Annotated in this window: 53 protein-coding genes (1 of these 53 running past the window's edge); 36 read left to right on the top strand and 17 right to left on the bottom strand. The window is 52.3% G+C overall.

All coding sequences use genetic code 11. From position 1 onward, the window contains the following. The 6 genes from hrpB to fhuB all read left to right on the top strand — a co-directional run. Positions 1 to 1,314, top strand: partial view of an ATP-dependent helicase HrpB gene (gene hrpB, locus AACS80_RS02775; protein WP_135409482.1) — the 3' portion only. Its footprint begins 1,116 nt before the window's first position; 1,314 of the gene's 2,430 nt are visible here — the last part of the coding sequence; the start codon falls outside the window, past its left edge; the stop codon is at positions 1,312 to 1,314. A gap of 162 nt (positions 1,315 to 1,476) precedes the next feature. Then, a complete protein-coding gene (mrcB, locus tag AACS80_RS02770; protein WP_130257830.1) occupies positions 1,477 to 3,999 on the top strand; it encodes a bifunctional glycosyl transferase/transpeptidase in 2,523 nt (840 codons plus the stop codon). Between the two features lie 218 nt (positions 4,000 to 4,217). Continuing rightward, complete coding sequence (gene fhuA / locus AACS80_RS02765; protein ID WP_130260750.1) at positions 4,218 to 6,461, top strand: ferrichrome porin FhuA; 2,244 nt, start codon at positions 4,218 to 4,220, stop codon at positions 6,459 to 6,461. A gap of 50 nt (positions 6,462 to 6,511) precedes the next feature. Continuing rightward, a complete protein-coding gene (gene fhuC, locus AACS80_RS02760; RefSeq protein WP_135409483.1) occupies positions 6,512 to 7,309 on the top strand; it encodes a Fe3+-hydroxamate ABC transporter ATP-binding protein FhuC in 798 nt (265 codons plus the stop codon). Further along, the gene (gene fhuD, locus AACS80_RS02755; protein ID WP_130204999.1) at positions 7,309 to 8,199 is read left to right on the top strand and encodes a Fe(3+)-hydroxamate ABC transporter substrate-binding protein FhuD; all 891 of its coding nucleotides are present in this window, start codon (positions 7,309 to 7,311) and stop codon (positions 8,197 to 8,199) included. The genes fhuC and fhuD overlap by 1 nt, the downstream gene beginning before the upstream one ends. After that, the gene (gene fhuB, locus AACS80_RS02750) at positions 8,196 to 10,178 is read left to right on the top strand and encodes a Fe(3+)-hydroxamate ABC transporter permease FhuB (protein WP_135409484.1); all 1,983 of its coding nucleotides are present in this window, start codon (positions 8,196 to 8,198) and stop codon (positions 10,176 to 10,178) included. Before fhuD ends, fhuB begins: the two co-directional genes overlap by 4 nt. A gap of 34 nt (positions 10,179 to 10,212) precedes the next feature. Here the strand turns inward: fhuB and hemL are convergent, their stop codons facing one another. Continuing rightward, positions 10,213 to 11,493: a glutamate-1-semialdehyde 2,1-aminomutase gene (gene hemL, locus AACS80_RS02745; RefSeq protein ID WP_135409485.1), complete on the bottom strand. Its 1,281-nt coding sequence runs from the start codon at positions 11,491 to 11,493 to the stop codon at positions 10,213 to 10,215. 224 nt (positions 11,494 to 11,717) lie between these two features. On the opposite strand from hemL, the gene clcA reads away from it, so the two are divergent. The 3 genes from clcA to erpA are packed head-to-tail and all read left to right on the top strand — an operon-like array spanning position 11,718 to position 13,565. Then, a complete protein-coding gene (gene clcA / locus AACS80_RS02740) occupies positions 11,718 to 13,139 on the top strand; it encodes a H(+)/Cl(-) exchange transporter ClcA (RefSeq protein ID WP_063610350.1) in 1,422 nt (473 codons plus the stop codon). Positions 13,140 to 13,162: 23 nt separating this feature from the next. Then, the gene (gene yadW / locus AACS80_RS02735) at positions 13,163 to 13,228 is read left to right on the top strand and encodes a small protein YadW (RefSeq protein WP_120795373.1); all 66 of its coding nucleotides are present in this window, start codon (positions 13,163 to 13,165) and stop codon (positions 13,226 to 13,228) included. After that, positions 13,221 to 13,565, top strand: a complete 345-nt coding sequence (gene erpA / locus AACS80_RS02730) for an iron-sulfur cluster insertion protein ErpA (protein WP_001295564.1) — start codon at positions 13,221 to 13,223, stop codon at positions 13,563 to 13,565. Before yadW ends, erpA begins: the two co-directional genes overlap by 8 nt. A 46-nt stretch (positions 13,566 to 13,611) precedes the next feature. Here the strand turns inward: erpA and AACS80_RS02725 are convergent, their stop codons facing one another. From AACS80_RS02725 to mtnN, 3 genes are read right to left on the bottom strand one after another with little or no spacing between them, the layout of a single operon-like run. Next, a complete protein-coding gene (locus tag AACS80_RS02725) occupies positions 13,612 to 14,235 on the bottom strand; it encodes a TRIC cation channel family protein (RefSeq protein ID WP_064525034.1) in 624 nt (207 codons plus the stop codon). 37 nt (positions 14,236 to 14,272) lie between these two features. Continuing rightward, positions 14,273 to 15,073 carry a vitamin B12 ABC transporter substrate-binding protein BtuF gene (gene btuF / locus AACS80_RS02720; RefSeq protein WP_130205008.1) on the bottom strand — a complete coding sequence of 267 codons (801 nt, stop codon included), beginning with the start codon at positions 15,071 to 15,073 and terminating at the stop codon, positions 14,273 to 14,275. Continuing rightward, a complete protein-coding gene (gene mtnN, locus AACS80_RS02715) occupies positions 15,066 to 15,764 on the bottom strand; it encodes a 5'-methylthioadenosine/S-adenosylhomocysteine nucleosidase (protein WP_064525028.1) in 699 nt (232 codons plus the stop codon). The genes btuF and mtnN overlap by 8 nt, the downstream gene beginning before the upstream one ends. Before the next feature lie 83 nt (positions 15,765 to 15,847). On the opposite strand from mtnN, the gene dgt reads away from it, so the two are divergent. From dgt to cdaR, 3 genes are all read left to right on the top strand, one after another. Then, positions 15,848 to 17,365 carry a dGTPase gene (gene dgt / locus AACS80_RS02710; RefSeq protein ID WP_130205010.1) on the top strand — a complete coding sequence of 506 codons (1,518 nt, stop codon included), beginning with the start codon at positions 15,848 to 15,850 and terminating at the stop codon, positions 17,363 to 17,365. A gap of 129 nt (positions 17,366 to 17,494) precedes the next feature. Beyond that, entirely contained in the window at positions 17,495 to 18,922 is a 1,428-nt protein-coding gene (gene degP, locus AACS80_RS02705) for a serine endoprotease DegP (protein WP_135409486.1), read from the top strand. Between the two features lie 154 nt (positions 18,923 to 19,076). Then, the gene (gene cdaR / locus AACS80_RS02700) at positions 19,077 to 20,234 is read left to right on the top strand and encodes a DNA-binding transcriptional regulator CdaR (RefSeq protein WP_130235962.1); all 1,158 of its coding nucleotides are present in this window, start codon (positions 19,077 to 19,079) and stop codon (positions 20,232 to 20,234) included. Between the two features lie 88 nt (positions 20,235 to 20,322). Here the strand turns inward: cdaR and AACS80_RS02695 are convergent, their stop codons facing one another. From AACS80_RS02695 to map, 4 genes are all read right to left on the bottom strand, one after another. Continuing rightward, a complete protein-coding gene (locus AACS80_RS02695) occupies positions 20,323 to 20,709 on the bottom strand; it encodes a DUF3461 family protein (protein WP_000272188.1) in 387 nt (128 codons plus the stop codon). A 307-nt stretch (positions 20,710 to 21,016) separates the two neighbouring features. After that, positions 21,017 to 21,841, bottom strand: a complete 825-nt coding sequence (dapD, locus tag AACS80_RS02690; protein WP_001186656.1) for a 2,3,4,5-tetrahydropyridine-2,6-dicarboxylate N-succinyltransferase — start codon at positions 21,839 to 21,841, stop codon at positions 21,017 to 21,019. A gap of 30 nt (positions 21,842 to 21,871) precedes the next feature. Further along, positions 21,872 to 24,544: a bifunctional uridylyltransferase/uridylyl-removing protein GlnD gene (gene glnD, locus AACS80_RS02685; protein ID WP_130260759.1), complete on the bottom strand. Its 2,673-nt coding sequence runs from the start codon at positions 24,542 to 24,544 to the stop codon at positions 21,872 to 21,874. A 179-nt stretch (positions 24,545 to 24,723) separates the two neighbouring features. Beyond that, a complete protein-coding gene (gene map / locus AACS80_RS02680; protein WP_001018190.1) occupies positions 24,724 to 25,518 on the bottom strand; it encodes a type I methionyl aminopeptidase in 795 nt (264 codons plus the stop codon). A 367-nt stretch (positions 25,519 to 25,885) separates the two neighbouring features. Here map and rpsB point away from each other — a divergent pair, with 367 nt between their 5' ends. The 20 genes from rpsB to tilS all read left to right on the top strand — a co-directional run bounded on the left by rpsB (position 25,886) and on the right by tilS (position 47,988). Then, on the top strand, positions 25,886 to 26,611 hold the full coding sequence (gene rpsB, locus AACS80_RS02675) for a 30S ribosomal protein S2 (protein ID WP_000246884.1): 726 nt from the start codon (positions 25,886 to 25,888) through the stop codon (positions 26,609 to 26,611). 258 nt (positions 26,612 to 26,869) lie between these two features. Next, positions 26,870 to 27,721, top strand: a complete 852-nt coding sequence (gene tsf, locus AACS80_RS02670) for a translation elongation factor Ts (RefSeq protein WP_000818112.1) — start codon at positions 26,870 to 26,872, stop codon at positions 27,719 to 27,721. Positions 27,722 to 27,867: 146 nt separating this feature from the next. Further along, positions 27,868 to 28,593 (top strand): UMP kinase, encoded by a 726-nt coding sequence (pyrH, locus tag AACS80_RS02665; RefSeq protein WP_000224573.1) that lies wholly within the window; start codon positions 27,868 to 27,870, stop codon positions 28,591 to 28,593. Between the two features lie 291 nt (positions 28,594 to 28,884). Then, positions 28,885 to 29,442 (top strand): ribosome recycling factor, encoded by a 558-nt coding sequence (gene frr / locus AACS80_RS02660; protein ID WP_000622419.1) that lies wholly within the window; start codon positions 28,885 to 28,887, stop codon positions 29,440 to 29,442. Positions 29,443 to 29,534: 92 nt separating this feature from the next. Continuing rightward, positions 29,535 to 30,731, top strand: coding sequence for a 1-deoxy-D-xylulose-5-phosphate reductoisomerase (ispC, locus tag AACS80_RS02655; RefSeq protein WP_130205022.1), 1,197 nt, complete (start codon positions 29,535 to 29,537; stop codon positions 30,729 to 30,731). Between the two features lie 188 nt (positions 30,732 to 30,919). Beyond that, on the top strand, positions 30,920 to 31,678 hold the full coding sequence (gene ispU, locus AACS80_RS02650) for a (2E,6E)-farnesyl-diphosphate-specific ditrans,polycis-undecaprenyl-diphosphate synthase (protein WP_112014149.1): 759 nt from the start codon (positions 30,920 to 30,922) through the stop codon (positions 31,676 to 31,678). Between the two features lie 12 nt (positions 31,679 to 31,690). After that, complete coding sequence (gene cdsA, locus AACS80_RS02645; RefSeq protein WP_130205024.1) at positions 31,691 to 32,548, top strand: phosphatidate cytidylyltransferase; 858 nt, start codon at positions 31,691 to 31,693, stop codon at positions 32,546 to 32,548. 11 nt (positions 32,549 to 32,559) lie between these two features. Then, positions 32,560 to 33,912: a sigma E protease regulator RseP gene (gene rseP, locus AACS80_RS02640; protein WP_130217326.1), complete on the top strand. Its 1,353-nt coding sequence runs from the start codon at positions 32,560 to 32,562 to the stop codon at positions 33,910 to 33,912. A 29-nt stretch (positions 33,913 to 33,941) separates the two neighbouring features. After that, positions 33,942 to 36,374: an outer membrane protein assembly factor BamA gene (gene bamA, locus AACS80_RS02635; protein ID WP_130205028.1), complete on the top strand. Its 2,433-nt coding sequence runs from the start codon at positions 33,942 to 33,944 to the stop codon at positions 36,372 to 36,374. A gap of 121 nt (positions 36,375 to 36,495) precedes the next feature. Beyond that, positions 36,496 to 36,981 carry a molecular chaperone Skp gene (skp, locus tag AACS80_RS02630; protein ID WP_000758958.1) on the top strand — a complete coding sequence of 162 codons (486 nt, stop codon included), beginning with the start codon at positions 36,496 to 36,498 and terminating at the stop codon, positions 36,979 to 36,981. 3 nt (positions 36,982 to 36,984) lie between these two features. Beyond that, entirely contained in the window at positions 36,985 to 38,010 is a 1,026-nt protein-coding gene (gene lpxD / locus AACS80_RS02625) for a UDP-3-O-(3-hydroxymyristoyl)glucosamine N-acyltransferase (RefSeq protein ID WP_064524990.1), read from the top strand. A gap of 104 nt (positions 38,011 to 38,114) precedes the next feature. Then, positions 38,115 to 38,570, top strand: coding sequence for a 3-hydroxyacyl-ACP dehydratase FabZ (fabZ, locus tag AACS80_RS02620; protein WP_000210739.1), 456 nt, complete (start codon positions 38,115 to 38,117; stop codon positions 38,568 to 38,570). 3 nt (positions 38,571 to 38,573) lie between these two features. Then, positions 38,574 to 39,362 carry an acyl-ACP--UDP-N-acetylglucosamine O-acyltransferase gene (gene lpxA / locus AACS80_RS02615; protein WP_000565966.1) on the top strand — a complete coding sequence of 263 codons (789 nt, stop codon included), beginning with the start codon at positions 38,574 to 38,576 and terminating at the stop codon, positions 39,360 to 39,362. Beyond that, the gene (lpxB, locus tag AACS80_RS02610; RefSeq protein ID WP_130221597.1) at positions 39,362 to 40,510 is read left to right on the top strand and encodes a lipid-A-disaccharide synthase; all 1,149 of its coding nucleotides are present in this window, start codon (positions 39,362 to 39,364) and stop codon (positions 40,508 to 40,510) included. Before lpxA ends, lpxB begins: the two co-directional genes overlap by 1 nt. Beyond that, on the top strand, positions 40,507 to 41,103 hold the full coding sequence (rnhB, locus tag AACS80_RS02605; RefSeq protein WP_130221596.1) for a ribonuclease HII: 597 nt from the start codon (positions 40,507 to 40,509) through the stop codon (positions 41,101 to 41,103). Before lpxB ends, rnhB begins: the two co-directional genes overlap by 4 nt. 36 nt (positions 41,104 to 41,139) lie before the next feature. Then, complete coding sequence (dnaE, locus tag AACS80_RS02600) at positions 41,140 to 44,622, top strand: DNA polymerase III subunit alpha (protein WP_135409487.1); 3,483 nt, start codon at positions 41,140 to 41,142, stop codon at positions 44,620 to 44,622. 12 nt (positions 44,623 to 44,634) lie between these two features. Further along, positions 44,635 to 45,594 (top strand): acetyl-CoA carboxylase carboxyl transferase subunit alpha, encoded by a 960-nt coding sequence (accA, locus tag AACS80_RS02595; RefSeq protein WP_000055746.1) that lies wholly within the window; start codon positions 44,635 to 44,637, stop codon positions 45,592 to 45,594. Positions 45,595 to 45,816: 222 nt separating this feature from the next. Continuing rightward, the gene (locus AACS80_RS02590; RefSeq protein WP_130205036.1) at positions 45,817 to 46,071 is read left to right on the top strand and encodes a DUF4282 domain-containing protein; all 255 of its coding nucleotides are present in this window, start codon (positions 45,817 to 45,819) and stop codon (positions 46,069 to 46,071) included. A gap of 164 nt (positions 46,072 to 46,235) precedes the next feature. Continuing rightward, complete coding sequence (locus AACS80_RS02585) at positions 46,236 to 46,625, top strand: VOC family protein (protein ID WP_130205038.1); 390 nt, start codon at positions 46,236 to 46,238, stop codon at positions 46,623 to 46,625. Between the two features lie 64 nt (positions 46,626 to 46,689). Next, a complete protein-coding gene (gene tilS / locus AACS80_RS02580) occupies positions 46,690 to 47,988 on the top strand; it encodes a tRNA lysidine(34) synthetase TilS (protein ID WP_135409488.1) in 1,299 nt (432 codons plus the stop codon). Between the two features lie 48 nt (positions 47,989 to 48,036). Here tilS and rof read toward each other — a convergent pair whose 3' ends face one another. Then, entirely contained in the window at positions 48,037 to 48,297 is a 261-nt protein-coding gene (gene rof / locus AACS80_RS02575; protein WP_000062312.1) for a Rho-binding antiterminator, read from the bottom strand. After that, complete coding sequence (locus AACS80_RS02570; RefSeq protein WP_000417058.1) at positions 48,284 to 48,484, bottom strand: YaeP family protein; 201 nt, start codon at positions 48,482 to 48,484, stop codon at positions 48,284 to 48,286. Before AACS80_RS02570 ends, rof begins: the two co-directional genes overlap by 14 nt. 165 nt (positions 48,485 to 48,649) lie before the next feature. Between AACS80_RS02570 and AACS80_RS02565 the strand changes: the two genes are divergently transcribed. Genes AACS80_RS02565 through nlpE form a run of 3 tightly spaced genes read left to right on the top strand, consistent with a single transcriptional unit; the run spans position 48,650 to position 50,338 of the window. Continuing rightward, on the top strand, positions 48,650 to 49,195 hold the full coding sequence (locus AACS80_RS02565; protein ID WP_001185282.1) for a YaeQ family protein: 546 nt from the start codon (positions 48,650 to 48,652) through the stop codon (positions 49,193 to 49,195). Beyond that, complete coding sequence (gene arfB / locus AACS80_RS02560; RefSeq protein ID WP_130205042.1) at positions 49,192 to 49,614, top strand: alternative ribosome rescue aminoacyl-tRNA hydrolase ArfB; 423 nt, start codon at positions 49,192 to 49,194, stop codon at positions 49,612 to 49,614. The genes AACS80_RS02565 and arfB overlap by 4 nt, the downstream gene beginning before the upstream one ends. A gap of 13 nt (positions 49,615 to 49,627) precedes the next feature. After that, positions 49,628 to 50,338: an envelope stress response activation lipoprotein NlpE gene (gene nlpE, locus AACS80_RS02555; RefSeq protein ID WP_135409489.1), complete on the top strand. Its 711-nt coding sequence runs from the start codon at positions 49,628 to 49,630 to the stop codon at positions 50,336 to 50,338. 29 nt (positions 50,339 to 50,367) lie between these two features. Here the strand turns inward: nlpE and AACS80_RS02550 are convergent, their stop codons facing one another. The 7 genes from AACS80_RS02550 to metN form a co-directional block, all read right to left on the bottom strand. Next, positions 50,368 to 51,192 (bottom strand): YaeF family permuted papain-like enzyme, encoded by an 825-nt coding sequence (locus AACS80_RS02550; RefSeq protein ID WP_135409490.1) that lies wholly within the window; start codon positions 51,190 to 51,192, stop codon positions 50,368 to 50,370. 52 nt (positions 51,193 to 51,244) lie between these two features. Continuing rightward, positions 51,245 to 52,963, bottom strand: coding sequence for a proline--tRNA ligase (gene proS / locus AACS80_RS02545; protein ID WP_001260707.1), 1,719 nt, complete (start codon positions 52,961 to 52,963; stop codon positions 51,245 to 51,247). Between the two features lie 110 nt (positions 52,964 to 53,073). After that, complete coding sequence (gene tsaA, locus AACS80_RS02540) at positions 53,074 to 53,781, bottom strand: tRNA (N6-threonylcarbamoyladenosine(37)-N6)-methyltransferase TrmO (protein WP_135409491.1); 708 nt, start codon at positions 53,779 to 53,781, stop codon at positions 53,074 to 53,076. Beyond that, the gene (gene rcsF, locus AACS80_RS02535; protein WP_001202329.1) at positions 53,778 to 54,182 is read right to left on the bottom strand and encodes an Rcs stress response system protein RcsF; all 405 of its coding nucleotides are present in this window, start codon (positions 54,180 to 54,182) and stop codon (positions 53,778 to 53,780) included. Before rcsF ends, tsaA begins: the two co-directional genes overlap by 4 nt. 117 nt (positions 54,183 to 54,299) lie before the next feature. Then, positions 54,300 to 55,115: a methionine ABC transporter substrate-binding lipoprotein MetQ gene (gene metQ, locus AACS80_RS02530; protein ID WP_000874224.1), complete on the bottom strand. Its 816-nt coding sequence runs from the start codon at positions 55,113 to 55,115 to the stop codon at positions 54,300 to 54,302. A gap of 39 nt (positions 55,116 to 55,154) precedes the next feature. Then, positions 55,155 to 55,808: a methionine ABC transporter permease MetI gene (locus tag AACS80_RS02525; RefSeq protein ID WP_001294600.1), complete on the bottom strand. Its 654-nt coding sequence runs from the start codon at positions 55,806 to 55,808 to the stop codon at positions 55,155 to 55,157. Beyond that, complete coding sequence (gene metN, locus AACS80_RS02520; protein WP_000593990.1) at positions 55,801 to 56,832, bottom strand: methionine ABC transporter ATP-binding protein MetN; 1,032 nt, start codon at positions 56,830 to 56,832, stop codon at positions 55,801 to 55,803. The genes AACS80_RS02525 and metN overlap by 8 nt, the downstream gene beginning before the upstream one ends. Positions 56,833 to 57,019: 187 nt before the next feature. Here metN and gmhB point away from each other — a divergent pair, with 187 nt between their 5' ends. Further along, entirely contained in the window at positions 57,020 to 57,592 is a 573-nt protein-coding gene (gmhB, locus tag AACS80_RS02515; protein ID WP_097751265.1) for a D-glycero-beta-D-manno-heptose 1,7-bisphosphate 7-phosphatase, read from the top strand. Positions 57,593 to 57,671: the final 79 nt, after the last annotated feature.

Raw genomic sequence — 57,671 nt, 5'->3', positions numbered from 1 at the left:
GCACAGATGAACTGGCTGGATCACCCGCCAGCGGTGAATCTACAGGCGGCGAAACGTCTGTTACACATGCTGGGGGCGCTGGACGGTGAACGGCTTAGTGCGCAAGGGCAAAAAATGGCGGCGCTGGGTAACGATCCGCGTTTAGCGGCAATGCTGGTGAGCGCGAAGAATGACGATGAAGCGGCTACCGCCGCAAAAATTGCCGCCATTCTCGAAGAACCGCCACGGATGGGTAATGGCGATCTTGGCGTGGCGTTCTCGCGCAATCAACCTGCCTGGCAGCAACGTAGTCAGCAACTGTTGAAACGCTTAAACGTACGCGGCGGTGAGGAGGACAGTTCGCTTATTGCGCCGCTACTTGCCGGGGCGTTTGCCGATCGTATTGCTCGTCGGCGTGGGCAAGATGGTCGCTATCAACTGGCGAACGGTATGGGGGCGATGCTGGATGCCGACGACGCGTTAAACCGCCACGAATGGCTGATCGCACCGTTATTATTGCAGGGCAGCGCCTCGCCGGATGCGCGGATTTTGCTGGCGCTGCCGGTCGATATTGATACGTTAGTAGAACGTTGCCCGCAACTGGTGCAGCAGTCTGACACTGTGGAGTGGGACGATGCTCAAGGCACGCTGAAAGCCTGGCGTCGGCTGCAAATTGGCCAGCTCACGGTAAAAGTGCAGCCACTAGCGAAACCTTCGGAAGAAGAATTACATCAGGCGATGCTTAACGGTATACGCGATAAAGGATTAAACGTCCTCAACTGGACGCCAGAAGCGGAACAGCTACGCCTGCGTTTACTGTGCGCTGCGAAGTGGTTACCAGAGTATGACTGGCCAGCGGTCGATGACGCGAGTTTATTGGCGACGCTGGAAACGTGGTTGTTGCCGCATATGAGCGGTGTACATTCGCTGCGTGGCCTGAAATCAGTCGATATTTACCAGGCGCTGCATGGATTACTCGATTGGGGAATGCAGCAACGTCTGGTGAGTTCCCTGCCTGCGCATTACACTGTGCCGACGGGAAGTCGGATCGCCATTCGTTATCATGAAGATAACCCGCCTGCGCTGGCAGTAAGAATGCAGGAGATGTTTGGCGAAGCCACCAATCCGACAATCGCCCAGGGGCGTGTGCCACTGGTGCTGGAGTTGCTTTCACCCGCCCAAAGGCCGCTGCAAATCACGCGTGATTTGGGGGCCTTCTGGAAAGGGGCGTATCGTGAGGTGCAAAAGGAGATGAAAGGGCGTTATCCCAAACACGTCTGGCCGGACGACCCGGCGAATACCGCACCAACGCGGCGGACGAAAAAGTATTCGTAAGGTTGGTAAACGGGCATAGGGGCAATGTGCGCGCTGATGCCCTCACCCCGGCCCTCTCCCACAGGGAGAGGGAGAAAAGCATTTTGAGAGATATCTTCTTCTGTATTGCAACAGAAGAACAGAAAATCGGGCTTTTGCGCCTGAATATTGCGGAGAAAAAGCATGGCCGGGAATGACCGCGAGCCAATTGGACGCAAAGGGAAACCGACGCGTCCAGTCAAACAAAAGGTAAGCCGTCGTCGTTACGAAGACGACGATGATTACGACGATTATGATGACTATGAGGACGAAGAACCGATGCCGCGCAAAGGAAAGGGCAAAGGAAAAGGGCGTAAGCCTCGTGGCAAACGCGGCTGGTTATGGCTGCTGCTAAAACTGGCTATCGTTTTTGCCGTGCTGATCGCCATTTACGGCGTTTATCTCGATCAAAAAATTCGTAGCCGTATTGATGGCAAGGTCTGGCAGTTGCCAGCGGCGGTCTATGGCCGAATGGTTAACCTTGAACCAGATATGACCATCAGCAAGAACGAGATGGTGAAACTGCTGGAGGCGACCCAGTATCGTCAGGTGTCGAAGATGACCCGTCCTGGCGAATTTACCGTGCAGGCCAACAGCATTGAAATGATCCGCCGTCCGTTTGATTTCCCGGACAGTAAAGAAGGGCAGGTGCGTGCGCGTCTGACTTTTGATGGTGATCATCTGGCGACCATCGTCAATATGGAGAACAACCGTCAGTTCGGTTTCTTCCGTCTTGATCCGCGCCTGATCACCATGATCTCCTCACCAAACGGTGAGCAGCGTCTGTTTGTGCCGCGCAGTGGTTTCCCGGACTTGCTGGTAGATACCTTGCTGGCGACAGAAGACCGTCATTTCTACGAGCATGATGGCATCAGCCTCTACTCCATTGGACGTGCAGTATTGGCAAACCTGACAGCCGGACGCACGGTGCAGGGGGCGAGTACACTGACGCAACAGTTAGTGAAAAACCTGTTCCTCTCCAGCGAACGTTCTTACTGGCGTAAAGCGAACGAAGCCTATATGGCGTTGATCATGGATGCACGTTACAGCAAAGATCGCATTCTTGAGCTGTATATGAACGAGGTGTATCTCGGTCAGAGCGGCGACAACGAAATTCGTGGCTTCCCGCTGGCGAGCCTGTATTACTTTGGTCGCCCGGTAGAAGAGTTGAGCCTTGACCAGCAGGCGCTGTTAGTTGGCATGGTGAAAGGCGCGTCGATCTACAACCCGTGGCGTAATCCGAAACTGGCGCTGGAGCGACGTAACCTGGTGCTGCGTTTGCTGCAACAACAGCAGATTATTGACGGCGAACTGTATGAAATGCTGAGTGCGCGACCGCTGGGCGTACAGCCACGCGGCGGAGTAATCTCTCCTCAGCCAGCCTTTATGCAGCTGGTGCGTCAGGAGTTGCAGGCGAAACTGGGCGATAAGGTGAAAGATCTCTCTGGTGTGAAGATCTTCACTACTTTTGACTCAGTGGCCCAGGATGCGGCAGAAAAAGCTGCCGTAGAAGGCATTCCTGCACTGAAGAAACAGCGTAAGTTGAGCGATCTGGAAACGGCGATTGTCGTCGTTGACCGCTTTAGTGGCGAAGTCCGTGCGATGGTCGGGGGGGCTGAACCGCAGTTCGCGGGCTACAACCGTGCGATGCAGGCGCGTCGTTCGATTGGTTCACTGGCAAAACCAGCGACTTACCTTACGGCGTTAAGTCAGCCGAAAATCTATCGCTTGAACACGTGGATTGCTGATGCGCCAATCGCGCTGCGTCAGCCGAACGGTCAGGTCTGGTCACCGCAGAACGATGATCGTCGCTATAGCGAAAGCGGCAGAGTGATGCTGGTGGATGCGTTGACCCGTTCGATGAACGTGCCGACGGTGAATCTGGGGATGGCGCTGGGGCTGCCTGCGGTTACGGATACCTGGATCAAACTGGGCGTGCCGAAAGACCAGTTGAATCCAGTTCCGGCAATGTTGCTGGGAGCGCTGAACTTAACGCCAATCGAAGTGGCGCAGGCGTTCCAGACTATCGCCAGCGGCGGTAACCGCGCGCCGCTTTCTGCGCTGCGTTCGGTAATCGCGGAAGATGGTAAGGTGCTGTATCAGAGCTTCCCGCAGGCGGAACGCGCAGTTCCGGCGCAGGCGGCGTATCTGACGCTGTGGACCATGCAGCAAGTGGTGCAACGTGGTACAGGGCGTCAGCTTGGGGCGAAATATCCAAACCTGCATCTGGCAGGGAAAACGGGGACTACCAACAACAACGTTGATACCTGGTTTGCGGGCATTGACGGCAGCACGGTGACCATCACCTGGGTCGGCCGCGATAACAACCAGCCGACTAAGCTGTACGGTGCCAGCGGGGCGATGTCGATTTACCAGCGTTATCTGGCTAATCAGACACCAACACCGCTGAATCTTGTACCGCCGGAAGATATCGTGGATATGGGCGTGGATTACGATGGTAACTTTGTTTGCAGCGGTGGTATGCGTACTTTGCCGGTCTGGACCAGCGATCCGCAATCGCTGTGCCAGCAGAGTGAGGTACAGCAGCAGCCGTCAGGCAATCCATTTGATCAGTCTTCACAGCCGCAACAGCAACCTGCTCAACAGCAGCAGAAAGACAGCGACGGCGTGGCAGGCTGGATCAAGGATATGTTTGGTAGTAATTAACGTCTAAGCGTGACATACCGGATGGCGAGTAGCCATCCGGTAAAATAACATCCCTCCAAAAGCATTAACCCTTTCTTTTCATCTGGTTATTTATTGACCCTTTGGTTGGATCTCTGATGGGTACTGCTTGCTATCGTCTCGCCGTTTCGAATATTATTTTATCTTTATAATAATCATTCTCGTTTACGTTATCATTCACTTTCATCAGAGATATACCAATGGCGCGTTCCAAAACTGCTCAGCCAAAACACTCGCTGCGTAAAATCGCAGTTGTAGTAGCCACAGCGGTTAGCGGCATGTCTGTTTATGCACAGGCAGCGGTTGAACCGAAAGAAGACACTATCACCGTTACCGCTGCACCTGCGCCGCAAGAAAGCGCATGGGGGCCGGCTGCAACTATTGCGGCGCGACAGTCCGCCACCGGCACCAAAACAGATACGCCGATTCAAAAAGTGCCACAGTCTATTTCTGTTGTGACCGCCGAAGAGATGGCGCTGCATCAGCCGAAGTCAGTTAAAGAGGCGCTTAGCTACACCCCTGGCGTTGCCGTGGGAACCCGTGGCGCATCCAACACTTACGATTACCTGATCATCCGTGGTTTCGCAGCTGACGGTCAAAGCCAGAACAACTATCTGAATGGCCTGAAGATGCAGGGCAACTTCTATAACGATGCGGTCATCGACCCGTATATGCTGGAGCGCGCTGAAATCATGCGTGGTCCGGTATCTGTGCTGTACGGAAAAAGCAGCCCTGGCGGCTTGCTGAATATGGTCAGCAAGCGCCCGACCACCGAACCGCTGAAAGAAATTCAGTTTAAAGCAGGGACTGATAGCCTGTTCCAGACCGGTTTTGATTTCAGCGATGCGCTGGATGATGATGGCGTTTACTCTTATCGTCTGACCGGACTTGCGCGCTCTGCCAATGCCCAGCAAAAGGGCGCGGAAGAGCAGCGTTATGCTATTGCTCCAGCGTTCACCTGGCGTCCGGACGATAAAACCAATTTCACCTTCCTTTCTTACTTCCAGAATGAACCGGAAACCGGTTATTACGGCTGGTTGCCGAAAGAAGGGACCGTCGATACGCTGCCAAACGGTAAGCGTCTGCCGACTGACTTTAACGAAGGGGCGAAGAACAACACCTATTCTCGTAATGAGAAGATGATTGGCTACAGCTTCGACCACGAATTTAACGACACCTTTACTGTGCGTCAGAACCTGCGCTTTGCTGAAAACAAAACCTCGCAAAACAGCGTTTATGGTTACGGCGTCTGCTCCGATCCGGCGAATGCTTACAGCCAGCAGTGTGCAGCTTTAGCGCCAGCGGATAAAGGCCATTATCTGGCGCGTAAATACGTCGTTGATGATGAGAAGCTGCAAAACTTCTCTGTTGATACCCAGTTGCAAAGCAAATTCGCCACTGGCGATATCGACCACACCCTGCTGACCGGTGTCGACTTTATGCGTATGCGTAATGACATCAATGCCTGGTTTGGTTACGACGACTCCGTGCCACTTCTCGATCTGTACAATCCGGTGAATACAGATTTCGATTTCAATGCCAAAGATCCGGCAAACTCCGGCCCGTACCGCATTCTGAATAAGCAGAAGCAAACGGGTATTTACGTTCAGGATCAGGCGCAGTGGGATAAAGTGCTGGTCACTCTGGGCGGTCGTTACGACTGGGCGGATCAAGAATCTCTTAACCGCGTAGCGGGAACGACAGACAAGCGTGATGACAAACAGTTCACCTGGCGTGGTGGCGTTAACTACCTGTTTGATAACGGCGTAACACCGTACTTCAGCTATAGCGAATCGTTTGAACCTTCTTCACAGGTCGGGAAGGATGGTAATATTTTCGCACCGTCTAAAGGTAAGCAGTACGAAGTCGGCGTGAAATACGTACCGGAAGATCGCCCAATTGTGGTGACTGGCGCGCTGTATAATCTCACCAAAACCAACAACCTGATGGCGGATCCTGAGGGTTCCTTCTTCTCGGTTGAAGGTGGCGAGATCCGTGCGCGTGGCGTAGAGATCGAAGCAAAAGCGGCGCTGTCGGCGAGTGTTAACGTGGTCGGTTCTTATACCTATACCGACGCGGAATACACCACCGATACCACCTACAAAGGCAATACGCCTGCGCAGGTGCCAAAACACATGGCTTCTCTGTGGGCTGATTACACCTTCTTTGACGGTCCACTTTCAGGTCTGACGCTGGGTACTGGCGGTCGTTATACTGGCTCCAGCTACGGCGATCCGGCGAACTCCTTTAAAGTGGGAAGTTATACGGTCGTGGATGCGTTAGTGCGTTATGATCTGGCGCGAGTCGGTATGGCTGGCTCCAACGTAGCGCTGCATGTTAACAACCTGTTCGATCGTGAATACGTCGCCAGCTGCTTTAACACCTATGGCTGCTTCTGGGGCGCAGAACGTCAGGTCGTTGCAACCGCAACCTTCCGTTTCTAATTTTCTCTTTGGGGCACGGATTTCCGTGCCCGCTTCACAAGTTGGCTGTTATGCAGGAATACACGAATCATTCCGATACCACTTTTGCACTGCGTAATATCTCCTTTCGTGTGCCAGGGCGCACGCTTTTGCATCCGCTGTCGTTAACCTTTCCTGCCGGGAAAGTGACCGGTCTGATTGGTCACAACGGTTCTGGTAAATCCACTCTGCTCAAAATGCTTGGCCGTCATCAGCCACCGTCGGAAGGCGAAATCCTTCTTGATACCCAGCCGCTGGAAAGCTGGAGCAGCAAAGCATTCGCCCGCAAAGTGGCTTATTTGCCGCAGCAGCTTCCTCCGGCAGAAGGGATGACCGTGCGTGAACTGGTGGCGATTGGCCGTTACCCGTGGCATGGCGCGCTGGGGCGCTTTGGCGCGGCAGATCGCGAAAAGGTCGAAGAGGCGATTTCGCTGGTTGGCTTAAAACCGCTGGCGCATCGGCTGGTCGATAGTCTCTCCGGCGGCGAGTGTCAGCGAGCGTGGATCGCCATGCTGGTGGCGCAGGACAGCCGTTGCCTGCTGCTGGATGAACCGACCTCGGCGCTGGATATCGCCCACCAGGTTGACGTGCTGGCGCTGGTGCATCGTTTAAGTCAGGAACGTGGTCTGACGGTCATTGCTGTGCTGCACGATATCAATATGGCGGCGCGCTATTGTGATTATCTGGTCGCCCTGCGCGGTGGTGAAATGATTGCTCAGGGAACGCCTGCGGAAATTATGCGCGGCGAAACCCTCGAAATGATTTATGGCATCCCGATGGGGATTTTGCCGCATCCGGCGGGTGCTGCACCTGTGAGTTTTGTTTATTGATGAGCGGTTTACCTCTTATTTCGCGCCGCCGACTGTTAACGGCGATGGCGCTTTCTCCGTTGCTATGGCAGATGAATACCGCCCGTGCGGCGGCTATTGATCCACATCGCGTTGTGGCGCTGGAGTGGTTGCCGGTGGAATTACTGCTGGCGCTCGGCATCGTACCTTACGGCGTGGCGGATACCATTAACTATCGCCTGTGGGTCAGCGAACCGCCATTGCCAGATTCGGTGATTGACGTTGGTTTGCGTACAGAACCTAACCTTGAACTGCTGACCGAAATGAAACCGTCGTTTATGGTCTGGTCGGCGGGATATGGCCCTTCGCCAGAAATGCTGGCACGCATTGCGCCGGGACGCGGATTTAACTTCAGCGACGGCAAACAGCCGCTGGCGATGGCGCGTAAATCGCTGACGGAAATGGCGGATTTACTTAATCTACAAAGCGCAGCAGAAACGCATTTAGCGCAATATGAAGACTTTATCCGCAGCATGAAACCCCGCTTTGTGAAGCGTGGAGCGCGCCCGTTATTGCTGACGTCGCTTCTCGATCCGCGCCATATGCTGGTCTTCGGTCCAAACAGCCTGTTCCAGGAAATTCTCGATGAATACGGCATTGTGAATGCCTGGCAGGGAGAAACCAACTTCTGGGGCAGTACTACCGTCAGTATCGATCGTCTGGCGGCGTATAAAGATGTTGATGTGCTCTGTTTTGATCACGACAACAGCAAAGACATGGACGCGCTAATGGCAACCCCGCTGTGGCAGGCCATGCCGTTTGTCCGCGCCGGACGCTTTCAGCGCGTACCCGCAGTCTGGTTTTATGGTGCGACGCTTTCGGCAATGCACTTTGTACGTATTCTGGATAACGCCATCGGAGGTAAAGCGTGAGTAAACGAATTGCGCTTTTCCCTGCGTTATTGCTGGCGCTGTTGGTGATTGTCGCTACGGCGCTGACCTGGATGAACTTTTCGCAGGCGCTGCCGCGTAGCCAATGGGCGCAGGCTGCCTGGTCGCCGGATATCGATGTCATCGAGCAGATGATTTTTCACTACAGCTTGCTGCCGCGTCTGGCGATTTCGCTACTGGTGGGCGCGGGCCTGGGGCTGGTGGGCGTGCTGTTTCAGCAAGTGCTGCGTAACCCGCTGGCGGAACCGACGACGTTGGGCGTTGCTACAGGCGCGCAACTGGGGATTACCGTCACGACGCTTTGGGCGATCCCTGGGGCGATGGCGAGCCAATTTGCCGCGCTGGCAGGGGCTTGTGTTGTTGGCTTAATTGTCTTTGGCGTCGCGTGGGGGAAACGGCTTTCGCCGGTAACGCTGATCCTCGCGGGGCTGGTAGTGAGCCTTTATTGTGGGGCAATCAATCAGTTACTGGTTATCTTCCATCATGACCAACTGCAAAGCATGTTCCTGTGGAGCACCGGAACGTTGACGCAAACCGACTGGGGCGGCGTTGAGCGTTTATGGCCGCAGCTGCTGGGCGGCGTGATACTGACGTTACTGCTACTTCGCCCGTTAACCCTGATGGGGCTTGATGATGGCGTGGCGCGCAATCTCGGTCTGGCCTTGTCGCTGGCGCGTCTGGCGGCGCTGTCGCTGGCGATTATCATCAGTGCGTTGCTGGTGAACGCGGTGGGGATTATCGGCTTTATCGGCTTGTTCGCGCCGCTGCTGGCAAAAATGCTGGGCGCGCGGCGTCTGCTGCCGCGACTGATGCTGGCGTCGCTGATTGGGGCGCTGATCCTCTGGCTTTCCGATCAAATCATCCTCTGGCTGACTCGCGTGTGGATGGAAGTTTCTACCGGTTCGGTCACTGCGTTGATCGGTGCGCCGCTGCTGCTGTGGCTGCTGCCGCGTTTACGCAGCATTAGTGCGCCAGATATGAAAGTGAACGATTGGGTGGCGACTGAACGCCAACACGTGCTGGCGTTTGCCCTCGCGGGCGGCGTGCTGCTGTTGATGGCTGTGGCGGTGGCGTTGTCGTTTGGTCGTGATGCGCATGGCTGGACGTGGGCGAGCGGGGCGCTGCTCGAGGATTTAATGCCCTGGCGCTGGCCGCGAATTTTGGCCGCGCTGTTTGCGGGCGTTATGCTGGCGGTAGCGGGCTGCATTATTCAGCGGCTGACCGGAAACCCGATGGCAAGCCCGGAAGTGCTGGGGATTAGCTCCGGCGCGGCGTTTGGCGTGGTGTTAATGCTGTTTCTGGTGCCGGGTAATGCCTTTGGCTGGCTGTTACCCGCGGGAAGTCTCGGTGCAGCGGTGACCTTGTTGATCATTATGATCGCCGCCGGGCGCGGTGGATTTTCCCCACACCGCATGTTACTGGCGGGGATGGCGTTAAGTACCGCGTTCACCATGCTTTTGATGATGTTGCAGGCAAGTGGTGACCCGCGAATGGCGCAAGTGCTGACCTGGATCTCTGGTTCGACCTACAACGCCACCGATGCGCAGGTCTGGCGCACCGGAATTGTGATGGTGATTTTGCTGGCGATTACTCCACTGTGCCGTCGCTGGCTGACCATTTTACCGCTGGGTGGTGATACCGCACGAGCCGTAGGAATGGCGCTGACGCCGACGCGAATTGCGCTGCTGCTGTTAGCGGCCTGTCTGACGGCGACCGCGACAATGACCATTGGGCCGTTGAGTTTTGTTGGTTTAATGGCACCGCATATTGCGCGGATGATGGGCTTTCGACGGACGATGCCGCATATTGTGATTTCAGCGCTGGTGGGTGGTTTACTGCTGGTGTTCGCTGACTGGTGTGGGCGGATGGTGCTGTTTCCGTTCCAGATCCCGGCGGGGCTGCTGTCGACCTTTATCGGCGCGCCATATTTTATCTATTTGTTGAGAAAGCAGAGCCGTTAATAAAATGCCTCGCCCGGTGGGCGAGGCAAAATCATCACAACTTCGTAAACACCCGACGTGCAGCATCGATGGTGTTATTGATATCTTCCATGCTGTGCGCCACGGACATAAAGCCCGCTTCAAACGCTGACGGTGCCAGGTAAACACCTTCATCCAGCATCATATGGAAGAAACGCTTAAAACGCTCGACGTCACAGGCCATCACATCCTGATAGCACGTCACGGACTCGGCGTCAGTAAAGAAAATACCGAACATACCACCGACGTGGTTAACGACCAGCGGAATTCCCGCTTCTTCTGCCGCTTCCAGCAGACCTTCTGCCAGACGTGTTGTCAGCTCATCCAGCGTTTCGTGAACGCCCGGCTGCGCGACTTCATTCAGACAGGCGAAACCCGCTGCCATCGCAATCGGGTTACCGGAAAGCGTACCCGCCTGATAGACCGGACCAGTCGGGGCCAGCGCATCCATTACATCACGACGACCACCGAATGCGCCTACCGGCATTCCACCGCCGATGATTTTGCCGAGGCAGGTTAAATCTGGCACTACACCGTAATAATCCTGTGCGCCAGCTAGCGCTACGCGGAAACCGGTCATCACTTCATCGATGATCAGCAACGCGCCAAATTCGTCGCACAGCGCGCGCAGACCTGGCAGGAACTCTGGCAGCGGCGGAACACAGTTCATATTGCCTGCCACCGGCTCGACGATAATACAGGCAATCTCTTGCGGGTATTGCTCAAACGCGGCGCGTACAGAAGCCAGATCGTTATAAGTACAGGTTAAGGTATGTTTGGCGAAATCTGCCGGAACACCCGGCGAGTTTGGCTGGCCTAACGTGAGTGCGCCAGAACCGGCTTTCACCAGCAGGCAGTCAGCGTGACCGTGGTAACAACCTTCAAATTTAATGATTTTGTCGCGACCGGTAAAACCACGGGCCAGGCGGATGGCGCTCATCGTCGCTTCAGTGCCGGAGTTCACCATGCGCACCATATCCATGGTCGGGACCAGTTCGGTCACCAGTTGCGCCATTTTCACTTCCATTTCGGTCGGTGCACCAAAGCTTAAACCACGCTCAGCGGCTTCAATCACGGCATTGCGGATTGCCGGATGGTTATGGCCCAGCACCATCGGCCCCCAGGAACCGACATAATCGATATAGGCTTTGCCATCAACATCGTACAGATAAGCACCGTCCGCTTTTTCGATAAACAGTGGAGTGCCGCCCACGCCAGTAAAGGCGCGAACAGGGGAGTTCACACCGCCAGGGATCAGCTCGCGCGCTGCGCTGTAAAGATTTTCAGACTTACTCATGGAGGGTTCCTGATTCGTAGAAAAAGTGAATGGCTGCTATTCTATGTTATTCATAACAAGTTAAGTACTCGTCAAACATCAGGTTGCCTGTGCTTATGCAACCTGGACGCATAAGAGTATAAAAGTTTTACGCATTTGAAACATTACGCTTTGCAAAGGATTTTCACGCAATGTGCGAGTAAAATGCCGTCATCTTATTTGTATGACTAATAAGTGATCATTGGATGAAAACTGATACTCCCTCTTTAGAAATACCACAGGCTGCGCGCCTTCGACGCAGACAACTGATTCGCCAACTTCTTGAGCGCGATAAAACTCCATTAGCCATTTTGTTTATGGCGGCAGTCGTCGGCACGCTTGTCGGGCTGGCTGCGGTTGCTTTTGATAAAGGTGTCGCTTGGTTGCAGAACCAACGTATGGGGGCGCTGGTACATACTGCTGATAATTATCCGCTTCTGTTAACCGTCGCTTTTCTCTGTTCGGCGGTGCTGGCGATGTTCGGCTACTTTTTGGTGCGCAAATACGCGCCAGAAGCTGGGGGGTCGGGGATCCCGGAAATTGAAGGGGCGCTGGAAGATCAACGTCCTGTTCGCTGGTGGCGTGTATTGCCGGTGAAATTCTTTGGCGGGCTGGGGACACTCGGCGGAGGCATGGTGTTGGGGCGCGAAGGGCCAACCGTGCAGATCGGCGGCAATATCGGTCGCATGGTGCTTGATATTTTCCGCCTGAAAGGTGATGAAGCTCGCCATACGCTGTTGGCAACCGGTGCTGCTGCGGGGCTGGCGGCGGCCTTTAACGCACCGCTGGCGGGTATTTTGTTTATTATCGAAGAGATGCGTCCGCAGTTTCGCTATACGTTAATTTCGATTAAAGCGGTATTTATTGGTGTCATTATGTCGACCATTATGTACCGGATTTTTAATCATGAAGTTGCGTTGATTGACGTCGGTAAACTTTCTGACGCGCCGCTTAATACGCTGTGGCTTTATCTGATCCTCGGTATTATTTTTGGCATTTTCGGCCCTATTTTTAATAAATGGGTGCTGGGGATGCAGGATTTGCTGCACCGTGTGCACGGCGGCAATATTACCAAATGGGTACTGATGGGCGGTGCGATTGGCGGTCTGTGTGGATTGCTGGGGTTTGTGGCACCAGCAACGTCGGGCGGCGGTTTTAACCTGATTCCTATCGCTACCGCGGGGAATTTCAGCATGGGAATGCTGGTGTTTATCTTCGTCGCGCGGGTCATTACCACCTTACTCTGCTTCTCTTCCGGCGCGCCGGGCGGTATTTTTGCCCCGATGCTGGCGCTGGGTACTGTGCTGGGAACCGCTTTCGGAATGGTTGCCGTTGAGCTGTTTCCGCAATATCACCTTGAGGCGGGGACGTTTGCTATTGCCGGAATGGGGGCATTACTGGCGGCATCTATTCGCGCGCCGTTAACGGGGATCATTCTGGTTCTGGAGATGACCGATAACTACCAGCTCATTTTGCCAATGATTATTACCGGTCTTGGCGCAACACTATTAGCGCAATTTACCGGCGGGAAACCGCTATACTCGGCGATTCTTGCGCGCACGCTGGCGAAACAGGAAGCTGAGCAACTGGCGCGAAGCAAGGCCGCATCAGCCAGCGAGAATACTTGAACGAAATACCAGGGTATTAGATAATGGCGATTATTATTGGGTTAGAATTTGCCCAATTGCCGATGTCGTTTGGAGCAAAATATGAGTGATGACGTAGCACTGCCGCTGGAGTTTACCGACGCAGCAGCCAACAAAGTTAAAAGCCTGATCGCTGACGAAGATAACCCGAATCTGAAATTACGCGTGTATATCACCGGTGGCGGTTGCAGCGGCTTCCAGTATGGTTTCACCTTTGATGATCAGGTGAACGAAGGCGATATGACCATCGAAAAACAGGGCGTTGGCCTGGTCGTTGACCCAATGAGCCTGCAATATCTGGTTGGTGGTTCCGTTGATTATACTGAAGGACTGGAAGGTTCGCGTTTCATCGTGACCAACCCGAACGCGAAAAGCACCTGTGGTTGCGGTTCTTCCTTCAGCATCTAATCTGCTGTTAATGTGCCGGATAAACTATCCGGCACATCTGCTCTCTTTAACGCCCATTCTCATCCAACGCAAACGTCGGCAGTTTAAGATGCCAACGGATAGCTGCCAGTCGAATCAATAGCGTTACCACCATCCCCATCATACTGGCCGTTTCTAACGGGACGGAAAACGTATAATAAGCCGTAGCGTGGACAATACCGCCGATAATACAGGCTGTTGCGTAGATTTCTGTACGTAAAATCATGGGGATTTCGCGCGCCAGTACATCGCGAATGATCCCGCCGCCAACGCCCGTAATAACACCCATACATACCGCAATCAATGGACCCGCATCCGCATTAAAGGCTTTGTTGACGCCAATGCCAACAAAGACTGCCAACCCAACAGCATCCAGCACCGGCAGCATCCATTTCGGCAAGCGTCTTGGCTGGCGTACCAGGACGATCGTCAGCATGCTGGTTACCATTGCAACGACCAGATCGGTGGGATCTTTCACCCAAAATACCGGACCGTGATCCAGCGCCATGTCGCGAATGGTTCCACCGCCTACCGCGGTAACCACGCCTAATACCAGGACGCCAAAAGGGTCCATACGCAATTTTCCGGCAAGTAAAACGCCGGAGATGGCAAATACCGCTGTGCCGACTATATCCAGCCAATAGACGAGCATTGTTCAATCCCCACTGAGCACCTGAAAAGATCAGGCGCTAATCCACTTGTGAAAGCGCATTACAGAGTTGTTGTGCAGCGAGGATAATACGTGGGCTTGCACGTTCAAACCAGTCACTTGTGAGAGGAATAATGGGAATTTTGAGCTGTTCACCCCAGTATTGCTCGATTTTAGGAGTTTGGTCCGATCCGCCAGTGATGACAATTGCCTGTGGCGCGCGTGCTAATACCTGTTCGCGGCTAACCTGCGGCCAGGGAACATGGCTGTTTTTAAAGATGTTTTCTCCACCGCAAACTTCCAGTACCTGGTTCTGAATCGACTCTTTTCCGCTGGTGAACGGCGGATTAATGCCGAATTGTAAGAAAACACGTTTTTTAGGCTTATCGGCGAATTTAGCTTTGAGTTGCGCATACTGTTCCAGCAAGGTTTGCGCGGCTTTCTCGGCCTTGTCAGGTTGCGGGCTCCACGGGGCCAGTTGACGTAACGCATCGGCAATTTGTTCAATGCTTGTCGCATCGACCCACATCACTTTTATTCCCAGCGAAGCAAGCTGGTCAACTTGCCGCTCGGCGTTACCCCCGCGCCAGGCTACGACCAGATCGGGTTTTAGCGCCACAATACGTTCCAGATTCATCCCTTGCCAGGTGGAAACCTGCTCTATTTTCTGTGCTTCTGGCGGATAGTCGGAATAACTGCTGACCGCTACCGGCGTGATCCCGGCGGCAAATGCGAGTTCGGTGTTAGCGGGGGAAAGTGTGATGACACGCGGCGCGGCGTTGAGCCACAGTGGCGCAAGAAAAGACAGGGCGACCAGCGCCCTGAAGAGTGACTTAGCCATGAGCCAGTTTCTGCACCAGTGACTCAACCATCAGGCTGGACTGTTTGGCAGCAACGGCCAGGAACTCGTCGAAGCTAAGGTGAGACTGTTGATCGGCGACGTCAGAGATGGCGCGCACCACCACAAACGGGACGTTAAAATTGTGGCAAACGTGAGCGATAGCCGTCGCTTCCATTTCTACTGCAATGGCCTGCGGGAAATTGTGGCGGATTTTCGCCAGACCAACAGAGCCGTTGATGAAAGCGTCGCCGCTAACAATCAGGCCACGTACAGCGTTAAGATTCAGTTCGGCAATGCAGGACTCGGCGGCAGCGATCAGTTTATCGTCAGCTTTGAAGCCTGCAGGGCAGCCAGGCAGTTGACCGTATTCATAGCCAAACGCCGTGACATCCGCGTCGTGATAACGTGCTTCGTCCGAGACAACGATATCGCCCACTTTCAGCGTTGGCGCCAGGCCACCCGCGGAACCGGTGTTAATAATCACATCAGGCTTGCAGTGTTCCAGCAGCAGAGTTGCACCCAGCGCCGCTGCGACTTTACCAATGCCTGATTTCAGAAGCGCAACCTCGGTTCCGTTCAGTTGGCCGGTATAGATTTCGCAACCGCCCAGGCTGATAGTTTGACGGTTTTCGATTTTGTCACGCAGCAGCGTAACTTCTTCTTCCATTGCACCAATGATGCCGATTTTCATAGATTTACTCGCGATAAGCTCGATTTGAAGGCATAGTTTATCATGCGCTTGAGGGGAAGCGTATTTCTCACGCGGGAGAGGACATGGCACAGATTGATTTCCGAAATAAAATAAACTGGCATCGTCGTTATCGTTCACCGCAGGGCGTTAAAACTGAACATGAGATCCTGCGGATCTTCGAGAGCGATCGCGGGCGTATTATCAACTCCCCAGCGATTCGCCGTCTGCAACAAAAGACCCAGGTCTTCCCACTTGAGCGCAATGCTGCCGTGCGCACGCGTCTTACCCATTCTATGGAAGTTCAGCAGGTGGGGCGTTATATCGCTAAAGAGATTTTAAGCCGCCTGAAAGAGCTTAAATTGCTGGAGGCTTACGGTCTGGACGAGTTGACCGGGCCGTTTGAAAGCATTGTCGAAATGTCGTGTCTGATGCATGACATAGGAAATCCGCCGTTTGGTCATTTTGGCGAGGCAGCCATTAATGACTGGTTCCGTCAGCGTTTGTACCCGGCGGATGCCGAAAGCCAGCCATTAACCGACGATCGCTGTAGCGTGGCGGCGTTGCGATTGAGGGAAGGGGAGGAGTCACTTAACGACCTGCGGCGAAAAATTCGTCAGGACTTATGTCATTTTGAAGGTAACGCACAGGGTATTCGTCTGGTGCATACATTGATGCGGATGAATCTTACCTGGGCCCAGGTAGGCGGTATTTTAAAATATACCCGTCCGGCGTGGTGGCGTGGCGAAACGCCCGAGACTCACGATTATTTAATGAAAAAGCCGGGCTACTACCTTTCTGAAGAATTCTATATTGCGCGTTTACGTAAAGAACTTAATTTAGCACTTTACAGTCGCTTCCCATTAACGTGGATTATGGAAGCTGCCGACGATATATCTTATTGTGTGGCTGACCTTGAAGATGCGGTAGAAAAAAGAATATTTACCGTTGAACAGCTTTATCATCATCTGCATGAAGCGTGGGGCCAGCATGAGAACGGTTCTCTGTTTGCGCAGGTGGTAGAAAATGCCTGGGAAAAGTCGCGCTCAAATAGCTTAAGTCGTAGCACGGAAGATCAGTTTTTTATGTATTTACGCGTAAATACCTTAAATAAACTGGTGCCGTATGCGGCACAAAGATTTATTGATAACTTACCTGCAATTTTTGCCGGAACCTTTAATCATGCACTGTTAGAGGATGCCAGCGAATGTAGCCAGTTGCTGAAGTTATATAAAAATGTCGCTGTAAAACATGTGTTTAGCCATCCAGATGTCGAGCAGCTTGAATTGCAGGGCTACCGGGTGATTAGCGGTTTATTAGAGATATATCGACCGTTGTTAAACATGTCGTTATCAGACTTTACCGAACTTGTTGAAAAAGAACGTGTGAAACGTTTCCCTATTGAAACGCGTTTATTCCATAAGCTCTCAACGCGTCATCGGTTGGCCTATGTTGAGGCTGTCAGTAAATTATCGTCAGATTCACCTGAGTTCCCGCTATGGGAATATTATTACCGCTGCCGGCTGTTACAGGATTATATCAGCGGTATGACAGACCTTTATGCGTGGGATGAATACCGCCGTCTGATGGCCGTAGAACAATAACCAGGCTTTTGTAAAGACGGACAATAAATTTTTACTGTTTGCAGAAACTTTAGTTTGGAACTTCGCGCTATAAAACGAATCTGAAGAACACAGCAATTTTGCGTTATCTGTTAATCGAGACTGAAATACATGAAAAAAACCACATTAGCACTGAGTGCACTGACTCTGAGTTTAGGTTTGGCGTTATCTCCGCTCTCTGCAACGGCGGCTGAGACTTCTTCAGCAACGACAGCCCAGCAGATGCCAAGCCTTGCACCGATGCTCGAAAAGGTGATGCCTTCAGTGGTCAGCATTAACGTAGAAGGTAGCACAACCGTTAATACGCCGCGTATGCCGCGTAATTTCCAGCAGTTCTTCGGTGATGATTCCCCGTTCTGCCAGGAAGGTTCTCCGTTCCAGAGCTCCCCGTTCTGTCAGGGTGGTGGACAAGGTGGTAACGGCGGTGGCCAGCAACAAAAATTCATGGCGCTGGGGTCTGGCGTCATCATTGATGCCGATAAAGGCTATGTCGTGACTAACAACCACGTTGTCGATAATGCGACGGTCATTAAAGTTCAACTGAGCGATGGCCGTAAGTTCGACGCGAAGATGGTCGGCAAAGATCCGCGCTCTGATATCGCGCTGATCCAGATCCAGAACCCGAAAAACCTGACCGCGATTAAGATGGCGGATTCCGATGCGCTGCGCGTGGGTGATTACACCGTCGCAATTGGTAACCCGTTTGGTCTGGGCGAGACGGTAACTTCCGGGATTGTCTCTGCGCTGGGGCGTAGCGGTCTGAACGCCGAAAACTACGAAAACTTCATCCAGACGGACGCAGCAATCAACCGGGGTAACTCCGGTGGTGCGCTGGTTAACCTGAACGGTGAACTGATCGGTATTAACACTGCGATCCTTGCACCAGACGGCGGTAACATCGGTATCGGTTTTGCTATCCCGAGCAACATGGTGAAAAACCTGACCTCGCAGATGGTGGAATACGGCCAAGTGAAACGCGGCGAGTTGGGCATTATGGGGACCGAGCTGAACTCTGAGCTGGCGAAAGCAATGAAAGTTGACGCCCAGCGTGGCGCTTTCGTAAGCCAGGTTCTGCCGAACTCTTCTGCTGCAAAAGCGGGTATTAAAGCGGGTGATGTGATCACCTCACTGAACGGTAAGCCGATCAGCAGCTTTGCCGCGCTGCGTGCTCAGGTGGGTACTATGCCGGTGGGCAGCAAACTGACCCTGGGCTTGCTGCGCGATGGTAAGCAGGTCAACGTGAATCTGGAACTGCAGCAGAGCAGCCAGAATCAGGTTGATTCCAGCTCTATCTTCAACGGCATTGAAGGCGCTGAAATGAGCAACAAAGGCAAAGATCAGGGCGTGGTCGTGAACAACGTGAAAACCGGTACTCCGGCTGCGCAGATTGGCCTGAAAAAAGGTGATGTGATTATTGGCGCGAACCAGCAGACAGTGAAAAACATCGCTGAACTGCGTAAAGTTCTCGACAGCAAGCCGTCAGTGCTGGCGCTGAACATTCAGCGCGGCGATAGCACCATCTACCTGTTAATGCAGTAATCTCCCTCAACCCCTTCCTGCAAACGGGAAGGGGTTCTCTTTTCAATTTGTGACCCCCTCCACAACTCCATATTTCTCTGTCGTCCTTTGTGCATTTGCACAATGCTGTGCGTTGCGTACTTCCTTATGCTAAACCGTGCACAACGGAGGGCTTATGGCTGGCTGGCATCTTGATACCAAAATGGCGCAGGATATCGTGGCGCGTACCATGCGCATCATCGATACCAATATCAACGTAATGGATGCTCGCGGGCGAATTATCGGCAGCGGCGATCGTGAGCGTATTGGTGAATTGCACGAAGGTGCATTACTGGTACTGTCGCAAGGGCGGGTGGTCGATATCGATGATGCGGTAGCGCGCCATCTGCACGGTGTACGTCAGGGGATTAACCTGCCGTTACGGCTGGAAGGCGAGATTGTCGGCGTTATCGGCCTGACCGGTGAACCGGAGCATTTGCGCAAATATGGTGAACTGGTCTGTATGACGGCGGAGATGATGCTGGAACAGTCGCGGTTGATGCACTTGCTGGCGCAGGATAGCCGACTGCGTGAAGAGTTAGTCATGCATCTGATTCAGGCTGAAGAAAATACACCAGCGTTAACCGAATGGGCGCAACGACTGGGTATCGATCTCAATCAACCCCGCGTGGTGGCCATTGTCGAGGTCGATAGCGGCCAGCTTGGCGTGGACAGCGCGATGGCGGAACTACAGCAACTGCAAAATGCACTCACCACGCCGGAACGCAATAATCTGGTGGCGATAGTCTCGCTAACCGAAATGGTAGTGCTGAAACCGGCGTTGAATACGTTTGGGCGCTGGGATGCTGAGGACCATCGTAAGCGAGTAGAGCAACTTATTACTCGTATGAAGGAATACGGTCAGCTGCGTTTTCGCGTGTCACTGGGCAATTATTTTACCGGCGCTGGCAGTATTGCGCGTTCTTATCGTACGGCGAAAACAACGATGGTCGTGGGTAAACAGCGAATGCCGGAGAATCGCTGCTATTTTTATCAGGATCTGATGCTGCCAGTATTACTCGACAGTTTACGTGGCGACTGGCAAGCCAACGAACTGGCGCGTCCTCTGGCACGGCTAAAAGCGATGGATAATAATGGCTTGCTGCGGCGGACGCTGGCAGCGTGGTTTCGCCATAATGTGCAGCCGCTGGCAACGTCAAAGGCGCTGTTTATCCATCGCAATACTCTGGAGTATAGGCTTAATCGTATATCGGAACTGACCGGGCTGGATTTGGGCAATTTTGATGACAGGTTGCTGCTGTATGTTGCGTTGCAACTGGATGAAGAGCGGTAGGTTACGCGTTAAGGTCGAGGCGGCGCTGGCTTGTTCCCCTCACCCCGAAGGGAAGAGGGGATTGCCCGAGCTAACTGTCTGTTCGGGATTATTTACGCGTCAGTTTTTCCAGATCGGCTTCAATCTCGCTGATCTTATTGGTTACTACTGACTCCAGGTGACGTAAGTCGTCGAGGATCTTACGTTTAAGATCAACTTCACTGCGGTCACGCTGGCAGATTTGATCAAGCTCATCAATGATATAACGCAGATTCGGGCTGATCTCCTGCACTTCTTTATAACCCTGACCCACACCATCGGCGACCACTGTTTTGCGCTGACGCGGATATTTAAACTTCACGCTCTTAGCGAAAAACTCGCCTTTGTCTTTCTGAAAATAGATTTTCAGAATATCGTTGTTGGCTTCCTGCCGGAGGCTGTAACGATCAATTTCTTCAGGATTGGTAATACCCAGACTTTTCAGATTGTCGTACATAGCGTTACCTCAAAATGAGTCAGTAAATTGTGCTTATCTTAGCATTTGGCCTGGCCCGCCCGGCTCGACTGTGATCGCAGAAAGCCTTTTTTCCAGACTTCTATCATGGCGTAAAAATCAAAAAATTACCTGCTTTATTCTGGCGATATTCCAGGGGATGGATTAGCACATTTATCTTCGTTTTGCGAATTACACGACAGTCCGAAACAAGATGAAAAAGTATTTAAAAAAGGGGAAGAATGAGTAGGACGAATTAATCTGAGCCAGAAAGCAAACGGGCAGCGTCGTGCTGCCCGTGTGCATACTTTTAGTCGATGGTACGCAGCAGTTCGTTGATACCGACTTTACCGCGGGTTTTCGCGTCAACCTTCTTAACGATAACCGCACAGTAAAGGCTGTATTTGCCATCTTTCGACGGCAGGTTGCCGGATACCACCACAGAACCTGCCGGTACGCGACCGTAATGGATTTCGCCGGTTTCACGGTCGTAAATACGGGTGCTCTGACCGATGTATACGCCCATGGAAATGACGGAACCTTCTTCGACAATCACGCCCTCAACGACTTCAGAACGTGCGCCGATGAAGCAGTTATCTTCAATGATGGTCGGGTTAGCCTGCAGCGGCTCCAGCACGCCACCAATGCCTACACCGCCAGACAGATGCACGTTTTTACCAATCTGCGCACAGGAACCGACGGTGGCCCAGGTATCAACCATCGTACCTTCATCAACGTATGCGCCGATGTTGACATAAGATGGCATTAGCACGGTATTACGGGCGATAAATGCACCCTGACGCACTGCCGCTGGTGGCACGACGCGGAAGCCTTCTTTCTGGAAACGTGCTTCATCGTAGTTAGCGAATTTCATCGGCACTTTATCGAAGTAGCGGCTTTCTGCCCCTTCGATCACCTGATTATCATTAATACGGAAAGAGAGCAGCACCGCTTTTTTCAACCACTGATGCGTCACCCACTGACCGTCAATTTTTTCCGCTACACGCAGTGCGCCGGAATCCAGCAGGGCGATCACCTGATTTACCGCTTCGCGGGTAACGGTGTCTGCATTGGCTGGCGTGATCTCGGCACGGCGTTCAAAAGCGGTTTCAATAATGTTCTGTAACTGCTGCATTGTTAAACTCTTTTCATATCAGTAAACACATCACCCTTTATCGTTTGGATTGAGGGCCTCTGTCAACCGCTGATGCACTTCCTGCTGCAACTCGTTATTAAGTGCGCGCCGATCAGCGGTAGCGATTATGAATAAATCTTCTACTCGCTCGCCAATGGTTGTAATTCGAGCGCCATGAAGCGAAATTCCCAGATCGGCAAAAATTTTTCCAACTCGGGCCAGTAGTCCAGGTTGGTCGAGAGCGATCAGTTCGAGGAATGATTTTCGATCGGTATGGGTAGGCAAAAACGTCACTTCGGTTTCAACTGTAAAGTGACGTAGTTTGGCCGGTTGACGACGCGGCTGTGGTGGCTGCCAGCTACTTTGCGTCAGTGCCTGCTCAAGTCCAAAACGAATGACTTCATGGCGATCTGCGGACAGCGGGCTGCCATCCGGTTCCAGTACGATGAAGGTATCCATTGCCATACCGTCGCGAGTGGTGAAAATTTGTGCGTCGTGAACGCTTAAATTGCGGCGGTCTAATTCGGCACAGACGGCAGCAAACAGATAGGGGCGGTCCGGACTCCAGATAAATATCTCCGTTCCGCCGCGTGTGGCTTGCGGACTAAGCAATACCAGCGGCTTGCTTAAATCATGCTGCAATAAATGGCGCGCATGCCAGGCCAGTTGATTTGGGCTATGGCGGACAAAATAGTTGGCGCGACAACGTGACCAAATCTGGTGTAACGCCTCTTCGTCGATATTGTCCATGCGCAGCAGCGCCAGCGCCTGAAGCTGGTGATGGCGAACCCGTTCGCGCATATCCGGCGTGTTTTGCATCCCGCGTCGTAGCTGTTTTTCGGTGGCGAAATAGAGTTCGCGCAGCAGGCTTTGCTTCCAGCTATTCCATAGTGTTTCGTTGGTGGCGCAAATATCGGCCACTGTCAGGCATACCAGATAGCGCAGCCGGGTTTCCGTTTGCACTTCTTCGGCAAATTGCTTGATGACTTCCGGGTCCTGAATATCGCGGCGTTGGGCGGTGACCGACATCAGCAAGTGCTGGCGAACCAGCCAGGCTACCAGTTGCGTTTCGCGCGAGTTCAGCCCGTGGAGCTCGGCAAAATGCACTACGTCTTGTGCGCCGAGTATAGAGTGGTCGCCGCCGCGCCCTTTGGCGATATCGTGAAACAGTGCGGCGATAAAGATAAGCTCAGGTGACGGCAATCGCGGCCAGACATCCACACACAACGGATGGCGCTGGCGCGTTTCTTCACTGGCAAAACTCTCCAGTTTCAACATCACGCGAATAGTATGTTCATCCACCGTGTAGGCGTGGAACAGGTCAAACTGCATCTGCCCGACGATATGCGACCATTGCGGCATATAGGCACCGAGCACGCTATGGCGATGCATCGGTAACAGTCCACGACGCACCGAACCAGGGTGACGCAGAATGCTCAAAAATAGCTTTCGCGCTTGCGGAATATTGCACAGCGGTTGTTGCAGATGGCGACGGGCATGACGTAACTGGCGCAGTGTGGTGGAGTAAATGCCGGTGATCGCACTGTTGCGCACCATCGTATAGAACATGCGTAATATCGCTTCTGGTTGGCGCATAAACAGCGTTTCATCGCGCAGATCGATAAGCGTGCCGCGTAGCTGAAATTCATCGTCTATTGGACGTGGTTTTTCGTCGGCGGGAAGGGCGAGGATAGCCTCGTCGAACAGTTGCAATAGCATATGGTTAAGTTCGCTAACGCGGCGCGTAACGCGAAAATAATCCTTCATCATCTGTTCGACTGGCTCGTTACCTTCACCACCATAATTCAGACGCTGGGCAACGCTAAGCTGGCGATCAAATAACAGGCGATTATCGTAACGATTGACCACCAAATGCAGGGCGAAGCGAATTCGCCAGAGAATATGCAAACACTCATTTAGCTCTGCACGTTCCGCAGACGTTAAGAAACCAAATCCGACCATTTCATCGAGTGATGTTGCGCCAAAATGGCGGCGGGCCACCCATTGCAGAGTGTGGATATCGCGCAAGCCGCCAGGGCTGCTTTTGATGTCTGGTTCAAGATTGTAGCTGGTGCCGTGGTAACGCTGGTGGCGCTGGTTTTGTTCTTCAACTTTCGCCGCGTAAAACTTATCGGACGGCCAGAATCCTTCGCTGAAAATATGCTTTTGCAGTTCGAGAAATAGCGCTACATCGCCAATTAACAAGCGGGATTCGATCAGGTTGGTTGCGACGGTTAAATCTGATAATCCTTCCAGTAAGCACTCTTCAAGCGTGCGCACGCTATGACCGACTTCCAGCTTCACATCCCAGAGCAGCGTTAACAGCTCGCCCACTTTTTGTGCCTGATCGTCCGGAAGTTTTTTACGGCTTAAGATCAGTAAATCGACGTCTGAAAGCGGATGCAGCTCGCCGCGACCATAACCACCGACGGCAACCAGCGCCAGATCGGCGATCTGGCTGAATCCTGCTTCAATCCATAACCGTTGCAGGAGCTGGTCGATAAATTCAGTGCGGGCTTCAATCAATTGTTCAGCGGAGATCCCACTATCAAAGGCATCACCCAGCCAACGCTGGAAGATATCGATATGGGCTTTTATCCCACAGACAGTTAATTCATCACGGGGCCAGGCGCATGGATTTTGCGGTTGACCGGGCAGGGTGGGGAGAGCGGTATTTGCGTACTGTTCTGGAAGGGTATTCATCGTGCGCCACCCATAAGATTACATTATCACATTAAAAAAGCCGGCATTCGCCGGCTTCAGATTGTTGACAAAGTGCGCTTTGTTCATGCCGGATGCGGCGTGAACGCCTTATCCGGCCTACAACTCCTTGCAAATGGAGAAGGTCGGACGCATCAGGCATTTTTGCGTTTGTCTTCCTCTTATTCGTCGTGCGAGATTATCGCCGGGATGGTGTCATCCTTGCGTAACGTCAGAATTTCGCAGCCGTTATCAGTCACCACAATAGTATGCTCGTATTGTGCAGACAAGCTGCGATCTTTGGTTTTTACTGTCCAGCCATCTTTCATGGTGCGGATCTCTTTTTTACCCGCGTTGACCATTGGCTCGATAGTGAATGTCATCCCTGGTTTCAGCACGACGTTGGTTTCAGGGGAGTCATAGTGCAGCACCTGCGGTTCTTCATGGAAGCCGCGACCAATACCGTGCCCGCAATATTCACGAACGACAGAGAAGCCTTCTGCTTCGACAAATTTCTGAATCGCTGCACCGATTTCGCGCAGATTGATGCCTGGTTTCACCATACGCAGCGCCAGGTACAGGCTCTCTTGTGTGATGCGGCACAGGCGTTCGCCCATGATGGTTGGCTTACCGACGATAAACATTTTCGAGGTATCGCCGTGGAAACCATCCTTAATAACGGTGACATCGATGTTAACGATGTCGCCATCTTTCAGCAGCTTGGCATCGTCCGGAATACCGTGGCACACCACTTCATTAATAGAGATGCAAACAGATTTCGGATAACCATGATAGCCGAGGCAGGCAGAAACCGCGTGTTGTTCATTAACAATGTAATCATTACAGATGCGATCCAACTCGCCGGTGCTGACGCCCGGTTTAACATAGGGTTCGATCATCTCCAGCACTTCGGCAGCCAGGCGGCCAGCGACGCGCATTTTTTCAATATCTTCAGGGGTCTTGATTGAGATAGCCATTAATTCTGTCCATCAGCGTCGGTGATACCGACAATATATATGTAAGTGCTGTCAATGGTATCACACCCGGGCAAATTGAGAATCATTCTGAATTTCGCCAAACGTGCCACTGAACGTTTTCTATAATAGAAAATTCATCGTCTGGTGCTGTACACAGCGCCAACAATTATTGGTGTCCGCAACGTATTTGTGGTATAAAGCGCGCCGGACTTCCGATCCATTTCGTATACACAGACTGGACGGAAGCGACAATCTCACTTTGTGTAACAACACACACGTATCGGCACATATTCCGGGGTGCCCTTTGGGGTCGGTAATATGGGATACGTGGAGGCATAACCCCAACTTTTATATAGAGGTTTTAATCATGGCAACTGTTTCCATGCGCGACATGCTCAAGGCTGGTGTTCACTTCGGTCACCAGACCCGTTACTGGAACCCGAAAATGAAGCCGTTCATCTTCGGTGCGCGTAACAAAGTTCACATCATCAACCTTGAGAAAACTGTACCGATGTTCAACGAAGCTCTGGCTGAACTGAACAAGATTGCTTCTCGCAAAGGTAAAATCCTTTTCGTTGGTACTAAACGCGCTGCAAGCGAAGCGGTGAAAGACGCTGCTCTGAGCTGCGACCAGTTCTTCGTGAACCATCGCTGGCTGGGCGGTATGCTGACTAACTGGAAAACCGTTCGTCAGTCCATCAAACGTCTGAAAGACCTGGAAACTCAGTCTCAGGACGGTACTTTCGAAAAGCTGACCAAGAAAGAAGCGCTGATGCGCACTCGTGAGCTGGAGAAACTGGAAAACAGCCTGGGCGGTATCAAAGACATGGGCGGTCTGCCGGACGCTCTGTTTGTAATCGATGCTGACCACGAACACATTGCTATCAAAGAAGCAAACAACCTGGGTATTCCGGTATTTGCTATCGTTGATACCAACTCTGATCCGGACGGTGTTGACTTCGTTATCCCGGGTAACGACGACGCAATCCGTGCTGTGACCCTGTACCTGGGCGCTGTTGCTGCAACCGTACGTGAAGGCCGTTCTCAGGATCTGGCTTCCCAGGCGGAAGAAAGCTTCGTAGAAGCTGAGTAATAAGGCTTGATAACTCCCCCAAAATAGTTCGAGTTGCAGAAAGGCGGCAAGCTCGAGAATTCCCGGGAGCTTACATCAGTAAGTGACCGGGATGAGCGAGCGAAGACAACGCATCTGCGGCGCGAAATATGAAGGGGGGAGAGCCCTTATAGACCAGGTAGTACACGTTTGGTTAGGGGGCCTGCATATGGCCCCCTTTTTCACTTTTATATCTGTGCGGTTTAACGCCGGGCAGATCACATCTCCGAGGATTTTAGAATGGCTGAAATTACCGCATCCCTGGTAAAAGAGCTGCGTGAGCGTACTGGCGCAGGCATGATGGATTGCAAAAAAGCACTGACTGAAGCTAACGGCGACATCGAGCTGGCAATCGAAAACATGCGTAAGTCCGGTGCTATTAAAGCAGCGAAAAAAGCAGGCAACGTTGCTGCTGACGGCGTGATCAAAACCAAAATCGACGGCAACTACGGCATCATTCTGGAAGTTAACTGCCAGACTGACTTCGTAGCGAAAGACGCTGGTTTCCAGGCGTTCGCAGACAAAGTTCTGGACGCAGCTGTAGCTGGCAAAATCACTGACGTTGAAGTTCTGAAAGCACAGTTCGAAGAAGAACGTGTTGCGCTGGTAGCGAAAATTGGTGAAAACATCAACATTCGCCGCGTTGCTGCACTGGAAGGCGACGTTCTGGGTTCTTATCAGCACGGTGCGCGTATCGGCGTTCTGGTTGCTGCTAAAGGCGCTGACGAAGAGCTGGTTAAACACATCGCTATGCACGTTGCTGCAAGCAAACCAGAATTCATCAAACCAGAAGACGTATCCGCTGAAGTGGTAGAGAAAGAATACCAGGTACAGCTGGACATCGCGATGCAGTCTGGTAAGCCGAAAGAAATCGCAGAGAAAATGGTTGAAGGCCGCATGAAGAAATTCACCGGCGAAGTTTCTCTGACCGGTCAGCCGTTCGTTATGGAACCGGCAAAAACTGTTGGTCAGCTGCTGAAAGAGCATAACGCTGAAGTGACTGGCTTCATCCGCTTCGAAGTAGGTGAAGGCATCGAGAAAGTTGAGACTGACTTTGCAGCAGAAGTTGCTGCGATGTCCAAGCAGTCTTAATTATCGAAAAGGAGCCGCCTGAGGGCGGCTTCTTTTTGCGCCCATCTTGTAAATTCAGCTAACCCTTATGGGGCTGCGCTGAAAAGCGACGTACAATGTCGCTAGTATTAATTCATTTCAATCGTTGACAGTCTCAGGAAAGAAACATGGCTACCAATGCAAAACCCGTCTATAAACGCATTCTGCTTAAGTTGAGTGGCGAAGCTCTGCAGGGCACGGAAGGCTTCGGTATTGATGCAAGCATACTGGATCGCATGGCTCAGGAAATTAAAGAGCTGGTTGAACTGGGTATTCAGGTTGGTGTGGTGATTGGTGGGGGTAACCTGTTCCGTGGCGCTGGTCTGGCGAAAGCGGGTATGAACCGCGTTGTGGGCGACCACATGGGGATGCTGGCTACCGTAATGAACGGTCTGGCAATGCGTGATGCACTGCACCGCGCCTATGTGAACGCTCGTCTGATGTCCGCTATTCCGTTGAATGGCGTGTGCGACAGTTACAGCTGGGCAGAAGCAATCAGCCTGTTGCGTAACAACCGTGTGGTGATCCTCTCCGCCGGTACGGGTAATCCATTCTTCACCACTGACTCCGCAGCTTGCCTGCGTGGTATCGAAATTGAAGCCGATGTGGTGCTGAAAGCGACCAAAGTTGATGGTGTGTTTACCGCTGATCCAGCGAAAGATCCAACTGCAACTATGTATGAGCAGCTGACTTACAGCGAAGTGCTGGAAAAAGAGCTGAAAGTCATGGACCTGGCGGCCTTTACGCTGGCTCGTGACCACAAATTACCGATTCGTGTTTTCAACATGAACAAACCGGGTGCACTGCGCCGTGTGGTAATGGGTGAAAAAGAAGGAACATTAATCACGGAATAATTCCCGTGATGGATAAATAAGGGTAAGATTCCGCATAAGTATCGCGGGGGCGTAAGTCTGGTTATAAGGCGTTATTGTTGCAGGCAGTCTGGTCACGGCCAGCGCGCAGCAACCGGAGCGTACATAAGTACGTGAGGATGGCGAGCACTGCCCGGGGCCAAAATGGCAAATAAAATAGCCTAATAATCCAGACAATTACCCGTAATATGTTTAATCAGGGCTATACTTAGCACACTTCCACTGTGTGTGACTGTCTGGTCTGACTGAGACAAGTTTTCAAGGATTCGTAACGTGATTAGCGATATCAGAAAAGATGCTGAAGTACGCATGGACAAATGCGTTGAAGCGTTCAAAACCCAAATCAGCAAAATACGCACGGGTCGTGCTTCTCCCAGCCTGCTGGATGGCATTGTCGTGGAATATTACGGCACGCCAACGCCGCTGCGTCAGCTGGCAAGCGTAACGGTAGAAGATTCCCGTACTCTGAAAATCAACGTGTTTGACCGTTCAATGTCTCCGGCCGTTGAAAAAGCGATTATGGCGTCCGATCTCGGCCTGAACCCGAACTCTGCGGGTAGCGACATTCGTGTTCCGCTGCCGCCGCTGACGGAAGAGCGTCGTAAAGATCTGACCAAAATCGTTCGTGGCGAAGCTGAACAGGCGCGTGTTGCAGTACGTAACGTGCGTCGTGATGCGAACGACAAAGTGAAAGCACTGTTGAAAGAAAAAGAGATCAGCGAAGACGACGATCGCCGTTCTCAGGACGATGTACAGAAACTGACTGATGCTGCAATCAAGAAAATTGAAGCGGCGCTGGCAGACAAAGAAGCAGAACTGATGCAGTTCTGATTTCTTGAACGACAAAAAACGCCGCTCAGTAGATCCTTGCGGATCGGCTGGCGGCGTTTTGCTTTTTATTCTGTCTCAACTCTGGATGTTTCATGAAGCAACTCACCATTCTGGGCTCGACCGGCTCGATTGGTTGCAGCACGCTGGACGTGGTGCGCCATAATCCCGAACACTTCCGCGTAGTTGCGCTGGTGGCAGGCAAAAATGTCACTCGCATGGTAGAACAGTGCCTGGAGTTCTCTCCCCGCTATGCCGTTATGGACGATGAAGCGAGTGCGAAACTTCTTAAAACGATGCTACAGCAACAGGGTAGCCGCACCGAAGTCTTAAGCGGGCAACAAGCTGCCTGCGATATGGCGGCGCTTGAAGATGTTGATCAGGTGATGGCGGCGATTGTGGGCGCTGCTGGCCTGTTACCTACCCTTGCCGCGATCCGCGCCGGTAAAACCATCCTGCTGGCAAACAAAGAATCACTGGTCACCTGCGGACGTCTGTTTATGGACGCAGTAAAGCAGAGTAAAGCACAGTTATTACCGGTCGATAGCGAACACAACGCCATTTTTCAGAGTTTACCGCAACCTATTCAGCATAATCTGGGATACGCTGACCTTGAGCAAAATGGCGTGGTGTCCATTTTACTTACCGGGTCTGGGGGCCCTTTCCGTGAGACGCCCTTGCGCGATTTGGCAACAATGACGCCCGATCAAGCATGCCGTCATCCGAACTGGTCGATGGGACGTAAAATTTCTGTCGATTCGGCTACCATGATGAACAAAGGTCTGGAATACATTGAAGCTCGCTGGTTGTTTAACGCCAGCGCCAGCCAGATGGAAGTGCTGATTCACCCGCAGTCAGTGATTCACTCGATGGTGCGTTATCAGGACGGTAGCGTTCTGGCGCAACTGGGCGAACCCGACATGCGTACGCCAATTGCCCACACCATGGCATGGCCGAATCGCGTGAACTCTGGCGTGAAGCCGCTCGATTTTTGCAAACTAAGTGCGTTGACATTTGCCGCACCAGATTATGAGCGTTATCCATGCCTGAAACTGGCGATGAAGGCGTTCGAACAGGGCCAGGCAGCGACGACCGCATTGAATGCTGCAAACGAAATCACTGTTGCAGCCTTTCTTGCGCAACAAATCCGCTTTACGGATATCGCCGCGTTGAATTTATCCGTGCTGGAAAAAATGGATATGCGCGAACCACAAAGTGTGGACGATGTGTTGTCTGTTGATGCCAATGCGCGTGAGGTCGCCAGAAAAGAGGTGATGCGTCTCGCAAGCTGAGGATAATCCGGCTACAGAGAGTCGTGCTATTTGTTAGCGTAGGGCTTCAGTGATATAGTCTGCGCCATCTGATCGTCAGTAGTTGGCTTTGTAAGGTCAGATATGCCGTGGTTTTACACGGCTTTTTTTTGTATAGGCTTCAGTATTCCTGAGTACCGTAAACCCTATCAGGGAATAAAAAACGCGTGATGTTGTCTGCTACTCAACCACTTAGCGAAAAATTGCCAGCACATGGTTGTCGCCATGTTGCGATCATTATGGACGGCAATGGTCGCTGGGCAAAAAAGCAAGGGAAGATTCGTGCCTTTGGGCATAAAGCCGGGGCAAAATCCGTCCGCCGGGCTGTCTCTTTTGCGGCCAACAACGGTATTGAGGCGTTAACGCTGTATGCCTTTAGTAGTGAAAACTGGAACCGACCAGCGCAGGAAGTCAGTGCGTTAATGGAACTGTTTGTGTGGGCGCTTGATAGCGAAGTAAAAAGCCTGCACCGACATAACGTGCGTCTGCGTATTATTGGCGATACCAGTCGCTTTAACTCGCGTTTGCAAGAACGTATTCGTAAATCTGAAGCGTTAACTGCCGGGAATACCGGTCTGACGCTAAATATTGCGGCGAACTACGGTGGACGTTGGGATATTGCCCAGGGAGTCAGGCAACTGGCTGAAAAGGTGCAGCAAGGAAACCTGCAACCGGATCAGATAGATGAAGAGATGCTTAACCAGCATGTCTGTATGCATGAACTGGCCCCTGTAGATTTAGTAATTAGGACTGGGGGGGAGCATCGCATTAGTAACTTTTTGCTTTGGCAAATTGCCTATGCCGAACTTTACTTTACAGATGTTCTTTGGCCCGATTTCGATGAACAAGACTTTGAAGGGGCGTTAAATGCCTTTGCTAATCGTGAGCGTCGTTTCGGCGGCACCGAGCCCGGTGATGAAACAGCCTGATGGGGGTCGCTTTTGCTGAAGTATCGCCTGATATCTGCTTTTGTTTTAATACCCGTAGTCATCGCGGCGCTGTTTTTGTTGCCGCCGGTGGGGTTCGCCATTGTTACGCTGGTAGTTTGTATGCTGGCGGCGTGGGAATGGGGACAGCTTAGCGGTTTTACCACTCGTTCGCAGCGGGTATGGCTGGCGGTGCTGTGCGGGTTATTGCTGGCGCTGATGCTTTTTCTATTGCCGGAATATCATCGGAATATTCATCAACCACTGGTTGAAGTCTCACTTTGGGCTTCGCTTGGTTGGTGGGGTGTTGCGTTATTATTGGTGCTATTTTACCCCGGTTCGGCGGCAATCTGGCGCAACTCTAAAACGTTACGCATTATTTTCGGTGTATTAACCATTGTGCCTTTCTTTTGGGGCATGCTGACGTTACGTGCCTGGCACTATGACGAGAATCATTACAGTGGCGCGATATGGCTGCTCTATGTCATGATCCTGGTCTGGGGAGCTGACTCAGGGGCATATATGTTTGGCAAATTATTTGGCAAACATAAGCTGGCGCCGAAGGTTTCTCCGGGTAAAACCTGGCAAGGTTTTATTGGCGGACTCGCGACCGCAGCAGTAATCTCATGGGGTTATGGTATGTGGGCGAATCTCGACGTCGCACCCGTCACCTTACTCATTTGCTCCATTGTCGCAGCGTTAGCTTCTGTGCTCGGCGACTTAACTGAGAGCATGTTTAAGCGCGAAGCAGGAATTAAGGACAGCGGTCATTTAATTCCAGGACACGGTGGTATTTTAGATCGTATTGATAGCCTGACGGCTGCGGTGCCGGTCTTTGCTTGCCTGTTGTTGCTGGTATTCAGGACGCTTTAACGGAAGGTATTATGCTGAGTTTTCTCTGGGATTTGGCTTCGTTCATCGTTGCACTGGGTGTGCTTATCACCGTGCATGAATTTGGTCATTTCTGGGTTGCCCGGCGCTGTGGTGTTCGCGTTGAGCGTTTCTCGATAGGTTTTGGTAAGGCGCTCTGGCGCCGCACTGACAAACTCGGCACCGAATATGTCATCGCCCTGATCCCCCTGGGCGGTTATGTCAAAATGCTGGATGAACGCGCAGAACCGGTTGTTCCGGAACTTCGCCACCATGCCTTCAACAATAAAACTGTTGGCCAGCGTGCAGCGATAATCGCCGCAGGTCCGGTTGCAAACTTCATTTTTGCTATCTTTGCTTACTGGCTGGTTTTTATCATTGGTGTTCCCGGCGTTCGTCCGGTTGTTGGTGAAATATCAGCCAACTCGATTGCCGCACAAGCACAAATTGTACCTGGCACGGAACTAAAAGCTGTAGATGGTATCGAAACGCCTGATTGGGATGCCGTGCGCTTACAACTGGTTGACAAAATCGGCGACGAAAGCACCACCCTTACGGTGGCACCTTTTGGCAGCGATCAACGACGAGATGTAAAGCTTGATTTGCGAAACTGGGCGTTTGAGCCTGATAAGGAAGATCCGGTATCTTCCTTGGGAATTCGCCCTCGTGGTCCGCAAATTGAACCTGTACTGGAAAATGTGTCACCAAACTCAGCGGCAAGTAAGGCGGGTTTGCAAGCAGGCGACAGGATCGTTAAAGTCGATGGTCAGCCATTAACGCAATGGCTGACGTTTGTGATGCTTGTCCGGGATAACCCGGATAAACCATTAGCGTTAGATATCGAAAGACAGGGGAGTCCCTTGTCTTTGACATTAATCCCGGAGAGCAAACCGGGTAAGGGTAAAGCGATTGGTTTTGCCGGCATTGAGCCGAAAGTCATTCCTTTGCCAGACGAGTATAAAGTTGTACGCCAGTATGGACCGTTCAACGCCATCGTTGAGGCCACGGACAAAACGTGGCAATTGATGAAGCTGACGGTCAGTATGCTGGGAAAATTGATCACCGGTGATGTGAAACTGAACAACCTCAGTGGGCCGATCTCTATCGCCAAGGGGGCTGGGATGACAGCGGAACTCGGGGTTGTTTATTACCTGCCGTTCCTTGCGCTTATTAGCGTGAACTTAGGGATAATTAACCTGTTTCCGTTGCCCGTACTTGACGGGGGGCATCTGCTGTTCCTTGCGATCGAAAAGATCAAGGGCGGACCGGTATCCGAGCGGGTTCAAGACTTTTGTTATCGCATTGGCTCGATTCTGCTGGTGCTGTTAATGGGGCTTGCACTTTTCAATGATTTCTCTCGGTTATGAGAGTTAGTTAGGAAGAACGCATAATAACGATGGCGATGAAAAAGTTGCTCATAGCGTCGCTGCTGTTTAGCAGCGCCACCGTATACGGTGCTGAAGGGTTCGTAGTGAAAGACATTCATTTCGAAGGCCTTCAGCGTGTCGCCGTTGGTGCGGCCCTCCTCAGTATGCCGGTGCGCACAGGCGACACGGTTAATGATGAAGATATCAGTAATACCATTCGCGCTCTGTTTGCTACCGGCAACTTTGAGGATGTTCGCGTCCTTCGTGATGGTGATACCCTTCTGGTTCAGGTAAAAGAACGTCCGACGATTGCCAGCATCACTTTCTCCGGTAACAAATCGGTGAAAGATGACATGCTGAAGCAAAACCTCGAGGCTTCTGGCGTGCGAGTGGGGGAATCCCTCGATCGCACCACCATTGCCGATATCGAGAAAGGTCTGGAAGACTTCTACTACAGCGTCGGTAAATACAGCGCCAGCGTAAAAGCTGTCGTGACCCCACTGCCGCGTAACCGTGTTGACCTAAAACTGGTGTTCCAGGAAGGTGTGTCAGCTGAAATCCAGCAAATCAACATTGTTGGTAACCATGCTTTCACCACCGACGAACTGATCTCTCATTTCCAGCTGCGTGACGAAGTGCCGTGGTGGAACGTGGTAGGCGATCGTAAATATCAGAAACAGAAACTGGCGGGCGACCTTGAAACCCTGCGCAGTTACTATCTGGATCGCGGTTATGCCCGTTTCAACATCGACTCTACCCAGGTCAGTCTGACTCCAGATAAAAAAGGTATCTACGTCACGGTAAACATCACCGAAGGCGATCAGTACAAACTCTCTGGCGTTGAAGTGAGCGGTAACCTTGCCGGGCACTCTGCGGAAATCGAACAGTTGACTAAGATCGAGCCGGGTGAGCTGTATAACGGCACCAAAGTGACCAAAATGGAAGATGACATTAAAAAACTTCTCGGTCGCTACGGTTATGCCTATCCGCGCGTTCAGTCGATGCCTGAAATCAACGACGCCGACAAAACCGTTAAATTACGTGTGAACGTTGATGCGGGTAACCGTTTCTACGTACGTAAGATCCGTTTTGAAGGTAACGACACCTCGAAAGATGCCGTCCTGCGCCGAGAAATGCGCCAGATGGAAGGTGCCTGGTTAGGCAGCGATCTGGTCGATCAGGGTAAAGAACGTCTGAATCGTCTGGGCTTCTTTGAAACGGTTGATACCGATACTCAACGTGTTCCGGGTAGCCCGGACCAGGTTGACGTGGTCTACAAGGTAAAAGAGCGCAACACCGGTAGCTTCAACTTTGGTATCGGTTACGGTACTGAAAGTGGTGTGAGCTTCCAGGCTGGCGTGCAGCAGGATAACTGGTTAGGTACCGGTTATGCTGTTGGTATCAACGGGACCAAAAACGATTACCAGACCTATGCTGAATTGTCGGTAACCAACCCGTACTTCACTGTAGATGGTGTAAGCCTTGGCGGTCGTGTCTTCTATAATGACTTCCAGGCAGATGACGCTGACCTGTCCGACTATACCAACAAGAGTTATGGTACAGACGTGACGTTGGGCTTCCCGATCAACGAATATAACTCGCTACGTGCGGGTTTGGGTTATGTCCATAACTCCCTGTCCAACATGCAGCCGCAGGTTGCGATGTGGCGTTATCTCTACTCTATGGGTGAGCATCCAAACACCTCTGATCAGGATAACAGCTTCAAAACGGACGACTTCACGTTTAACTATGGTTGGACCTATAACAAGCTCGACCGTGGTTACTTCCCGACGGATGGTTCCCGTGTCAACCTGACCGGTAAAGTGACCATTCCGGGATCGGATAACGAATACTATAAAGTGACGTTAGACACGGCGACCTATGTGCCGATCGACGACGATCACAAATGGGTTGTTCTGGGTCGTACTCGTTGGGGCTACGGTGATGGTTTAGGCGGCAAAGAAATGCCGTTCTATGAAAACTTCTATGCAGGTGGTTCCAGCACCGTGCGTGGCTTCCAGTCCAATACCATCGGTCCGAAAGCGGTTTACTTCCCGCATCAGGCCAGTGATTATAATCCGGACTACGATTATGAATGTGCAACTCAGGACGGTGCAACCGACCTGTGTAAATCGGATGATGCAATCGGGGGGAACGCTATGGCGGTTGCCAGCCTGGAACTCATCACTCCGACGCCGTTCATTAGCGACAAGTATGCCAACTCGGTCCGTACCTCCTTCTTCTGGGATATGGGTACCGTTTGGGATACTAACTGGGATTCAAGTCAGTACTCTGGATATCCGGACTATAGTGATCCAAGCAATATCCGTATGTCTGCGGGTATCGCATTACAATGGATGTCCCCATTGGGGCCGTTGGTGTTCTCCTACGCCCAGCCGTTCAAAAAGTACGATGGAGACAAGGCTGAACAGTTCCAGTTTAACATTGGTAAAACCTGGTAAGTGTTCTCCACAAAGGAATGTAGTGGTAGTGTAGCGATGACTTTAGGCGATCTCGATAAGATCGCCGGGCCACGCAAAGAACTGCACCTTCCGGTGCAAATGGGATGGTAAGGAGTTTATTGTGAAAAAGTGGTTATTAGCGGCAGGTCTCGGTTTAGCACTGGCAACTTCTGCTCAGGCGGCTGACAAAATTGCAATCGTCAATATGGGCAGCCTGTTTCAGCAGGTAGCACAGAAAACCGGTGTTTCTAACACGCTGGAAAATGAGTTCAAAGGCCGTGCCAGCGAACTGCAGCGTATGGAAACTGATCTGCAAGCTAAAATGAAAAAGCTGCAGTCCATGAAAGCCGGCAGCGATCGCACTAAGCTGGAAAAAGACGTGATGGCTCAGCGCCAGACTTTTGCTCAGAAAGCGCAGGCTTTTGAGCAGGATCGTGCACGTCGTTCCAACGAAGAACGCGGTAAACTGGTTACTCGTATCCAGACTGCTGTGAAATCCGTTGCCAGCAGCCAGAGCATCGATCTGGTTGTTGACGCAAACGCCGTTGCTTACAACAGCAGCGATGTAAAAGACATCACTGCTGACGTACTGAAACAGGTTAAATAAGTAATGCCTTCAATTCGACTGGCTGATTTAGCGCAGCAGTTGGATGCAGAACTACACGGTGATGGCGATATCGTCATCACCGGCGTTGCGTCCATGCAATCTGCACAAACAGGTCACATCACGTTCATGGTTAACCCTAAATACCGTGAACATTTAGGCTTGTGCCAGGCGTCCGCGGTTGTCATGACTCAGGACGATCTCCCTTTCGCGAAAAGTGCCGCGCTGGTAGTGAAGAATCCCTACCTGACTTACGCGCGCATGGCGCAAATTTTAGATACCACGCCACAGCCCGCGCAAAACATTGCACCGAGTGCAGTGATCGACGCGACGGCGAAGCTGGGTAACAACGTATCAATTGGCGCTAACGCGGTGATTGAGTCCGGCGTTGAACTGGGCGATAACGTGGTTATCGGCGCCGGTTGCTTCGTTGGTAAAAACAGCAAAATCGGTGCAGGTTCGCGTCTTTGGGCGAACGTGACGATTTACCATGAGATCCAGATTGGTCAGAATTGCCTGATCCAATCCGGAACTGTGGTAGGCGCAGACGGCTTTGGCTATGCCAACGATCGTGGTAACTGGGTGAAGATCCCGCAGATTGGTCGCGTAATTATTGGCGATCGCGTAGAGATCGGCGCATGTACCACCATCGATCGCGGTGCGCTGGACGACACCGTTATTGGCAATGGCGTGATCATTGATAACCAGTGCCAGATTGCACATAACGTCGTGATTGGCGACAATACGGCGGTTGCCGGTGGCGTCATTATGGCGGGCAGCCTGAAAATTGGTCGTTACTGCATGATCGGCGGTGCCAGCGTAATCAACGGGCATATGGAAATATGCGATAAAGTGACGGTTACGGGCATGGGTATGGTGATGCGTCCCATCACTGAACCAGGCGTCTATTCCTCTGGCATTCCGCTGCAACCCAACAAAGTCTGGCGCAAAACCGCTGCACTGGTGATGAACATTGATGACATGAGCAAGCGTCTGAAGTCGCTTGAGCGCAAGGTTAATCAACAAGACTAACGTTCCATCTTTTGTTCGCCAAACTTTACGGCCTGTCTCATTCTTACGATTGCGGCAGGCCGTGTTATTATTGTCGTTTCTTATATTTTGACAGGAAGAGTATCTTGACTACTAACACTCATACTCTGCAGATTGAAGAGATTTTAGAACTTCTGCCGCACCGTTTCCCGTTCTTACTGGTGGATCGCGTGCTGGATTTTGAAGAAGGTCGTTTTCTGCGCGCAGTAAAAAATGTCTCTGTCAATGAGCCATTCTTCCAGGGCCATTTCCCTGGAAAACCGATTTTCCCGGGTGTGCTGATTCTGGAAGCTATGGCACAGGCAACAGGTATTCTGGCGTTTAAAAGCGTAGGAAAACTGGAACCGGGTGAGCTGTACTACTTCGCCGGTATTGACGAAGCGCGCTTCAAGCGCCCGGTCGTGCCAGGCGATCAAATGATCATGGAAGTCACTTTCGAAAAAACGCGCCGCGGCCTGACCCGTTTTAAAGGGGTTGCTCTGGTCGACGGTAAAGTAGTTTGCGAAGCAACGATGATGTGTGCTCGTAGCCGGGAGGCCTGATACGTGATTGATAAATCCGCCTTTGTGCATCCAACCGCCATTGTGGAAGAGGGCGCGTCGATTGGCGCTAACGCCCACATTGGTCCTTTTTGTATCGTTGGACCCCATGTCGAAATTGGTGAGGGTACCGTACTGAAATCTCACGTTGTCGTGAATGGTCATACTAAAATTGGCCGCGACAATGAGATTTATCAGTTCGCCTCCATCGGTGAAGTTAACCAGGATCTGAAATATGCTGGCGAACCGACCCGCGTGGAAATCGGCGATCGTAACCGCATTCGCGAAAGCGTCACCATTCATCGTGGCACGGTCCAGGGCGGTGGATTGACGAAGGTGGGCAGCGACAACTTACTGATGATCAACGCGCACATTGCGCACGATTGTACGGTAGGTAACCGCTGCATTCTCGCCAACAACGCAACGCTGGCGGGTCACGTATCGGTAGACGACTTCGCGATCATCGGCGGCATGACCGCAGTCCATCAGTTCTGCATCATTGGTGCGCACGTGATGGTAGGCGGTTGCTCTGGTGTGGCGCAGGACGTCCCTCCTTATGTCATTGCGCAGGGTAACCATGCAACACCGTTCGGTGTCAATATCGAAGGGCTGAAGCGCCGCGGATTCAGCCGTGAGGCGATTACCGCTATCCGCAATGCGTATAAGCTGATTTATCGCAGCGGTAAAACGCTCGATGAAGTGAAACCGGAAATTGCTGAACTGGCGGAAACATATCCGGAAGTGAAAGCGTTTACCGATTTCTTTGCACGCTCAACGCGCGGTCTGATTCGTTAATGACTGAACAGCGTCCATTAACGATTGCCCTGGTCGCCGGAGAAACCTCCGGCGATATCCTGGGGGCCGGTTTAATCCGTGCTCTGAAAGAACGTGTGCCCAATGCCCGCTTTGTTGGTGTTGCCGGGCCACGAATGCAAGCCGAAGGTTGCGAAGCCTGGTACGAAATGGAAGAGCTGGCGGTGATGGGCATTGTTGAAGTGCTCGGGCGTCTGCGTCGCTTACTGCATATTCGTGCCGATCTGACAAAGCGTTTTGGCGAACTGAAGCCAGATGTTTTTGTCGGTATTGATGCGCCTGACTTCAATATTACCCTTGAAGGTAACCTTAAAAAGCAGGGTATCAAAACCATTCATTATGTCAGTCCGTCCGTCTGGGCGTGGCGACAGAAACGCGTTTTCAAAATAGGCAGAGCCACCGATCTGGTGCTCGCATTTCTGCCTTTCGAAAAAGCGTTTTATGACAAATATAACGTGCCGTGCCGTTTTATCGGTCACACCATGGCTGATGCCATGCCGTTAGATCCAGATAAAAACGCCGCGCGTGATGTGCTGGGGATCCCTCACGATGCCCACTGTCTGGCATTGTTGCCGGGAAGTCGTGGCGCGGAAGTTGAGATGCTTAGCGCCGATTTCCTGAAAACTGCCCAGCTTTTGCGCCAGACGTACCCTGATCTGGAGATCGTGGTGCCGCTGGTAAATGCCAAACGCCGTGAGCAGTTTGAACGCATCAAAGCTGAAGTCGCGCCAGACCTGTCGGTTCATATGCTGGATGGAATGGGCCGTGAGGCGATGGTCGCCAGCGATGCGGCGCTATTGGCATCGGGTACGGCTGCACTGGAGTGCATGCTGGCGAAATGCCCGATGGTGGTGGGGTATCGCATGAAGCCTTTCACCTTCTGGTTGGCGAAGCGGCTGGTGAAAACCGATTATGTCTCGCTGCCAAACCTGCTGGCGGGCAGAGAGTTAGTTAAAGAATTATTGCAGGAAGAGTGTGAGCCGCAAAAACTGGCTGAGTCGCTGTTACCGCTGTTGGCGAACGGGAAAACCAGCCACGCGATGCACGACACCTTCCGCGAGTTGCATCAGCAGATCCGCTGCAATGCCGATGAGCAGGCGGCACAAGCCGTTCTGGAGTTAGCACAATGATCGAATTTGTCTATCCGCACACGAATCTGGTTGCCGGTGTGGATGAAGTTGGGCGCGGGCCGTTGGTTGGCGCGGTCGTTACCGCTGCCGTGATCCTCGATCCGGCGCGCCCGATTGTCGGGTTGAATGATTCCAAAAAGCTAAGTGAAAAACGTCGTCTTGCGCTCTGTGAAGAGATCAAAGAGAAAGCGTTAAGCTGGAGCCTGGGCCGTGCGGAACCTCATGAAATCGACGAACTGAATATTTTACACGCGACCATGCTGGCGATGCAGCGTGCCGTAGCTGGGCTGCATATTGCGCCGGAATATGTGTTGGTTGATGGTAACCGCTGCCCGAAATTACCGATGCCGTCGATGGCAGTGGTGAAAGGCGATAGCCGCGTACCGGAAATCAGTGCTGCGTCTATCCTGGCGAAAGTGACGCGCGACGCCGAAATGGCGGCGCTGGATATTGTTTTCCCGCAATATGGTTTTGCCCAACACAAAGGGTATCCAACCGCTTTTCATCTGGAAAAACTGGCTGAATATGGCGCGACTGAACATCATCGTCGCAGCTTTGGGCCTGTCAAACGCGCACTGGGACTTGCGTCCTGATTCTTGTGTCGAGATTAAGTAAACCGGAATCTGAAGATGTCTGAACCACGTTTCGTACACCTGCGGGTGCACAGCGACTACTCGATGATCGATGGCCTGGCAAAAACCGCGCCGCTGGTAAAAAAGGCGGCGGCGTTGGGTATGCCTGCGCTGGCGATCACCGATTTCACCAACCTTTGCGGTCTGGTGAAGTTCTACGGAGCGGGACATGGCGCAGGGATTAAGCCCATCGTCGGGGCAGATTTTAATGTCCATTGCGACCTGCTGGGTGATGAGTTAACCCACCTGACGGTGCTGGCGGCGAACAATACTGGCTATCAGAATCTGACGTTGCTGATCTCAAAAGCGTATCAGCGCGGTTACGGTGCCGCCGGACCGATCATCGATCGCGACTGGCTTATCGAATTAAACGAAGGGCTGATTTTGCTCTCTGGCGGGCGCATGGGCGACGTCGGACGCAGTCTTTTGCGTGGTAACAGTGCGCTGGTAGATGAGTGTGTCGCGTTTTATGAAGAACACTTCCCGGATCGCTATTTTCTCGAGCTGATCCGCACCGGAAGGCCGGACGAAGAAAGCTATCTGCACGCGGCGGTGGAACTGGCGGAAGCGCGCGGTTTGCCCGTCGTGGCGACCAACGATGTGCGCTTTATCGACAGCAGCGACTTCGACGCACACGAAATCCGCGTCGCGATCCATGACGGCTTTACCCTCGACGATCCCAAACGCCCACGTAATTATTCGCCGCAGCAATATATGCGTAGCGAAGAGGAAATGTGCGAGCTGTTTGCCGACATCCCCGAAGCCCTTGCCAACACCGTTGAGATCGCCAAACGTTGTAACGTGACTGTGCGTCTTGGTGAATACTTCCTGCCGCAGTTCCCGACCGGAGACATGAGCACCGAAGATTATCTGGTCAAGCGTGCAAAAGAAGGCCTGGAAGAGCGTCTGGCATTTTTATTCCCTGACGAAGAAGAACGTGTTAAGCGCCGCCCGGAATATGACGAGCGTCTGGAGACTGAACTTCAGGTTATCAACCAGATGGGCTTCCCGGGCTACTTCCTCATCGTTATGGAATTTATCCAGTGGTCGAAAGATAACGGCGTACCGGTAGGGCCGGGCCGTGGTTCCGGTGCAGGGTCACTGGTGGCCTACGCGCTGAAAATCACCGACCTCGATCCGCTGGAATTTGACCTGCTGTTCGAACGTTTCCTTAACCCGGAACGTGTCTCCATGCCTGACTTCGACGTTGACTTCTGTATGGAGAAACGCGACCAGGTGATCGAACACGTAGCGGACATGTACGGTCGTGATGCGGTATCGCAGATTATCACCTTCGGTACGATGGCGGCGAAAGCGGTGATCCGCGACGTAGGCCGCGTGCTGGGGCATCCGTACGGCTTTGTCGACCGTATCTCGAAACTGATCCCGCCCGATCCGGGGATGACGCTGGCGAAAGCGTTTGAAGCCGAGCCGCAGCTGCCGGAAATCTACGAAGCAGATGAAGAAGTTAAGGCGCTGATCGACATGGCGCGCAAACTGGAAGGGGTCACCCGTAACGCCGGTAAGCACGCCGGTGGGGTGGTTATCGCGCCGACCAAAATTACTGATTTTGCGCCACTTTATTGCGATGAAGAGGGCAAACATCCGGTCACCCAGTTTGATAAAAGCGACGTTGAATACGCCGGGCTGGTGAAGTTCGACTTCCTCGGCCTGCGTACGCTCACCATCATCAACTGGGCGCTGGAGATGATCAACAAGCGGCGAGCGAAGAATGGCGAGCCGCCGCTGGATATCGCCGCGATCCCGCTGGATGACAAGAAAAGCTTCGACATGCTGCAACGCTCGGAAACCACGGCGGTATTCCAGCTTGAATCGCGCGGCATGAAGGACCTGATCAAGCGTCTGCAACCTGACTGCTTCGAAGATATGATCGCACTGGTGGCACTGTTCCGCCCTGGTCCGTTGCAGTCAGGGATGGTGGATAACTTTATCGACCGTAAACATGGTCGCGAAGAGATCTCCTATCCGGACGTACAGTGGCAGCATGAAAGCCTGAAACCGGTACTGGAGCCAACCTACGGCATCATCCTGTATCAGGAACAGGTCATGCAGATTGCGCAGGTGCTTTCTGGTTATACCCTCGGTGGCGCGGATATGCTGCGTCGTGCGATGGGTAAGAAAAAGCCGGAAGAGATGGCTAAGCAGCGTTCTGTATTTGCTGAAGGTGCAGAAAAGAACGGGATCAACGCCGAACTGGCGATGAAAATCTTCGATCTGGTGGAGAAATTCGCCGGTTACGGATTTAACAAATCGCACTCCGCGGCCTATGCTTTGGTGTCATATCAAACGTTATGGCTGAAAGCGCACTATCCGGCGGAGTTTATGGCGGCGGTAATGACCGCCGATATGGATAATACCGAGAAGGTGGTGGGCCTGGTGGATGAGTGCTGGCGGATGGGGCTGAAAATCCTGCCACCAGATATAAACTCCGGTCTTTACCATTTCCACGTCAACGACGACGGCGAAATCGTGTATGGTATTGGCGCGATCAAAGGGGTAGGTGAAGGTCCGATTGAGGCCATCATCGAAGCCCGAAATAAAGGCGGCTATTTCCGCGAACTGTTTGATCTCTGCGCTCGTACCGACACCAAAAAGTTAAACCGGCGAGTGCTGGAAAAACTGATCATGTCCGGGGCGTTTGACCGTCTGGGTCCACACCGCGCGGCGCTGATGAACTCGCTGGGCGATGCGTTAAAAGCGGCAGATCAACACGCGAAAGCGGAAGCCATCGGTCAGGCCGATATGTTCGGCGTGCTGGCCGAAGAGCCGGAACAAATTGAACAATCCTACGCCAGCTGCCAGCCTTGGCCGGAGCAGGTGGTGTTAGATGGGGAACGTGAAACGTTGGGGCTGTACCTGACGGGCCACCCCATCAATCAGTATTTAAAAGAGATTGAGCGTTATGTCGGAGGCGTAAGGCTGAAAGACATGCACCCGACAGAACGTGGTAAAGTCACCACGGCTGCGGGGCTCGTTGTTGCCGCGCGGGTTATGGTCACCAAGCGCGGCAATCGTATCGGTATCTGCACGCTGGATGACCGTTCCGGGCGCCTGGAAGTGATGTTGTTTACAGACGCCCTGGATAAATACCAGCAATTGCTGGAAAAAGACCGCATACTTATCGTCAGCGGACAGGTCAGCTTTGATGACTTCAGCGGTGGGCTTAAAATGACCGCTCGCGAAGTGATGGATATTGACGAAGCCCGGGAAAAATATGCTCGCGGGCTTGCTATCTCGCTGACGGACAGGCAAATTGATGACCAGCTTTTAAACCGACTCCGTCAGTCTCTGGAACCCCACCGCTCTGGGACAATTCCAGTACATCTCTACTATCAGAGGGCGGATGCACGCGCGCGGTTGCGTTTTGGCGCGACGTGGCGTGTCTCTCCGAGCGATCGTTTGTTAAACGATCTCCGTGGCCTCATTGGTTCGGAGCAGGTGGAACTGGAGTTTGACTAATACAGGAATACTATGAGTCTGAATTTCCTTGATTTTGAACAGCCGATTGCAGAGCTGGAAGCGAAAATCGATTCTCTGACTGCGGTTAGCCGTCAGGACGAGAAACTGGATATTAACATCGATGAAGAAGTGCATCGTCTGCGTGAAAAAAGCGTAGAACTGACACGTAAAATCTTCGCCGATCTCGGCGCATGGCAGATTGCCCAACTGGCACGCCATCCACAGCGCCCTTATACCCTGGATTACGTTCGCCTGGCATTTGATGAATTTGACGAACTGGCTGGTGATCGTGCGTATGCAGATGACAAAGCTATCGTCGGTGGTATCGCACGTCTTGACGGTCGTCCGGTGATGATCATTGGTCATCAGAAAGGTCGTGAAACCAAAGAAAAAATTCGCCGTAACTTTGGTATGCCAGCACCAGAAGGTTACCGCAAAGCTCTGCGTCTGATGCAAATGGCTGAACGCTTTAAGATGCCAATCATCACCTTTATCGACACTCCTGGAGCTTATCCGGGCGTGGGCGCAGAAGAACGCGGTCAGTCTGAAGCCATCGCGCGCAACCTGCGTGAAATGTCTCGCCTTAGTGTACCGACTATTTGTACCGTTATCGGTGAAGGTGGTTCTGGCGGCGCGCTGGCGATTGGCGTGGGCGATAAAGTGAATATGCTGCAATACAGCACCTATTCCGTTATCTCGCCGGAAGGTTGTGCGTCCATTCTGTGGAAGAGCGCCGACAAAGCGCCGCTGGCGGCTGAAGCGATGGGTATCATCGCTCCGCGCCTGAAAGAACTGAAACTGATCGACTCCATCATCCCGGAACCGCTGGGTGGCGCTCACCGCAACCCGGAAGCGATGGCGGCGTCTTTGAAAGCGCAACTGCTGGCGGATCTGGCCGATCTCGACGTGTTAAGCACTGAAGATTTAAAAAATCGTCGTTATCAGCGCCTGATGAGCTACGGCTACGCGTAATCAGCAAATATTCTGAAAAGGGTCACTTCGGTGGCCTTTTTTTCTATGTAGTTTATTTAGTCATATTATAAATACATTTAGATAATCTTACTTTCGTTTTCCCCTGCTATAAAATTCTTGAACTCATGTTGATAACTCCGATTTCGGAGGCATATACCAATATACACAGTGGTCAAAAATAATATAAATTTATCAATCTCATAGAATTTTTAAGGATAAAATATGAAAGCAATTTTAGGATTTGATCATCTTCTTATGCCGCGTGTTCTGGTGTTTTTTTACTGGCTGGCTATGGTGCTGACACTGATAGGCGGTGTCTTCTCCATATTTAGCGGAAACATTATCTTAGGGTTAGCTTATACCGTCATTGGTCTTATAAGCTGTCGTATGACTTTCGAATTAATTATGATAGCGTTTAAGAATAACGAATATTTGCGCCGCATTGCCGAGAGTGTTAGCAAGAATAGCGCAGAGTAATCTCCCGCAAAGCGCTTCACCAAACCGCATCTCAACCGCTATTACAGGCGTTTGAGATGTTGTTTTAAAGTCAGTGTAAATGTCTGATTCATCTTTCCTGTAATTTGTGCGTATTATCAATATATAGCGATGCACGTGCGTATCATATCAATGCAGGAGATTCTATGTTGGGGTTAAAACAGGTTCACCATATTGCGATTATTGCGACGGATTATGCGGTGAGCAAAGCTTTTTACTGCGACATTCTCGGCTTCACGTTGCAAAGCGAAGTCTATCGTGAAGCGCGAGATTCGTGGAAAGGGGATTTGGCACTTAACGGGCAGTACGTGATTGAGCTTTTCTCATTTCCGTTTCCGCCGCAACGACCCAGTCGACCGGAAGCATGCGGCCTGCGCCATCTGGCTTTTAGCGTTGATGATATCGATACGGCAGTGGCGCACCTGGAAAGCAATAACGTGAAATGTGAAGCGATACGTGTCGATCCATACACGCAAAAACGCTTCACGTTCTTTAACGACCCTGACGGACTGCCGCTGGAACTGTATGAGCAGTAAGGCTTGTCATTACTGCATTTGCCCGGTAACGTGCCGGGCATCGCTACTGTAAAATCGCGCTATCATGACACTCACACTGAATACACAACTTCTCACCTCACGCCAGATTCTGGCGGCCTTTAGCGGCGGGCTTGACTCTACCGTTCTGCTGCATCAACTGGTGCAGTGGCGGGCGGAAAATCCGGGCGTCGCTTTGCGCGCTATCCATGTGCATCATGGGTTAAGTGCCAATGCTGATGCCTGGGTGAAACATTGTGAAAATATCTGCCAGCAGTGGCAGGTGCCGCTGGTGGTTGAGCGTGTGCAGCTTGCGCAAGAGGGGTTAGGCATTGAGGCCCAGGCGCGGCAGGCGCGTTATCAGGCATTTGCCCGCACCTTGTTACCTGGCGAAGTGCTGGTCACAGCGCAACATCTTGACGATCAATGTGAAACCTTTCTGCTGGCGCTAAAACGCGGAAGCGGCCCCGCCGGGCTTTCGGCTATGGGGGAAGTCTCGGAGTTTGCCGGAACGCGGCTTATCCGTCCGTTGCTCGCCCGTACGCGGGGAGAACTGGCGCAGTGGGCATTGGCGCATGGTTTACGCTGGATTGAAGACGAAAGTAATCAGGACGATTCCTACGATCGTAACTTCCTGCGCCTGCGCGTGGTGCCGTTATTGCAGCAGCGTTGGCCACATTTTGCCGAAGCGACGGCCCGAAGTGCCGCACTTTGCGCCGAACAAGAGAGCCTGCTGGATGAACTGCTGGCGGATGATTTAGCGCACTGCCAAACGCCGCAAAGGACGCTGCAGATTGCGCCAATGCTGGCGATGAGTGATGCCCGTCGCGCCGCGATTATCCGCCGCTGGCTGGCAGGGCTGAATGCCCCAATGCCTTCCCGCGACGCGCTGGGGCGGATCTGGCAGGAAGTGGCGCTGGCGCGGGAAGATGCTTCCCCCTGTTTACGTTTTGGCGCGTTTGAAATCCGCCGCTATCAGTCGCAATTGTGGTGGATTAAATCCATCGCCGGGCAAAGCGAAACCATTGTGCCGTGGCAGACGTGGCTACAACCGCTGGAATTACCGGCGGGGCTAGGCTGCGTGCAGCTTACTGCGGGCGGGGAAATTCGCCCTCCACGTGCAGACGAAGCGGTCAGCGTGCGTTTTAAAGCGCCAGGATTGCTACATATTGTCGGGCGCAACGGCGGGCGTAAGCTAAAGAAAATCTGGCAGGAATTGGGCGTACCGCCGTGGCTGCGTGACACCACGCCGCTGCTGTTTTATGGCGAAACGCTGATTGCGGCGGCAGGGGTATTTGTGACGCAAGAAGGTGTGGCTGAAGGTGAGAAGGGCGTAAGTTTTGTCTGGCAGAAAACGCTTAGTTAAGTGAAAGCCGGATAAGACGCTTCAAACGTCGCATCCGGCGAAAGTCAATCAGGACTCGCTCACTACCACCGTACCGATTTCCGGGTGGCTAAAGCTGGTAATTTTATCCAGACGTAGCTCGCGGGTTTCGCCAGCGGCCTCGACGACCAGATACTCCACATTTTTGCGGGAGACTAAATCGCTGGCCTTCGCCTGCAATTTTTCGCCATCTTTCAGCTCAAGTGTCAGCATTAAATGATGCTGGCAGGCGAGCTCAAGATTATCGTAATCATCACAATTGATTGGTTGATACGTATCATTCATTGACATAATCGCTCACCAGTAAGTTTGCCGCAGCGTATGCTGCTTTTTCCCTGACAGCCTCAGAAAGGGCGTCGTCGGCAGCCATTTCATTCAGCACTTTCAAAACGCAGCCCAGCGCGTCCGGAACGTATCCTAAGTCTCCGCTGGCGATTTCCGCGTACCGCTTGCGTATTAACTCACAATATTTTTCCACATGCCCTCCTGTCAGCACTCTGACTTAACCGTGGATGCAAGTCTAAGCCTACGAAGATAAACTCTGTTTCGCAAGGTGACTATACCACACTCATTTCTGCAATATCAGCGCCGCAACTGCACGTATTCCGTTACAATGGCCTCCTGATTCGAAAGGAGTTTTCTTATGGCGCTTAAAGCGACAATTTATAAAGCGACGGTTAATGTGGCCGATCTCGACCGCAACCAGTTTCTCGATGCCTCTCTGACGCTGGCGCGCCATCCTTCAGAAACCCAGGAGCGCATGATGCTGCGCCTGCTGGCGTGGCTGAAATATGCTGATGAACGTCTGCAATTTACCCGAGGTTTGTGTGCCGATGATGAGCCGGAAGCGTGGCTGCGTAACGATCACCTGGGCATTGATTTGTGGATTGAACTGGGGCTGCCGGATGAGCGACGGATTAAGAAAGCCTGCACCCAGGCCGCAGAAGTGGCGCTGTTTGCCTATAATAGTCGGGCGGCGCAAATCTGGTGGCAGCAAAATCAGAGCAAATGTGCGCAGTTTGCCAATCTTTCCGTCTGGTATCTGGACGACGAGCAGCTGGCGAAAGTGAGTGCCTTTGCCGATCGTACCATGACGCTGCAGGCAACGATTCAGGATGGCGTGATCTGGTTATCGGATGATAAGAATAATCTGGAAGTGAACTTAACCGCCTGGCAACAACCTTCATGATTGTGATTTCCCGACATGTTGCTATCCCCGATGACGAGCTTGAGATCACTGCTATTCGTGCACAGGGCGCGGGTGGGCAGCATGTCAATAAGACCTCAACGGCCATTCATCTGCGTTTTGACATTCGGGCGTCCAGCCTGCCAGAGTATTACAAAGAGCGCCTGCTCGCCGCCAGCCATCATTTAATCAGCAGCGATGGCGTGATTGTCATTAAGGCGCAGGAATACCGTAGTCAGGAGCTCAACCGCGAAGCGGCGCTGGCCCGGTTGGTGGCAGTGATTAAAGAATTAACAACAGAACAAAAAGCCCGACGACCCACGCGGCCCACCCGCGCATCAAAAGAGCGCAGGCTGGCATCGAAGGCACAAAAATCAAGCGTGAAGGCGATGCGCGGCAAAGTGCGCAGCGGTCGGGAGTAAAAAGAAGGAATGGATGGTGAGAAAAGCGATAGTGACAGCGATGGCTGTAATCAGCCTCTTTACTCTGATGGGATGTAACAATCGGGCCGAAGTCGATACGCTTTCTTCGGCGCAGGCTGCCGAACTGAAACCGATGCCGCAAAGTTGGCGCGGCGTGCTGCCGTGTGCCGATTGCGAAGGGATCGAAACCTCTCTGTTCCTCGAAAAAGATGGAACCTGGGTGATGAACGAACGCTATCTTGGCGCTCGTGAAGAGCCTTCATCCTTTGCCTCTTACGGTACATGGGCGCGAACTGCCGACAAGCTGGTATTAACCGACAGTAAAGGCGAAAAGTCATATTATCGGGCGAAAGGGGATGCGCTGGAGATGCTCGATCGCGAAGGCAATCCGATTGAATCGCAGTTCAACTACACGCTGGAACCGGCAAAATCGAGCATGCCAATGACGCCGATGACCCTGCGTGGCATGTATTTCTATATGGCAGACGCAGCAACTTTTACTGATTGCGCGACCGGAAAACGTTTTATGGTGGCGAATAACGCAGAGCTGGAGCGTGGCTATCTGGCGGCTCGTGGTAACAGTGAAAAACCGGTGTTATTGTCAGTTGAAGGTCACTTTACGCTGGAGGTTAATCCGGATACCGGTGCGCCGACCAAAGTATTAGCACCCGATACGGCAGGTAAATTTTACCCGAACAAGGATTGCGGCAGTTTGGGGCAGTAATTGAACGCCGGAGCATTCTCCGGCTTTTATCACTTGGTCAGCCCAACAAAGCGACCCGCCTTGATATAAATCCCAGGCTTCAGGTGCCCAACATACTGTAACTGCGTTTCTGGCTTAAACGCAGAGACATCACCAGTACGCATATGCATCAGATCGGCAGGGCTAATCCAACCTGACTGCGCCAGCGTAAGCGGATGCCCGGATTTGGCAAATGCATCAGTGACAAATTCCGAACAAAACCACGACTTTTTGTCTCCTTCGCCCACACTGCTTAACTGCGCTTTCGCCAGGCCGCTGACGCACTGTTGGCGAAAATCCTCGGAAAAAGGATTTAGTGAGCACATCTGGCGGGTCACCATAAATGGAATGAACTCGACAATGCCGCGATAGTTATACCCGCTATCTTTGGTTTTGTTGGCGAACGCGGTGATTTCTGTGGCTTGTTGCGGGGTAAGGTCCGGGACTCGTAAAACGAAAAGCTTATCACTGTGCTTCATCGCTTTTTTAAGGGAAACAATCTGGACGCCAGCGCCTGTCGCTTCTGCAACGTTATTATCACCCAGATAGATTGCAACGTGACTCACAGAGGAAGTGCTGAAGACGCGGATACCAAATGAGGTTACCCCAAGGCTTGAGGAGAACAGTAAATCGCCGGGTTTGAGGTCAGGCTCGGTTATTTCAATTATTGCTTGTTCGGTAAAAGAGCTTTGATGCTGGAATTTAACTGCCCATGTTTTTGCCTCGGCATCCACCGCTGTGGCTGATGAACCCGGCTGGCTGATATCAACGGTACAGGCTGAAAGCAAAATAAAGCAGGGGAGAAGCAGGCGGTAGTGCGCCTTTGGTTTATCCATTTTATACAATCCATGTAAAAAAGGGTCCTGAAATTCAGGACCCTTTCTGGCATCAGCCTTTAATCTGTTTCACCAGATAATCGACGATGTCACCAGTCTTAATTAACTGTTTCTCGCCGTTACGACGATATTTATATTCGATATCGTCGTTGTCGAGGTTACGGTCGCCCAGCACAATAGTGTGCGGAATACCGATCAGTTCCATATCAGCAAACATCACGCCTGGACGCTCTTTGCGGTCATCCAGCAGCACTTCGATACCTTGTGCACGCAGTTCGCTGTACAGTTTCTCAGCAAGCTCTTGTACGCGGAAGGATTTGTGCATGTTCATCGGCAGAATCGCCACCTGGAACGGCGCGATAGCGTCAGGCCATACGATGCCGCGTTCGTCGTAGTTCTGCTCAATCGCCGCAGCTACCACACGCGTTACCCCGATACCGTAGCAACCCATTGTCAGGATTTGGTTACGGCCATCTTCACCCTGTACGGAGGCTTTCAGTGCTTCGGAGTACTTGGTACCCAGCTGGAAGATGTGACCGACTTCGATACCACGTTTGATCAGCAGCGTACCCTGACCATCCGGGCTTGGATCGCCAGCCACCACGTTACGGATATCCGCAATTTCTGGGGTAGCGACATCGCGATCCCAGTTGATACCGAAGTAGTGTTTACCATCGATGTTAGCACCAGCAGCGAAATCACTCATCGCCGCAACGGTACGGTCAATCACCACCGGAATCGGCATGTTTACCGGACCCAGTGAACCCGGACCGGCTTTAACCACGGCACGAATTTCTTCTTCGGTCGCGAAAGTCAGCGGGCTGGCAACCTGCGGCAGTTTTTCTGCTTTAACTTCGTTCAGCTCGTGATCACCGCGCACCAGCAGCGCAACCAGCGGGAAGCTACTGCCTTCAACCGCTTTAACCAGCAGAGTCTTAACCGTTTTCTCAATCGGCAGATTGAACTGTTCAACCAGTTCCGCGATGGTTTTCGCGTTCGGCGTATCAACCAGCGTCATCTCTTGGGTAGCAGCAGCGCGCGGTTCTTTCGGCGCGATAGCTTCTGCCAGTTCAATGTTCGCTGCATAGTCAGAGGTGTCGGAGAAGACCACATCGTCTTCACCGCTCTGCGCCAGCACCTGGAATTCGTGAGAGGCGCTGCCGCCGATAGAACCGGTGTCGGCCTGTACGGCGCGGAAATCCAGCCCCATGCGGCTGAAGATTTTGCTGTAGGCCGCATACATTGCATCGTAGGTTTCCTGCAGGGATTCCTGAGAAGTATGGAAAGAGTAAGCATCTTTCATCAGGAATTCGCGGGAACGCATGACGCCGAAACGCGGACGCACTTCGTCGCGGAACTTGGTCTGGATCTGATAGAAGTTCAGCGGCAGCTGTTTGTAAGAGCTAAGCTCGTTACGAATCAGGTCAGTGATAACTTCTTCATGAGTTGGGCCGAGTACGAACGGACGCTCGCCACGGTCAACAAAACGCAGCAGTTCCGGACCGTACTGTTCCCAACGACCACTCTCTTGCCACAAATCGGCTGGCTGAACCACCGGCATCGACACCTCGATCGCACCGGCGTTGTTCATCTCTTCACGCACGATGTTTTCGACTTTTTTCAGAACGCGCACGCCGGTCGGCAGCCAGGTATATAACCCGGAGGCCAGCTTGCGGATCATCCCGGCGCGCAGCATCAGCTGATGGCTGATCACCTCGGCGTCGGCAGGTGTCTCCTTGAGAGTGGAGAGCAGGTATTGGCTAGTACGCATGTTGTTACGGTTCCAGTTGGAAGGTAGAACAGGCTCAAGGCGAGCCTGGGACAAAAAAAGTGATTTAGTTTACCAGTGCAAAAGAAATGTCAAAAGAGAAGGGCGTGAATTTAACGCGGTTCCAGCGCAAAGACTTCAAAACCTGCGTCGGTGACGCGCCAGCGAACGTTAAAATCATGTAGCCAGACGGCATAGGTTTTACCCGTTTCCTCACCTTTACGATAGGCCGGGCGCGGGTCCTGCGCCAGTACTTCGCGGATAAACAGCGTTAACTGCGGATAACGCTTCTCCAGTGTCAAAAGCTGCTTTTCGACCTCTGCGGTAAATCTCACCGCCATTTCTGCCGCTGGCGCATTTTGCGCATAGCTGGCGCTGGCATCGGGAAGCGATTCGGCAAAGGGGAGATACGGTTTGATATCCACCACCGGCGTACCATCGACGAGATCCAGACTGCCGAGCTTCAGAATCACGCTGTCTTTATGGCAAACAACCTCTTTCAGCTCTACCAGCGACATACCAATCGGGTTAGGGCGGAAAGTGGAGCGCGTAGCGAAAACCCCCATTCTGGTGTTACCGCCGAGGCGCGGTGGACGCACAGTCGGACGCCAGCCGCCTTCCATCGTTTGATGAAAGACGAAAAGAATCCATAAATGGCTGAACGCTTCCAGGCCGCGAACGGCGTCGGCCTGGTTGTAGGGAGCAATGAGATGCAGTTCACCGTTGGCGCTTTTTACCAGACCAGGCTGGCGCGGAACGGCGAATTTTTCTTTATAGGGCGAGCGAATAACGCCTATTTGCTCGAACTGGAAACTGCTCATTTCGCCGTAATGTTAAGCGCAGAACCGATACATACAGCCTGACGATAGCAGCCTGGCGTACCGCTGGTGACTTCGCAGCTATGCAGTAATACCGCATTGGCTTTCATTTTAGAGGCATTGATTTGCATCCGCTTACGCGCGGTTGGAATGCTCGGCGGAGAGTCCTGATTAGAGGCCTGGCATGAGTCGCCACTGACTTCACCGAGATCGCGGAACGGTTTGCCGACTAATTCTTCTGCATTGGTATAAATTCGGACCGGCGTGGCGCGCGGCGCTTTCGGTTTTGCAGGCTCCGCTTTCGGCTGGGGTGCAGTGCTTTGAACGGGTTCGACAGGGGATCTGCTTAACATGGAACAGCCGCTTAGCATGAGTGCTACTAAACAGATCGGTAAAGCACGCATAGTATTTCCTCAATGTATGATCAAAACGTCAATATTGAATCAGGAGCTTGTAAAAATGACAAGACGGGCAAGCGCCCGTCCTGAATGATATTACAAATTGTGGAAACAGCCTAAAAATTACCAGCCTTTAACAGCGCCGCCGTTAAACACTTTGTTTGCTGCTTCGTAAACTTCGTCAGACTGATAGGCCTGGACGAATTTCTTCACGTTCTCTGCGTCTTTGTTATCTTCACGCGTCACGATCAGGTTTACGTACGGGGAGTCTTTATCTTCGACAAAGATACCGTCTTTCGCTGGAGTCAGGCCAATCTGGCTGGCATAGGTGGTATTGATAACTGCCAGAGCGATTTGCGCGTCGTCCAGAGAGCGAGGCAGCTGCGGTGCTTCCAGCTCAACAATTTTCAGATTTTTTGGGTTCTCAACAACATCAAGAACGGTCGGCAGCAGGCCAACGCCATCTTTCAGTTTGATCAAGCCCACTTTTTGCAGCAGCAGCAGAGAACGGCCAAGGTTAGTTGGGTCGTTTGGCACGGCAACCTGCGAACCATCCTGCAATTCATCCAGTGATTTGATCTTCTTGGAGTAGCCAGCAATTGGATAAACAAAAGTGTTGCCTACTGCGACCAGTTTGTAGCCACGATCTTTCAGTTGCTGATCAAGGTACGGTTTATGCTGGAAGGCGTTGGCGTCGATATCGCCTTTGCTCAATGCTTCGTTTGGCAGAACATAGTCGTTGAAGGTTACCAGCTCAACGTCCAGGCCATATTTGTCTTTCGCAACTTTCTGCGCGACTTCTGCAACCTGCTGTTCGGCACCAACAATCACGCCGACTTTAATGTGGTTTGGATCTTTTTCATCCTGGCCGCAGCCTACCAGTGCCAGTGATCCAATCAGGGCTCCCACTGCCGCAAAGGTTTTGAATTTGAACGCCATACCTTATTCCTTCTTCAATTATTTATGTTGTGTTGAACGTTACTTGCGAGTGACAGCCCGGACGATGCGGTCGCCTGCGAACTGAATTAAATAAACCAGAATGACCAGCAATACCAGTACCGTGTTCATGACAGTCGCGTTATAGCCGATGTAACCATATTGATAGCCAATCTGACCCAACCCACCGGCACCGACTGCACCACCCATCGCGGAATAACCGACTAGGGTAATCAGGGTAATAGTTGCCGCATTTACCAGACCTGGCAACGCTTCCGGTAACAGCACTTTACGGACGATCTGCATTGGCGTGGCACCCATTGCGCGGGAAGCTTCAATTAACCCGGTTGGGATCTCCAGCAGGGCGTTCTCGACCATACGGGCAATAAACGGTGCTGCACCAACGGTTAACGGAACAATCGCTGCCTGCAAACCAATCGATGTACCGACAATAACGCGGGTAAATGGAATCATCCATACCAGCAAGATAATGAACGGGATGGAACGGAAAATGTTCACAATCGCAGAAACGGTACGATACAGCTTCGCGTTAGCAATAATTTGCCCCGGACGCGTGACATAAAGCAGAACGCCAACCGGCAGACCAATCACAAACCCAAAAAAACCGGATACGAAGGTCATTGCCAGCGTTTCCCATACGCCACGAACCAGCAGCCACATCATCGGCTCAGACATAACCCAGTACCTCTACTTTTACATGGTGTTCCTGCAGCCAGGCAATGGCGGCTTGCGTATCTTGTTGTGTGCCGTGCATTTCAGTCAGCATGATGCCGAACTTAACGCCACCGGCGTAATCCATCTGCGCGCTAATAATGTTGTTATTAACGTTGAAACGACGCGCGGTTTCGGAGAGCAGTGGGGCATCGACCGACTGACCGGTAAACTCCAGACGCAGCATAGGCACGCAGTCAGTGAACGGCTCCGCTTGCAGACGTTCCTGGTAATCTTCCGGGATATCCAGATGCAGAGTCGACTGAATAAATTTTTGCGCCAGCGGCGTTTTCGGATGCGAGAACACTTCACTTACCTTGTCCTGCTCGATCAGTTCGCCATTGCTGATGACCGCCACGCAATCACAAATGCGCTTCACAACGTCCATTTCGTGGGTGATCAACAGAATCGTCAAACCCAGACGGCGGTTGATATCTTTCAGCAGTTCGAGAATAGAACGTGTCGTTGCCGGGTCCAGCGCGCTGGTGGCTTCATCACACAGCAATACTTTGGGATTGCTGGCTAATGCACGGGCAATCGCCACACGCTGTTTCTGCCCACCGGAAAGGTTCGACGGATAGCTATCATGCTTATCACCAAGTCCAACCAATGACAGCAATTCCGTCACGCGACGTTTGATCTCGTCTTTCGGCGTATTGTCCAGCTCCAGCGGCAGAGCCACGTTGCCAAAAACAGTACGCGAAGAGAGCAGGTTAAAATGCTGGAAAATCATACCAATCTGGCGGCGAGCTTTAGTCAACTCAGATTCTGACAGCGTGGTCAGCTCCTGGCCATCGACCAGCACGCTACCCTCGGTTGGGCGCTCCAGCAGGTTTACACAACGTATAAGCGTACTCTTACCCGCGCCTGAGGCACCGATAACGCCATAAATTTGTCCAGCTGGCACATGCAGGCTGACGTTGTTCAACGCCTGGATGGTGCGGGTGCCCTGGTGGAACACTTTGGTGATATTCGAAAGTTTTATCATTGATTATTTATTATCGTCATTAAGTTAGTCGTGGCATTTCGAATGCCTGGAACGGGCAACGCCGTCAATGAAATGGATGTTAAGGCATCCAGACGTCTAAATCAATCAGGTTTATGCGAAGAGCACTTTCTTGCTGGTCGAAACATGCGATACTAGCGTCACATGCCTTATTAAGGAGCTATAAAAGGTGGCGAAGAGCGTACCCGCAATTTTTCTTGACCGTGATGGCACCATTAATGTCGATCACGGCTATGTCCATGAGATCGACAACTTTGAGTTTATCGACGGTGTTATTGACGCCATGCGCGAGCTAAAAAAAATGGGCTTCGCGCTGGTGGTAGTAACTAACCAGTCTGGCATTGCTCGCGGTAAATTTACTGAAGCACAGTTTGAAACGCTGACCGAGTGGATGGACTGGTCGCTGGCGGACCGCGATGTTGATCTGGATGGCATCTATTATTGCCCGCATCATCCGCAGGGTAGTGTTGAAGAGTTTCGCCAGGTCTGCGACTGCCGCAAACCACATCCGGGGATGCTTTTGTCGGCACGCGATTATTTGCATATTGATATGGCCGCTTCTTATATGGTGGGCGATAAATTAGAAGATATGCAGGCAGCGGCTGCGGCGAACGTGGGAACAAAAGTGCTGGTGCGTACGGGTAAACCTATTACCCCTGAAGCCGAAAATGCGGCGGATTGGGTGTTAAATAGCCTGGCAGACCTGCCGCAAGCGATAAAAAAGCAGCAAAAATCGGCGTAATGACTAAAAGATGAGCGGTTGAAATAAAAATGCATTTTTCCGCTTGTCTTCCTGAGCCGACTCCCTATAATGCGCCTCC

It is taken from the genome of Escherichia sp. E4385 (assembly GCF_963883145.1).
Lineage (GTDB): Bacteria > Pseudomonadota > Gammaproteobacteria > Enterobacterales > Enterobacteriaceae > Escherichia.
The sequence above is the reverse complement of the archived record's forward strand: the minus strand, read 5'-3'. Positions and strand labels throughout refer to the sequence as shown.

Bases quoted from the DNA above. Each gene is read 5' to 3' on its own strand.
- dgt (WP_130205010.1), top strand. From the start codon at position 15,848: ATGGCACAGATTGATTTCCGAAATAAAATAAACTGGCATCGTCGTTAT.
- rof (WP_000062312.1), bottom strand. From the start codon at position 48,297: ATGTCAATGAATGATACGTATCAACCAATCAATTGTGATGATTACGAT.
- tilS (WP_135409488.1), top strand. From the start codon at position 46,690: ATGACACTCACACTGAATACACAACTTCTCACCTCACGCCAGATTCTG.
- AACS80_RS02585 (WP_130205038.1), top strand. From the start codon at position 46,236: ATGTTGGGGTTAAAACAGGTTCACCATATTGCGATTATTGCGACGGAT.
- lpxD (WP_064524990.1), top strand. From the start codon at position 36,985: ATGCCTTCAATTCGACTGGCTGATTTAGCGCAGCAGTTGGATGCAGAA.
- hemL (WP_135409485.1), bottom strand. From the start codon at position 11,493: ATGAGTAAGTCTGAAAATCTTTACAGCGCAGCGCGCGAGCTGATCCCT.
- erpA (WP_001295564.1), top strand. From the start codon at position 13,221: ATGAGTGATGACGTAGCACTGCCGCTGGAGTTTACCGACGCAGCAGCC.
- map (WP_001018190.1), bottom strand. From the start codon at position 25,518: ATGGCTATCTCAATCAAGACCCCTGAAGATATTGAAAAAATGCGCGTC.
- AACS80_RS02550 (WP_135409490.1), bottom strand. From the start codon at position 51,192: ATGGATAAACCAAAGGCGCACTACCGCCTGCTTCTCCCCTGCTTTATT.
- AACS80_RS02525 (WP_001294600.1), bottom strand. From the start codon at position 55,808: ATGTCTGAGCCGATGATGTGGCTGCTGGTTCGTGGCGTATGGGAAACG.
- lpxB (WP_130221597.1), top strand. From the start codon at position 39,362: ATGACTGAACAGCGTCCATTAACGATTGCCCTGGTCGCCGGAGAAACC.
- mtnN (WP_064525028.1), bottom strand. From the start codon at position 15,764: ATGAAAATCGGCATCATTGGTGCAATGGAAGAAGAAGTTACGCTGCTG.
- fhuD (WP_130204999.1), top strand. From the start codon at position 7,309: ATGAGCGGTTTACCTCTTATTTCGCGCCGCCGACTGTTAACGGCGATG.
- ispU (WP_112014149.1), top strand. From the start codon at position 30,920: ATGTTGTCTGCTACTCAACCACTTAGCGAAAAATTGCCAGCACATGGT.
- metN (WP_000593990.1), bottom strand. From the start codon at position 56,832: ATGATAAAACTTTCGAATATCACCAAAGTGTTCCACCAGGGCACCCGC.
- nlpE (WP_135409489.1), top strand. From the start codon at position 49,628: ATGGTGAGAAAAGCGATAGTGACAGCGATGGCTGTAATCAGCCTCTTT.
- rnhB (WP_130221596.1), top strand. From the start codon at position 40,507: ATGATCGAATTTGTCTATCCGCACACGAATCTGGTTGCCGGTGTGGAT.
- tsf (WP_000818112.1), top strand. From the start codon at position 26,870: ATGGCTGAAATTACCGCATCCCTGGTAAAAGAGCTGCGTGAGCGTACT.
- AACS80_RS02590 (WP_130205036.1), top strand. From the start codon at position 45,817: ATGAAAGCAATTTTAGGATTTGATCATCTTCTTATGCCGCGTGTTCTG.
- dnaE (WP_135409487.1), top strand. From the start codon at position 41,140: ATGTCTGAACCACGTTTCGTACACCTGCGGGTGCACAGCGACTACTCG.
- arfB (WP_130205042.1), top strand. From the start codon at position 49,192: ATGATTGTGATTTCCCGACATGTTGCTATCCCCGATGACGAGCTTGAG.
- clcA (WP_063610350.1), top strand. From the start codon at position 11,718: ATGAAAACTGATACTCCCTCTTTAGAAATACCACAGGCTGCGCGCCTT.
- AACS80_RS02725 (WP_064525034.1), bottom strand. From the start codon at position 14,235: ATGCTCGTCTATTGGCTGGATATAGTCGGCACAGCGGTATTTGCCATC.
- degP (WP_135409486.1), top strand. From the start codon at position 17,495: ATGAAAAAAACCACATTAGCACTGAGTGCACTGACTCTGAGTTTAGGT.
- rseP (WP_130217326.1), top strand. From the start codon at position 32,560: ATGCTGAGTTTTCTCTGGGATTTGGCTTCGTTCATCGTTGCACTGGGT.
- accA (WP_000055746.1), top strand. From the start codon at position 44,635: ATGAGTCTGAATTTCCTTGATTTTGAACAGCCGATTGCAGAGCTGGAA.
- bamA (WP_130205028.1), top strand. From the start codon at position 33,942: ATGGCGATGAAAAAGTTGCTCATAGCGTCGCTGCTGTTTAGCAGCGCC.
- metQ (WP_000874224.1), bottom strand. From the start codon at position 55,115: ATGGCGTTCAAATTCAAAACCTTTGCGGCAGTGGGAGCCCTGATTGGA.
- rcsF (WP_001202329.1), bottom strand. From the start codon at position 54,182: ATGCGTGCTTTACCGATCTGTTTAGTAGCACTCATGCTAAGCGGCTGT.
- ispC (WP_130205022.1), top strand. From the start codon at position 29,535: ATGAAGCAACTCACCATTCTGGGCTCGACCGGCTCGATTGGTTGCAGC.
- AACS80_RS02695 (WP_000272188.1), bottom strand. From the start codon at position 20,709: ATGTACGACAATCTGAAAAGTCTGGGTATTACCAATCCTGAAGAAATT.
- mrcB (WP_130257830.1), top strand. From the start codon at position 1,477: ATGGCCGGGAATGACCGCGAGCCAATTGGACGCAAAGGGAAACCGACG.
- dapD (WP_001186656.1), bottom strand. From the start codon at position 21,841: ATGCAGCAGTTACAGAACATTATTGAAACCGCTTTTGAACGCCGTGCC.
- fhuC (WP_135409483.1), top strand. From the start codon at position 6,512: ATGCAGGAATACACGAATCATTCCGATACCACTTTTGCACTGCGTAAT.
- fhuA (WP_130260750.1), top strand. From the start codon at position 4,218: ATGGCGCGTTCCAAAACTGCTCAGCCAAAACACTCGCTGCGTAAAATC.
- AACS80_RS02565 (WP_001185282.1), top strand. From the start codon at position 48,650: ATGGCGCTTAAAGCGACAATTTATAAAGCGACGGTTAATGTGGCCGAT.
- pyrH (WP_000224573.1), top strand. From the start codon at position 27,868: ATGGCTACCAATGCAAAACCCGTCTATAAACGCATTCTGCTTAAGTTG.
- btuF (WP_130205008.1), bottom strand. From the start codon at position 15,073: ATGGCTAAGTCACTCTTCAGGGCGCTGGTCGCCCTGTCTTTTCTTGCG.
- glnD (WP_130260759.1), bottom strand. From the start codon at position 24,544: ATGAATACCCTTCCAGAACAGTACGCAAATACCGCTCTCCCCACCCTG.
- proS (WP_001260707.1), bottom strand. From the start codon at position 52,963: ATGCGTACTAGCCAATACCTGCTCTCCACTCTCAAGGAGACACCTGCC.
- rpsB (WP_000246884.1), top strand. From the start codon at position 25,886: ATGGCAACTGTTTCCATGCGCGACATGCTCAAGGCTGGTGTTCACTTC.
- cdaR (WP_130235962.1), top strand. From the start codon at position 19,077: ATGGCTGGCTGGCATCTTGATACCAAAATGGCGCAGGATATCGTGGCG.
- tsaA (WP_135409491.1), bottom strand. From the start codon at position 53,781: ATGAGCAGTTTCCAGTTCGAGCAAATAGGCGTTATTCGCTCGCCCTAT.